Annotated in this window: 38 protein-coding genes; 22 read left to right on the top strand and 16 right to left on the bottom strand. The window is 54.0% G+C overall.

Annotated features, from left to right (window positions below):
- A partial coding sequence (gene ygiD, locus WCC56_RS06760) for a 4,5-DOPA dioxygenase extradiol (protein WP_424691647.1) occupies positions 1–495 on the top strand: 495 nt, incomplete at its 5' end.
- Positions 496–519: 24 nt separating this feature from the next.
- Here the strand turns inward: ygiD and WCC56_RS06755 are convergent.
- The 5 genes from WCC56_RS06755 to tolC all read right to left on the bottom strand — a co-directional run bounded on the left by WCC56_RS06755 (position 520) and on the right by tolC (position 11224).
- Positions 520–6312 carry an Ig-like domain-containing protein gene (locus WCC56_RS06755; protein ID WP_424691646.1) on the bottom strand — a complete coding sequence of 1931 codons (5793 nt, stop codon included), beginning with the start codon at positions 6310–6312 and terminating at the stop codon, positions 520–522.
- A 553-nt stretch (positions 6313–6865) separates the two neighbouring features.
- A complete protein-coding gene (locus WCC56_RS06750; RefSeq protein ID WP_424691645.1) occupies positions 6866–7246 on the bottom strand; it encodes a hypothetical protein in 381 nt (126 codons plus the stop codon).
- 520 nt (positions 7247–7766) lie between these two features.
- Positions 7767–8927 (bottom strand): glutathionylspermidine synthase family protein, encoded by a 1161-nt coding sequence (locus tag WCC56_RS06745; protein ID WP_424691644.1) that lies wholly within the window; start codon positions 8925–8927, stop codon positions 7767–7769.
- Positions 8928–8931: 4 nt separating this feature from the next.
- A complete protein-coding gene (locus tag WCC56_RS06740; RefSeq protein WP_424691643.1) occupies positions 8932–9600 on the bottom strand; it encodes a DUF1190 family protein in 669 nt (222 codons plus the stop codon).
- A 145-nt stretch (positions 9601–9745) separates the two neighbouring features.
- Complete coding sequence (gene tolC / locus WCC56_RS06735) at positions 9746–11224, bottom strand: outer membrane channel protein TolC (RefSeq protein ID WP_424691642.1); 1479 nt, start codon at positions 11222–11224, stop codon at positions 9746–9748.
- A gap of 212 nt (positions 11225–11436) precedes the next feature.
- Here tolC and nudF point away from each other — a divergent pair, with 212 nt between their 5' ends.
- From nudF to parE, 5 genes are read left to right on the top strand one after another with little or no spacing between them, the layout of a single operon-like run.
- A complete protein-coding gene (nudF, locus tag WCC56_RS06730) occupies positions 11437–12072 on the top strand; it encodes an ADP-ribose diphosphatase (RefSeq protein ID WP_424691641.1) in 636 nt (211 codons plus the stop codon).
- Entirely contained in the window at positions 12069–12494 is a 426-nt protein-coding gene (locus tag WCC56_RS06725; RefSeq protein ID WP_013203872.1) for a DUF1249 family protein, read from the top strand. Before nudF ends, WCC56_RS06725 begins: the two co-directional genes overlap by 4 nt.
- 37 nt (positions 12495–12531) lie before the next feature.
- Positions 12532–13359, top strand: a complete 828-nt coding sequence (gene cpdA / locus WCC56_RS06720; RefSeq protein ID WP_424691640.1) for a 3',5'-cyclic-AMP phosphodiesterase — start codon at positions 12532–12534, stop codon at positions 13357–13359.
- The gene (gene yqiA / locus WCC56_RS06715; RefSeq protein ID WP_424691639.1) at positions 13359–13940 is read left to right on the top strand and encodes an esterase YqiA; all 582 of its coding nucleotides are present in this window, start codon (positions 13359–13361) and stop codon (positions 13938–13940) included. The genes cpdA and yqiA overlap by 1 nt, the downstream gene beginning before the upstream one ends.
- 53 nt (positions 13941–13993) lie before the next feature.
- Complete coding sequence (gene parE / locus WCC56_RS06710; protein ID WP_424691638.1) at positions 13994–15889, top strand: DNA topoisomerase IV subunit B; 1896 nt, start codon at positions 13994–13996, stop codon at positions 15887–15889.
- Between the two features lie 107 nt (positions 15890–15996).
- Here parE and WCC56_RS06705 read toward each other — a convergent pair whose 3' ends face one another.
- Both WCC56_RS06705 and ampC read right to left on the bottom strand, forming a co-directional pair.
- On the bottom strand, positions 15997–17994 hold the full coding sequence (locus WCC56_RS06705) for a BCCT family transporter (protein ID WP_424691637.1): 1998 nt from the start codon (positions 17992–17994) through the stop codon (positions 15997–15999).
- A gap of 345 nt (positions 17995–18339) precedes the next feature.
- A complete protein-coding gene (gene ampC / locus WCC56_RS06700) occupies positions 18340–19506 on the bottom strand; it encodes a class C beta-lactamase (RefSeq protein ID WP_424691636.1) in 1167 nt (388 codons plus the stop codon).
- 196 nt (positions 19507–19702) lie between these two features.
- Here ampC and WCC56_RS06695 point away from each other — a divergent pair, with 196 nt between their 5' ends.
- The 5 genes from WCC56_RS06695 to WCC56_RS06675 all read left to right on the top strand — a co-directional run bounded on the left by WCC56_RS06695 (position 19703) and on the right by WCC56_RS06675 (position 23617).
- Positions 19703–21028, top strand: coding sequence for a sensor histidine kinase (locus tag WCC56_RS06695; RefSeq protein WP_424691635.1), 1326 nt, complete (start codon positions 19703–19705; stop codon positions 21026–21028).
- A complete protein-coding gene (locus WCC56_RS06690; RefSeq protein ID WP_424691634.1) occupies positions 21025–21663 on the top strand; it encodes a response regulator transcription factor in 639 nt (212 codons plus the stop codon). The genes WCC56_RS06695 and WCC56_RS06690 overlap by 4 nt, the downstream gene beginning before the upstream one ends.
- A 70-nt stretch (positions 21664–21733) precedes the next feature.
- A complete protein-coding gene (locus WCC56_RS06685; RefSeq protein WP_424691633.1) occupies positions 21734–22222 on the top strand; it encodes a GlcG/HbpS family heme-binding protein in 489 nt (162 codons plus the stop codon).
- A gap of 17 nt (positions 22223–22239) precedes the next feature.
- Positions 22240–22617, top strand: coding sequence for a DUF1090 domain-containing protein (locus WCC56_RS06680; protein WP_424691632.1), 378 nt, complete (start codon positions 22240–22242; stop codon positions 22615–22617).
- Between the two features lie 100 nt (positions 22618–22717).
- Positions 22718–23617 carry a LysR family transcriptional regulator gene (locus tag WCC56_RS06675; RefSeq protein ID WP_424691631.1) on the top strand — a complete coding sequence of 300 codons (900 nt, stop codon included), beginning with the start codon at positions 22718–22720 and terminating at the stop codon, positions 23615–23617.
- A gap of 165 nt (positions 23618–23782) precedes the next feature.
- Here the strand turns inward: WCC56_RS06675 and WCC56_RS06670 are convergent, their stop codons facing one another.
- Positions 23783–24697 (bottom strand): LysR family transcriptional regulator, encoded by a 915-nt coding sequence (locus WCC56_RS06670; protein ID WP_424691630.1) that lies wholly within the window; start codon positions 24695–24697, stop codon positions 23783–23785.
- 108 nt (positions 24698–24805) lie between these two features.
- Between WCC56_RS06670 and WCC56_RS06665 the strand changes: the two genes are divergently transcribed.
- Together WCC56_RS06665 and WCC56_RS06660 are read left to right on the top strand one after the other, a co-directional pair.
- Complete coding sequence (locus WCC56_RS06665; protein ID WP_424691629.1) at positions 24806–26134, top strand: nucleobase:cation symporter-2 family protein; 1329 nt, start codon at positions 24806–24808, stop codon at positions 26132–26134.
- On the top strand, positions 26121–26606 hold the full coding sequence (locus WCC56_RS06660; protein WP_424691628.1) for a nucleoside deaminase: 486 nt from the start codon (positions 26121–26123) through the stop codon (positions 26604–26606). The genes WCC56_RS06665 and WCC56_RS06660 overlap by 14 nt, the downstream gene beginning before the upstream one ends.
- A gap of 69 nt (positions 26607–26675) precedes the next feature.
- On the opposite strand, the gene WCC56_RS06655 is transcribed toward WCC56_RS06660, so the two are convergent.
- Entirely contained in the window at positions 26676–26987 is a 312-nt protein-coding gene (locus WCC56_RS06655) for a putative quinol monooxygenase (RefSeq protein WP_424691627.1), read from the bottom strand.
- A 33-nt stretch (positions 26988–27020) separates the two neighbouring features.
- On the bottom strand, positions 27021–27602 hold the full coding sequence (locus WCC56_RS06650; protein ID WP_424691626.1) for an NAD(P)H-dependent oxidoreductase: 582 nt from the start codon (positions 27600–27602) through the stop codon (positions 27021–27023).
- Between the two features lie 165 nt (positions 27603–27767).
- On the opposite strand from WCC56_RS06650, the gene WCC56_RS06645 reads away from it, so the two are divergent.
- The 5 genes from WCC56_RS06645 (at position 27768) to WCC56_RS06625 (ending at position 35667) form a co-directional block, all read left to right on the top strand.
- Complete coding sequence (locus WCC56_RS06645) at positions 27768–28538, top strand: transporter substrate-binding domain-containing protein (protein ID WP_424691625.1); 771 nt, start codon at positions 27768–27770, stop codon at positions 28536–28538.
- Between the two features lie 149 nt (positions 28539–28687).
- Positions 28688–30961 (top strand): DNA topoisomerase IV subunit A, encoded by a 2274-nt coding sequence (gene parC / locus WCC56_RS06640; RefSeq protein ID WP_424691624.1) that lies wholly within the window; start codon positions 28688–28690, stop codon positions 30959–30961.
- Positions 30962–31140: 179 nt separating this feature from the next.
- Positions 31141–31878 (top strand): 1-acylglycerol-3-phosphate O-acyltransferase, encoded by a 738-nt coding sequence (locus WCC56_RS06635; RefSeq protein WP_424691623.1) that lies wholly within the window; start codon positions 31141–31143, stop codon positions 31876–31878.
- Positions 31879–31985: 107 nt separating this feature from the next.
- Positions 31986–33404, top strand: a complete 1419-nt coding sequence (gene ftsP / locus WCC56_RS06630) for a cell division protein FtsP (RefSeq protein WP_424691622.1) — start codon at positions 31986–31988, stop codon at positions 33402–33404.
- A gap of 133 nt (positions 33405–33537) precedes the next feature.
- A complete protein-coding gene (locus WCC56_RS06625) occupies positions 33538–35667 on the top strand; it encodes a YgiQ family radical SAM protein (protein WP_424691621.1) in 2130 nt (709 codons plus the stop codon).
- Between the two features lie 62 nt (positions 35668–35729).
- On the opposite strand, the gene dkgA is transcribed toward WCC56_RS06625, so the two are convergent.
- On the bottom strand, positions 35730–36554 hold the full coding sequence (gene dkgA / locus WCC56_RS06620; protein ID WP_424691620.1) for a 2,5-didehydrogluconate reductase DkgA: 825 nt from the start codon (positions 36552–36554) through the stop codon (positions 35730–35732).
- 125 nt (positions 36555–36679) lie between these two features.
- Between dkgA and WCC56_RS06615 the strand changes: the two genes are divergently transcribed.
- Positions 36680–37573, top strand: a complete 894-nt coding sequence (locus WCC56_RS06615) for an AraC family transcriptional regulator (protein WP_424691619.1) — start codon at positions 36680–36682, stop codon at positions 37571–37573.
- 39 nt (positions 37574–37612) lie between these two features.
- On the opposite strand, the gene WCC56_RS06610 is transcribed toward WCC56_RS06615, so the two are convergent.
- Positions 37613–38269, bottom strand: coding sequence for a DedA family protein (locus tag WCC56_RS06610; RefSeq protein ID WP_424691618.1), 657 nt, complete (start codon positions 38267–38269; stop codon positions 37613–37615).
- Positions 38270–38376: 107 nt separating this feature from the next.
- Complete coding sequence (metC, locus tag WCC56_RS06605; RefSeq protein WP_424691617.1) at positions 38377–39576, bottom strand: cystathionine beta-lyase; 1200 nt, start codon at positions 39574–39576, stop codon at positions 38377–38379.
- Positions 39577–39826: 250 nt separating this feature from the next.
- On the opposite strand from metC, the gene exbB reads away from it, so the two are divergent.
- On the top strand, positions 39827–40558 hold the full coding sequence (exbB, locus tag WCC56_RS06600) for a tol-pal system-associated acyl-CoA thioesterase (RefSeq protein WP_424691616.1): 732 nt from the start codon (positions 39827–39829) through the stop codon (positions 40556–40558).
- 5 nt (positions 40559–40563) lie between these two features.
- Entirely contained in the window at positions 40564–40986 is a 423-nt protein-coding gene (gene exbD / locus WCC56_RS06595; protein ID WP_424691615.1) for a TonB system transport protein ExbD, read from the top strand.
- A 50-nt stretch (positions 40987–41036) separates the two neighbouring features.
- Here the strand turns inward: exbD and WCC56_RS06590 are convergent, their stop codons facing one another.
- Positions 41037–42365 (bottom strand): MFS transporter, encoded by a 1329-nt coding sequence (locus tag WCC56_RS06590; RefSeq protein WP_424691614.1) that lies wholly within the window; start codon positions 42363–42365, stop codon positions 41037–41039.
- A 327-nt stretch (positions 42366–42692) separates the two neighbouring features.
- Here WCC56_RS06590 and WCC56_RS06585 point away from each other — a divergent pair, with 327 nt between their 5' ends.
- Entirely contained in the window at positions 42693–43586 is an 894-nt protein-coding gene (locus WCC56_RS06585; protein WP_424691613.1) for an SDR family oxidoreductase, read from the top strand.
- Positions 43587–43590: 4 nt separating this feature from the next.
- Here WCC56_RS06585 and WCC56_RS06580 read toward each other — a convergent pair whose 3' ends face one another.
- Together WCC56_RS06580 and WCC56_RS06575 are read right to left on the bottom strand one after the other, a co-directional pair.
- Positions 43591–44577: a Csu type fimbrial protein gene (locus WCC56_RS06580; protein WP_424691612.1), complete on the bottom strand. Its 987-nt coding sequence runs from the start codon at positions 44575–44577 to the stop codon at positions 43591–43593.
- A partial coding sequence (locus tag WCC56_RS06575; RefSeq protein WP_424691611.1) for a FimD/PapC C-terminal domain-containing protein occupies positions 44574–45155 on the bottom strand: 582 nt, incomplete at its 5' end. The genes WCC56_RS06580 and WCC56_RS06575, both read right to left, overlap by 4 nt.

Here is a 45155-nt window from a genome sequence, read left to right as displayed (position 1 = left end):
CCTTACGATGTCCGGTTGGATCAGGAGTGGGGCTTTGACCACGGTTCATGGGGCGTGTTGATCAAAATGTACCCTGAAGCTGATATCCCGGTGGTTCAGCTGAGCATCGATGGCACTCAGTCACCTGCTTATCATTTCGAACTGGGCCGTAAACTCGCTGCGCTGCGTGAGCAGGGGGTGATGATTGTCGCCAGCGGCAACGTGGTTCATAACCTGCGGATGGTACGTTGGGAAGGCACGGCTGAACCTTATGACTGGGCCTCGTCGTTCAATGAATATGTGCGCGATAACCTGAGCTGGGAAGGAGAAGCAGAGCAGCACCCGTTGGTGAACTTTATGCAACATGATGGCGCTGCCTTGTCCAACCCGACGCCCGAGCACTATCTGCCACTCCTTTACGTGCTGGGTGCCCGTTTGCCGGGTGAAACCGTCTCCATTCCGGTCGACGGTTTAGTGATGGCTTCACTGAGTATGCTTTCTGTTCAGGTCGGCTGAGCCCGCGGCTGGTGGAAGTCAGAATCAGTTAGTGGTAACTGATTCTGGGGTGAATACAGGGGTTATTTTTGTTTTCACCTCTTTTTCTGCCGTGGTTTCATCAGCCATAAAACGGACGGAAGTCTGTTGGCCCTTTTTGTCATTGTCAGTGACGGCGGTAACAGTGCTGCTGCCTGCGGTAAGGCTGGTGAGGTTGACGCTGGCAAAGCCGTCGCTGTCAGTGATGGCGGATGGGGCGCTCAGGTTGGCTTTGCCGTTCACGCTGAAGAAGACTTTAACCTGCTTAACAGGGTTCCCATAGGTATCAGTCACGGTAGCTTTAAGCACAGAGCTGTCGGTGCCATTGGCTTTTACTTCCGATTGGCGGGAGGCGGTGAGGTTGACGATTTTTGCCGTGACTGGATTGCCGATAAAGCTGACTGAAACCTGTTTGCCGACTTTGTCGAGGTTGGTTGAAGCTATCACTTTGTTGATGCCCGCTTTGTAGCTAGTCAGATTCACCACGACAAGGCCATCCACGTCGCTGATGGCTGCGCTGCTCAAATAACCACCTTCAACCCTGAACGACACTTTCTCCCCATGGACAGGATTACCGTTGGCATCTTTCACCCTGACGCTAATGGCAGACTTATCCACGTTGTTTGCTATGATTTCAGACGTTGGCGAAGCGGTCAGGCTGTCGATTTTTGCCGTAGCCTTGTCAGCGATAAATCTGACTGAAGCCTGTTTTCCAGTCTTATCCAGATCGCTACTCGCCGTGACCGTGCTGGTTTCCGCGACAAGGCTGGTCAGTTGCACGCTGGCAATGCCACTCACACTGATCGCCGAGGTCTGGCTCAACTTTCCTGCGCCGGTAATGACCTTAAACAGCACTTTCTCACCGCTGACACCGTTGCCATTGGCATCTATTACCCTGGCAGTAAGCTCCGAATAGTTGCTGCCGTTAGCTTTTACTGCTGAAGTTCCCGAGGCGGTAAGGCTGTCTATTCTCGCCGTGTCCAGGTTACCAACAAAGCTGACAAAGATGCTAAGCGCACCAGTATTGCCGCCGGCTGACGCAGTAATTTGGCCCATTACGGCCCAGGTGCTGGTGACCCGCACAGTTGCGACCCCATTAACAGTTCTGGCAACGTTCTGATCCAGCTTTGCTCCGCGATATACATTGAAGTTCAGCGGGTAGCCACTAACAAAGTTACCGTGAGCATCTGTCATCGTGGCGGAAATAATCGAACTGTCTATACCGTCCGCCTTCACGTTGTCCAGACGAGAGGCGGTAATGCTGACTAATTTTGCCGTACTGTAGTCAGCAACAAAACTGATGGTGACTTGTTTTCCTGTGGTGTCATAAGCCGTAACTGCAGTTACGGTACTGCTGTCGGCCTTGGTGCTGGTCGCGTTGATCATCACCCGACCTAGTGCATTGGTTCTGGCGGAAGACTGGCTCAGGATCGCGCTTCCTGAGACGTGAAAGGTCACTTCCTCGTTGACGACCGGATTGCCATTGGCATCTTCCACCAGAGCAGAAACAGTTATAGCCTCTCTTCCATTGGCCCAGACTCCTAACCCTGTTGAAGCCAGACTGGCAATACTCGCCGTTTCACTGTCAGCCACAAAGGTCACTGTGGCTTTTTTACCGGTGCTCTCACTGTCCGTTTTAGCCGTTACTGTAATGCTGCCAGCGGTGACATGGGTCAATGCCACATTAATGATCCCCTCACTGTTGGTCGTCGCCAAATTGGGGGTCACATCTGCTCCGCCACTGGCGTAAACGGTTACCTGAGCATCATTCACAAGGTTGCCCTGGGCATCCTTGACCACGGCTTGCACGTTGATCACTGAGTGACCATTCGCCTGGGCTGTGGCAGGGAAGGCAGTAAGGCTGTCTACTTTTGCCGTATCGATATCAGCGATAAAACTGACGGATGCGCTTTTACCCGTATTATCAGCCTCGGTAATAGCGGTGATCATACTGCTGGTTGCGACCAGGCTTCTCAGTTCCACTTCAGCAATGCCGTTTGGGGCTGAAATGGCAGACAGATTACTGAGCTGGGCGTTACCTTTAACGCTGAAGGAAACTTTAGCCCCGGTGACCAGGTTGCCATTGCTGTCTTTCATCGTCACGGTAACAAGCGAATAATCGATGCCGTTTGCCTTCACTTTGCTTGTGCGCGAAGCGGTGATGCTGTCTATTTTTGCCGTAGCCTGGTGAGCTATAAAGCGCACAGAAGCCTGTTTTCCGGTGCTGTCAAGGTTGGAAATCGCCGTTACGGTAAGGTTTTCAGCGCTAAGGCTGGTAAGCGTGGTGCTGGCAAGACCATCAACAGTGGTTGCGGACGTCTGGCTTAACTTTCCTTTGCCCTGCACGTTGAAGAACACCTTCGCACCGCTGACAAGGTTGCCGTGGGCATCTCTTACCGTGGCGGTAAGAACCGAGTTGTCAGTGCCATTCGCTATGACGTTTGCGATCCGCGAAGCGGTCAGGCTGTCGATTTTTGCGGTAGTGACATCCGCCATAAAGCTGACGGAAACCTGCTTGCCGTTGGTATCAAAATCAGTCACTGCTTTGACAGTACTGATCGCGGCAGCGGTGCTGGTGAGTTGTACTTTGGCAATGCCATCGCGGGTACGGGCTGAAGACAGGTTCAATTTACCCTGGCCGGTCAACACGCTGAACACCACGTTGGCATTATTGACCAGGTGGCCGTTAGCATCTTTTACCGTCACGGTAAGGACAGACATTTCACTGCCGTTCGCGTTCACCTCGGTAAGAGGAGAGGCGGTCAGGCTGTCGATTTTCGCGGTAGCGATATCAGCTATAAAGTTAACGGAAACCTGTTTACCTGCGGTGTCAAAGTCAGCTACTACCGTAACCGTGCTGCTACCGACAGATTGACTGCTAAGCGTGACCGTTGCTGTGCCGTCGCTGGCGGTTTTAGCCGTTAAGGCGCTCAAGCTGGCCTGACCATTGACGCGGAAAGTCACTGAAACGCCGCCGACGGCATTACCCTGGTTATCTTTAACCAGCGCGGTCAGCACTGAATTGTCGTTGCCGTTGGCCTTCACTTCAGAGGCCCGTGAAGCGGTAAGACTGAAGATTTTTGCTGTGGTCGCATCGGCAATAAAGCTGACGGTGGCATCCTTTCCGTAATAGTCAGAATCAGTTATTGCACTGACAGCGACGATCTCCGCAACCGTGTTGGTGAGTTGCACAATAGCGATGCCGTTTTTGCTGGTGGCGTACTGCTGGATTAATTTGCCCGATCCGGTATTGATAAAGTACACCTGTGCCCCGCTGACAAGGTTGCCTTTGGCGTCTTTCACCGTTGCGCTCAAAGTAGACGTGGCTATACCGTTCGCTTTTACCTCCACTGCTGGCGAGGCGACAAGGCTGTCGATGAGGGCTGTAGCAACGTCTGCCGCAAAGCTAACCGAGGCCTGTTTGCCAGTCGAGTCAAATGAGGTGGTGGCAGTGACGGTACTGCTGCTTGCCGAAGAGCTGCTCAGCGTGACCGTTGCCGTACCGTCATCGCCGGAGCGCGCTGACGCCTGGCTTAACGTGGCTTCACCAGTAACCGCAAAGTTCACCATTACGCCGCTGACGGTGTTGCCGCGAGCATCCTGCACTACCGCCTTAAGTTCAGAGATATCAATGCCATTCGCTTTCACCCCTGAAGTGGGTGAGGCGGTAAAACTGCCTACCTGTGCCGTACTGATATCCCCGACAAAGGTCACGGTGGCCTGCTTACCGATCTTATCATCGGCCGTGTTTGCGCTGACGGTGCTGCTGCCAGATCGGGTGCTGGTGAGATTGACTCTGGCCAGACCTTCCTGGTCAGTAATGACGGCACTCTGGCTGAGTTTAGCGCCGCCTGTGGCACTGAAGCTAACGCTCGCGCCACTGACTAAGTTACCGTTAGCATCCTTCACCAGAGCCGTCAGTACACTGAGGTCTGTGCCATTCGCATTCAGATCCGTGGCCGGTGTCGCCATTAAGACATCAACTTTCGCCGTACGAATATCCCCGACAAAGGTCAGCGTTGCCTGCTTGCTCATGCCATTGGCAGAGGCTGTTAACGTCACGTTGCCCGCCAGTTTACTGGTAAGGTCAACCGTGGCCGAGCCGTTGCTGTCTGTCACTGTGGTCGTTGTAGAAAGGGCAGCGGCTCCTTTAACAGCGAAGGTCACTGCTGCATTGCTGATTGGGTTTCCGTAATAATCCGCCACGATAACGTTGGCTTTATTGGCTGCTTTGCCATTCGCTGCGGCATTGTTGACGACAACAGTCAGCTCAGCCAGTTCGGCAGTGCTGCTGTCAGCAATGAAGTTCAGGGTTTTGCTGTCGCTGTTGCCGTTATCCAGATGGGAGAAGAGAGTGACTTTCCCGGCACGGGTGGAGGCCAGCGGCACAGTGGTCATTCCTGAAGTGTCGGTAATTTGCAGGGCTTCACAGCTGTTAGCGCCTTTCAGGATACAGCGGTCATTAATGCCTGAGACTACGAAGCGAACGCGGTGATCGCTTAACAGATCCCCTGATTTACCCGTCACTTTGGCCTGAAGTTGCACCGTATCCACGCCGTTAGCAACGACGTTATCCGCAGGTTTTACCTCAAGCGTCACGAGGGTGGTGGAGGGAACAAGGTGAATTACCACGGTACTTTCAGGCGACTCATTGCCGTTGTTATCAGTAGCGATAGCCGAAAGCGTATAGCTGTTGACGCCGCCCTCGTGATGATATTTCGGTAATCTGACCGCCACAGAGGTGGCCGAGTCCTGGATGACCGTACCGCCAGCCGCCAGTAACTCTGCTGCGCGCCAGTCAATTTTCTTCAATCCGTACTTGGCGCGTACGTTGGCGGTAATCACCGTGGTTGAGGCTGCTTCAGCGGTCACGGAAGAGGGCAGCGACAGGGAGATCAGGTTCTGTTTACGGTACTGCATGACGATGTTGTAGTTACGATCGACAAAATCATAGCGTGCACCAGGCAGGCTACGCATAACCCGGACGGTTTCCCTGTCCGTCTGTTCGTTCCAGGAGAGGCCCAGGCGATAATTAATGTCCAGCCCGACAAAACTGTCGGAACCGCTGCCTGATTTGTGCCCTGCTTTGAACGTCAATAAGGGAATCGGCGTGTAGTTCAGCGTGGTTGTCACCGCCGAAGGGGAATCTTGCAGGCCGCTCGGGCTGGCTGAATTATCAAGGATAATCCCTTTGCCGAAGTACTTTTCATACTTCACGGAGGCGCCAAATTGCGGGTAGAAGGGCAACCACGCATCCGCAGCCAGATCATAACCATTGGCTGGCCGTTCGTCGTAATCTTCCATCGCCTCCAGAGGCGACTGGTGCCAGTCGGTGAGGCGCTGATATTTATTGGCGCTCAGTTTTAAGAAGTGAGTCCAGGCTTCAGCCCCCAGGCTAAAACGCGCATTATTGCCGGTGATGTCCCGGTCATAAAAGCTATTGACCCCAAGCATGATGTGATCGGAAACGTAATGACGCAGGCCCAACCCGACATTCACCGTGGTGCGCTCTTTGTTGACGCGAATACCTTGCTGGTTGTAGACCAACGTACTGGGCGCATCCCATAACGGCAGCAGCAGATCTGCACTGGCTTCACCATAGGAGTTGAACTGGAGCCGTGTATTACCGCTTTGGCCCATCCAGTCTCGCAGCGCATTACTGGCCATTTCGTTGGCGAGACCGGAAATGACACCGAATCCTGCCTGGGAGCGGCTGTCCGCTCCCATCACTTGCCAGAACTGTTTAATTCCTTCGAGCGGGCGTAAATCTTTTTCATCAGCCTCACGGGATCGTTGCATATCTTCATTCAGTAACAGCGATTTTTCTTCTGATAAGCGGCTATGGCTTCCTTCAAGAGAGGGAAGCTGTGACAGGAGAGGGTGTTTGTTCTCCTGGTTGAAGATGTGACTGCTTTCGGACGTCAGTAGCTTAGAGGAAGATGAGAACGGGGAAGAAAATGGCAGTGATGTTGCTGAAGGCGCTACTGCAGGAAGGGTAAGATGAACCGTTTCTTTTGCCTTCCGGGGCTCTTCAGACGTGCGCTCAACCGACTTTCTATCTGGTATATTGCTGACGTCCCTGTTCAACTCCGCCATCGTATCACTCAAGGCGATCATACTTGACTCCGCCCGGGCTGTAGAGGAATAGACTGGCAGGCCCACAGAGACAACTAAATGATTAAGAATAATCAGAATTGAGGCGAGTTTCTTAAATTTTAAATCCATATCTTCCCGTCCTGGAAAAATATCCATAACCCCGGAGGTGAGGTTATGGAAATTAGCAACAAAGTGTGTAGAAGATGATTATCGTTTTTTTAATGCGGTAGGGTATCAGCGGCAAAGAGTGGTTTTTTTAGATCTGGCTGATGGTTTTCATTTTTTTTTGTATCTCCAGGAAGGCCTGACTTTTTACTCGCTCACAGACCATGTTGAGTTTATCGTTCAGCGTGAGCGTCATCAGTTCTTTCGGATCCTGTTCCATCAGGCCTTCATGGCTTTTAAAATAGGCGTGAGAATGATTAATTTTGTCAAATTGCAGTCGATACTGAGTGAAAGACTCATAATTAAGTCCCTTCAGGATGTCAAAATTGTCCACACACTTTTTGCCATCGGTCTTTTGCTTCACTAAGCTATCACCGGTTTTTTTTACCGTTCCTTTTTGCCCGGGGGCAGAGCTACAGGCGCACAGCGTCATTGAGAGAAGAACAAGTGAGAGTAACTGAGGAGCCTTCATTTTATATATCCTTATAGCTAACTAAGCCGGCTGTGAATGTGTTGAGGAGTAGTGATTTTACTTTCAGATAAAAACGGCCATTTACTAAACTGAAATTTAGAGGTTTAGTGAGTAATTAAGTCACTATAATTGAGTTTTCCTTAACAACTTTTGCATGATGATAAGGTTGCGAGCAGGGTTAATGAAATCGTTTTTTTCGATTGGTTTTAGGGTTTGGATCTTTGTAAACGAACTGGATGGTAATAAAATTCTTATTTATTAACTGGAAGTGTTATCTATTCCGTTAATAAATAAACGCAGTTATTATGGGTGTTATTTGGTGAGGGTTTCATTAATATTACTGAGTTGTCAGGTTAGTTATCCGTATTCTGACGGCAAGTAGAGGTAAAATTAAGAGAGTGTTATTAGAGGAGGGAGGTAAGAACTTTTTAAGCAATTTTAAGGTTTAAGGGGTAAACAGGAGGGCGGTAGAGTGTGAGCAGTTAAACACTCTGCATGGCAGAGTGCTCAATAGAAACGGCTATTCAATAAAGGTGTGCGGATAGAACCGAGACAGATCCTGAGTAATCAACGCCCGGTCTTCGCGTATCCCAATGCCAGCAGGTTGATCGTCGATCAGCCAGCTGCCAATTAAGGTATAGCTGTCGCCAAATTTTGGCAGCGGATGGAACTGCTGAACAATCATCCCTTCTTCGCCATACGGACCGTCTGCACGGGCAATTTCCTTGCCATTTTCCATAATGCTGATGTTCGACCCTTCACGGGAAAACAACGGCTTAACCACATATTTATCCATATGCGGCACGTCATCTTCTGCAAAATAGGCCGGCAACAGATTAGGGTGGTCAGGGAACATCTGCCACAGCAGCGGCAGCAACGCCTTGTTGGAAATAATGCTTTTCCAGGCCGGTTCCAGCCAGCGCACGCCAGCATCTTCCAGCTTGGTGGAGAACACCTCGCGCAGCATGAATTCCCACGGATACAGCTTGAAGAGATTGCCAATCACCTGGTCATGCACATCGGTGAACTGGCCTCTTTCACCCAGGCCGATTTCATCCATGAACAGGAATTCGCTTGGTAAGCCGGCTTCAGTGGCACAATCCTGTAAATACTGAACGGTTCCGCGATCTTCATCAGTATCGCGGCAGCAGGCAAAATGCAGCCAGCTGAAGCCATGTTGCTGGTGAAGGGCCGCAAAGCGCTCGATCAGCTTCTCCTGCAGGCTATTGAACTGATCGCTGCCAGTGGGCAAATTACCCGCCGCCTGTTGGTCCTCCAGCCAGATCCACTGAAAGAACGCCGCCTCATACAACGAGGTGGGTGTATCAGCGTTGTTCTCCAGCAGCTTAATGTCAGAGTGACCATCCCAGGCCAGATCCAGCCGCGAATAAAGCGAAGGCTGGCTGGTTTTCCATGAGGCGCGCACGAAGTCCCAGGTGTGCTTAGGAATGCGGAATTTGGTCAGCAGCGCTTCGCTGTTCACCACTTTTTCCACCACCTGTAAGCACATCTGATGCAGTTCGCTGGTTACGTCCTCCAGCTTTTCAATTTGCTGGAGCGTGAACTGGTAGTGAGCATCCTCACACCAGTAAGGCTCGCCGTGCATGGTATGAAAACGGAAACCGTATTCGGTGGCCTTTTCACGCCAGTCCGGGCGTTCAGCGATAGCAAGACGCTTCATGGCATCAGCCCCCTGAAGTACGGCGGGAACCGGAAGTCGCGCTGCTACGTTGTGCGGTAGCCTGTTTGGCTACGCTGTCACCAAAGCCGCCACGGGTTACCGTGCTGGTGGTGGCAGGTTTAGGCGCCATGGCCGTTTTCGGCACGTTCATGGTGCGGCCAGGTGTGGCTGCGCCAAAACTTTTACCGCTGGCATCAACAAACTTGCCGTTTGCCGGGCTGTTTGGCGCGCGTGAGGTGAACAGCGGTTGTTGCTGTCCGCCAAACCCGCCACCCATCATCCGGCCCATCATGTAGCCCGCCATCAGCGGCATCCAGAAGCTTCCGCTCTGCTGAGATTCTGCATTGGTGGTGCCCACGCCAGCTTGGGCAGGAGCCTGCTGACACTGACCTTCACCAAACTCTGCCACGCAGTCTTCACGCGTTGCATATTTAGGGGCGGTTTTTTCGGCTTCTGTTTTGGCGTTATTGAATGCCGTGGTGCATTGCTCGCTCTTGCCCGGGTTGGCGCTGGAGCAGTCGTCGGCATTTTGATACAGGGAAACACTTTCATCCGATTGTTCACAACCGGCAAGCATAAAGACCGCGGTGACCGCTAAGGCTACCGGGGTTAAGTGTCGTGCGCTCCAGCTTTTGCGAAAGGAGGCATGATTGATTTGTTTAGTCCGTTTCATCACGTTCTGTCCTGTGCCCAAAGGTAGTGCATAGAATAGGGTAAGAGCGGTGATAAATGAAGCGATGAGGGCAAGTGGGAGGGGGATCTTTACTTAGCTATACGTTTGATTGTGAAGGAGCAGCAGGCGCTGCTCCTTCCCTTAATCACTTACCGAAAGGATTGCCGCTGGCACGGGCAGGCGCGGTACTTTGCGCAACCGGTGAAGCAGGCGCTCGGGCTGGTGCGGCATTGCCGTTATCCGCCGAGTTATTTTGCTCTGGGGTTTCAGGCGCTACCGTCTCTGGAGAGGTGGAAACATCTTTGCCCAGGCGAGCATTCAGCGACTGCAGATCCTGCTCATTCAGCGTACCCAGCGCAGACTTGATGTTCAGCTCATTGATCATGTAGCTGTAACGCGCGTCGGAAAGCTGCTGTTTAGCGTTAAACAGGGTTGAGGTCGCATCCAGCACATCAACGATGGTACGGGTACCCACCTGATAACCGGCTTCCATCGCATCAAGGGAGCTCTGCGCAGACACTACGGCCTGACGATAAGCATCAATGCTGCTGATGGACGCATTCACGTTATTAAAGGAAGAACGTACGGTCTGAATAGCAGAACGGTGCGCGCTTTCTAACTGCTCGCTGGCAGCAACGTAAGAATACTGTGCCTGCTTAACCTGGGAAGTCACCGAGCCACCGCTGTAAAGCGGCAGAGAGAAGCTCAGGCCAACCTGGTTAGAACCGGTGATGCTGTCATCGGTCGCAGAAGTCTGGTTGGCACGGCTGCCACCGTATTTGTTGTTAGACATGCCGGTAGACGCGGTCAGGTCCAGCGTTGGCATATGGCCCGTTTCTGCTGAACGGATGGTTTCGCGCGCCAGATCCTGTGACAAACGAGCAGACAACAGGCTCAGGTTACGGCTTTCTGCTTCTTTCAGCAGAGAATTCACGGGCTGAGGTTTTTCCGTTTTGAAGCGGTCAACGTTCAGCGAGGCCAGGCTTGGGTAGTAGTTGCCTGTAACCTGACGCAGGATTTCAACGTTGTTATCCAGCGCGTTACGTGCGGTTACTTCGTTGGCCAGCACGCTGTCATACTGTGCGCGGGCGTTCTGCACGTCCGTGATAGCGACCAGACCCACGTTAAAGCGCTGGGTAGTTTGATCTAACTGACGATAAATAGACTGTTTCTGCGCTTCGGTATAGGAGAGCGTATCAATCGCGTTCAGCACGTTAAAATAAGCGGTGGCGGTGTTCAGGATCAGCGTTTGTTGCGCCGTCTGATAAGTCACGTCCTGAATACCCGCTTGTTTTTCCTGCAGAGTCAGTGCGCGCCATTTTGACATATCAAAAAGGGTCTGAGTCAGTTGCAGCGTACCGCTGGTGGTGTTGGAGTTGAGACCACTGCTGTCGCGATAACCGTTGTTATAGGTATAATCAGCACCCAAGCCTAACTGTGGCAGTAACGGGCTACGGGCTTCGTTGATTTTCTCAAAGGCCGCATCACGATCTGCTGCAGAACTGCGAAGATCGGGGTTAGACAAACGAGCCTGCTGGTAAATCTGCAACAGGTTTTCTGCCTGACTGGCGACGCTGAAGCAGCCCAGGCTCAGGCCGATGAGTAACGGGAGCAGTTTCTTCATTTGCATTCCTTGTAGTGCAGCAAAATTGCTATGGTAGCGCTGACGTAAGCCAAAAAATAATCGCCGATTCTAGCAGAGTAGACGGAGCAGTTAAGTTGGCTGAACGTGCCATGTTGCCCTAATTTACTTAAATAATTCATTAAGAACCACACTATCAGCGGATTCGGGTTGCTTTTCTCGTCTTCGCACTCATTCGGAATGGAGCTGCCCCGATGGAAAACAGCAAAAAATACCCAGTGACTTTCACAAAAAACGATGTAGAAATTATTGCACGAGAGACACTTTATAGCGGTTTTTTTTCACTCACCAGCTACCGTTTTCGCCACCGCTTGTTTAAGGGAGGGATGAGTGGTGAAGTAAAAAGAGAAGTCTTTGAGCGCGGACATGCCGCAGTGCTGCTACCCTATGACCCCGTCCGTGACGAAGTGGTGCTGATCGAACAAATCCGAATTCCCGCGTTTGACAGCAGTGAGACGCCCTGGCTGTTAGAATTAGTCGCCGGGATCGTTGAACCGGGTGAAACGCCAGAAGATGTCGTCCGGCGTGAAGCGGAAGAAGAAGCCGGGATCACTCCCGCTCGTGTTAAACCGGTGCTCAGTTATCTGGCGAGCCCTGGTGGCACCAGCGAGCGGTTGAATATCCTGGTGGGAGAAGTGGATGCCAGCGTGGCGAAGGGAAACCACGGTCTGGAGGAAGAGAATGAGGATATTCTTGTCCATGTGGTCAGCCGCGAGCAGGCTTATCAATGGGTGGAAGAGGGGAAGATAGATAACGCAGCCTCTGTCATCGCATTGCAATGGCTTGAACTGCACCATAAAAAATTACGAAGCGAGTGGAAAACCGAATGATTAAGCGCTATGTACCTGATTTCCCTGAAATGATGCGCGTGTGCGAAACCAACTTCGCCCAACTGCGTCGCCTGCTGCCTAAAGAAGACCAGGCGGGAGAGTCAGTGACCTATCAGGTGAACGGTGCCCACTATTCTGTCACCATCCAGGAATCGACGCGTTACACCACGTTGGTGGAAGTGAAGCAAACCGCGCCAGCCGTCAGCTATTGGAGCTTGCCTGCCATGTCTGTCAGGCTGTATCACGATGCGATGGTTGCGGAAGTGTGTTCAACGCAACAGATCTATCGCTTCAAAGCGCGCTATGATTATCCTAATAAAAAGCTCCATCAGCGTGATGAAAAGCATCAGATAAACCAGTTCCTTGCCGACTGGTTGCGCTACTGTTTAGCACATGGCGCGATGGCCGTACCGGTTTGTTAAGACACAACTGAGATGGCGTTAACCCTAAGGATTTTGATTGGATAGCCTGTTAAAACTTCCTGCGGCTGATGGGTCAAGGGTCAGGATATTACAAATAACCGATACCCATTTATTTGCAGGTAAAGACGAAACGCTGCTGGGTGTGAACACCTGGGCCAGTTACGACGCGGTACTGCAGGCGATATCAGCCAGTCCCCGTCACTATGATCTGATTGTCGCTACGGGCGATCTGGCTCAGGATCATACTGTCGAAGCCTATCAGCATTTCGCTGAGGGTATTGCTCGCCTGCCTGCTCCTTGTGTCTGGTTGCCGGGAAATCACGATTTCCAGCCAGCCATGTTCAGCACCCTTGCCGAATCCCAGATTGCCGATGAAAAGCATGTGCTGATTGGCGATCGCTGGCAAATCGTGCTGTTAGACAGCCAGGTGTTTGGCGTGCCGCACGGTATGCTCAGCGACTATCAGCTTGAATGGCTGGAGAAGACGCTGGCGAAAGAGCCTCAGCGTCACACGTTGGTGCTGTTGCATCATCACCCGCTGCCTTCTGGCTGCACCTGGCTTGATCAACACAGCCTGCGGAATTCCCATATGCTGGACGCGGTACTGCAAAAATACCCGCTGGCGACCACGCTGATTTGCGGCCATATCCACCAGGATCTCGATCTGAACTGGAATGGACGCCGGCTGTTGGCTACGCCGTCGACCTGTGTGCAGTTCAAGCCACACTGCACCAATTTCACCATTGATTCCGAAGCGCCGGGCTGGCGTTGGCTGGATCTTCTGCAGGACGGTAAGGTGGAAACTCAGGTAGAACGTCTGGCGACCCGTGCCTTTAGCCCCGATCCTGATTCTGAGGGTTACTGATGGCCACGCTACTTTACCTGCATGGCTTCAACAGCTCCCCGCAGTCGGCGAAAGCCACTCAGTTCCGTGAGTGGCTGGCCGTTAATCACCCCGATCTCAAGGTGCATGTCCCCCAGTTGCCTGCTTTTCCTGGTGAAGCAGCGCAGATGCTGGAGAACTGGATCCTGTCTTCAGCGGGCGAACAGATCGGCATTGTGGGCTCTTCTTTGGGCGGGTATTACGCCACCTGGCTGTCACAACGCTTTCATCTTCCGGCGGTAGCGGTGAACCCGGCGGTGCGGCCTTTTGAGCTGTTGTCGGATTATCTGGGCAACAACGAGAACCCATACACCGGCCAGCAATATGTGTTAGAGTCACGCCATATTTACGATCTGAAAATGATGCAGATTGACCCGTTAGAGTCGCCGGATTTGCTCTGGCTGCTGCAACAAACGGGCGATGAAGTGCTCGACTACCGTCAGGCCCTGGACTACTACAGCGCCTGCCGCCAGACGGTAGAAGAGGGCGGCAATCATGCTTTTATCGGATTCGAACGCCATTTCTCCCCGATCCTCGACTTCCTGGGCTTATCCTCCGGCTGACGTGAGTCGCGGCGACTGGCCTCTCACTTTTAGCCACCAATCAGATTTATACGATGACTCAATCCAGCTATAACGCTGACTCCATTGAGGTACTCAGCGGCCTTGAACCCGTTCGTCGCCGTCCGGGAATGTACACCGATACATCACGTCCTAATCACTTAGGTCAGGAAGTGATCGATAACAGCGTCGATGAGGCGCTGGCGGGCCATGCCAAACGCGTCGAAGTGATCCTGCATGCCGATCAGTCGTTAGAAGTTATTGATGACGGCCGCGGCATGCCGGTGGATATCCACCCGGAAGAGGGTGTTCCAGCCGTTGAGCTGATCTTCTGCCGTCTGCATGCTGGTGGTAAATTCTCCAACAAAAACTACCAGTTCTCCGGTGGCCTGCACGGCGTAGGGATCTCTGTAGTTAACGCCCTTTCCACGCGAGTGGAAGTGACGGTTCGCCGTAATGCCGAAGTCTATGAAATGGCCTTCGAGAATGGCGATAAAGTGGAAGATTTGCATGTCACCGGCACCGTGGGCAAGCGTAATACCGGCACCCGCGTGCGTTTCTGGCCTGACGTAAACTTCTTCGACAGCCCACGCTTCTCCGTTTCCCGCCTCAGCCATTTGCTGAAGGCAAAAGCGGTGCTTTGCCCCGGCGTAGAAATTGTTTTCAAAGACCATGTTAACAACACCGAACAGACCTGGTGCTATGCCGATGGCCTGACCGATTACCTGTGTGAAGCGGTAAACGGCTTGCCTACGCTGCCAGAGCGTCCCTTTGTTGGCGCTTTCGCCGGGGATGTGGAAGCGGTTGACTGGGCGCTGCTGTGGCTGCCGGAAGGCGGTGAGCTGCTGACCGAGAGCTATGTAAACCTGATCCCGACCATGCAGGGCGGCACGCACGTTAATGGCCTGCGTCAGGGCCTGCTGGATGCGATGCGTGAATTCTGCGAATACCGCAATATTCTGCCGCGCGGCGTGAAGCTGTCTGCGGAAGATATTTGGGACCGCTGTGCTTACGTGTTGTCCGTCAAAATGCAGGATCCGCAGTTTGCCGGCCAGACTAAAGAGCGCCTCTCTTCACGCCAGTGCTCGGCATTTGTTTCAGGTGTGGTGAAGGATGCCTTCAGCCTGTGGCTGAACCAGAACATTCAGACCGCTGAGATGCTGGCCGAAATGGCGGTGTCCAGTGCGCAACGCCGGATGCGCGCCGCCAAGAAAGTGGTGCGTAAGAAGTTAACCAGCGGCCCGGCATTGCCTGGCAAACTGGCTGACTGCAGCGCGCAGGATCTGGCCCGCACCGAGCTGTTCCTGGTGGAAGGGGATTCTGCAGGCGGATCGGCCAAGCAGGCGCGAGATCGTGAATATCAGGCGATCATGCCGCTTAAAGGTAAGATCCTGAACACCTGGGAAGTCTCTTCTGATGAAGTGTTAGCTTCACAGGAAGTGCATGATATCTCGGTCGCGATCGGTATTGATCCTGACAGCGAAGATCTGAGCCAGCTGCGCTACGGCAAAGTTTGTATCCTTGCGGATGCGGACTCCGATGGACTGCACATCGCCACGCTGCTGTGTGCGCTGTTTGTCCGTCACTTCCGCACGCTGGTGAAAAACGGCCACGTCTACGTTGCGATGCCGCCGCTTTACCGCATCGATCTGGGTAAAGAGGTCTATTACGCACTGGATGAAGAAGAGAAAGCCGGCATTCTTGACCAGTTAAAGCGCAAAAAGGGCAAACCTGGCGTACAGCGCTTTAAAGGTCTGGGCGAAATGAACCCGCTCCAGCTGCGCGAAACTACCCTTGATCCCAACACCCGTCGTCTGGTTCAGCTAACGGTTGAAGATGATGAAGTGGAGAAGACCATGGCGGTGATGGATATGCTGCTGGCGAAGAAGCGCTCGGAAGACCGCCGCAACTGGCTGCAGGAAAATGGCCATACGGCTGAGATCGAAGCTTGATGGTTGGCTGAGACAAAGACAGATAAACAGTCTGAATCTCTGGCTGATATAAAAAAACGCCGGTAACTGAGTTACCGGCGTTTTTATTTACCCGTTACACGGCGTTATTAGCGCACCAGGTGCAGGAAGTGAAGGTGCTTTTCGTACTGGTCAAGAATGTCATGAAGGATCTGTTCTTGCGTCCAGCTCATCACGTCATAATCCTGACCCCCTTCTTTTAAGTGGACCTCAGCACGGTAGTATCTGTGCTCTTCATCGCGTTCTTCATCCTTTAGCCCAATCAGGGCAAATGCAGGCTGGATATAAGCCCTCAGCCGCACTTCATAGACAAAGTTCAGGTGGTCATCACCGAAATCTACCTCAAACCGTATGCGGTCATCGTGGGAGTCATCGGTTGAAGAGGGCGTACCCTGTTTGGCTAACTCGGCCTCTACCATTGCCATCGCGGGTTGGATAACCTCGCTCATAAAACGTTTAACCTGCGAACGCTTAGGGAAGTAGGCGATATTACGCAGTCGCCGTTGCCATGGAATGGGGTTGCGGGAAGCCGTTGGCGCTATGGTCGTCATCTGCTGGCTGTCGCGTTTATAAGCATCAATTCGCAAGGCTTTTAGCAGCCCATAGATCGACACCAGCAAGATCATCGAGAAGGGTAAGGCGCTGGCAATCGTCACCGTCTGTAATGCCTTCAGTCCTCCGGCTAACAGCAGCGTAATCGCCACCACGCCCATCATTCCCGCCCAGAAAATACGCTGCCAGAGCGGCGTCTTATCAGTGCCGCCCGAGGCCAACGTATCAACGACCATGGCACCGGAGTCTGCCGAAGTGACAAAGAAGACCACCACCATTGCCATGGCGATGAAGGAAAGTATGTTGCCAAACGGGAAGTGCTCAAGGAAATTAAACAGCGCCAGAGCGACGTCGCTTTGTACTGTATCTGCCAGGTCTCGTGCGCCTTCAGCCACGATCAGATGGATCGCGCTGTTGCCGAAGAAGGTCATCCACAGCAGGGTAAAGCCAGCTGGAACAAACAGAACGCCGGTAACGAATTCACGGATGGTACGCCCGCGTGAGACGCGTGCGATGAACATACCGACGAACGGAGACCAGGAGATCCACCATCCCCAATAGAAGAGCGTCCAGCCACCCAGCCACTGAGATGACTTAGGTTCATAAGCATAGAGATTGAAGGTTTTGCTGACAATCTCCGACAAATAACCGCCGGTGTTTTCAACAAAAGATTTTAGCAGCAGCACTGTCGGACCGAGCGTACCAACCAGCACCAGCAGCAGAACCGCCAGGCCAAGGTTTAACTCGGAGAGAATTCGAATCCCTTTATCCAGCCCGGAGACAACCGAAATAGTCGCCAGGCCAGTAATCGCGATAATCAGACAGACCTGCACCGTTTCGTTAATGGGCAAACCAAAGAGATGGTTTAACCCCGCATTGACCTGAAGTACGCCGTAACCCAGTGAGGTAGCGACACCAAAGACGGTACCAATGACCGCAAAGATATCTACAGCATGGCCTATCGGGCCATAGATTCTGTCACCAATGATCGGGTACAGCGCCGAACGCAGCGTCAGCGGCAGTCCGTGGCGGTAGCTGAAGAAAGCCAGGATCAGTGCCACGATGGCGTAGATCGCCCAGGCGTGCAGCCCCCAATGGAAGAAGGTCAGACGCATGGCTTCTTTGGCGGCCTCTACCGTTTCCGGCGCACCAACAGGCGGAGAAAGATAGTGCATCACCGGCTCAGAGACGCCGAAGAACATCAGCCCAATCCCCATGCCAGCGGAGAACAGCATGGCAAACCACGAGACGTAGCTAAAGTCTGGCTCCGCATGGTCAGGGCCAAGTTTTATGTTGCCGTAGCGTGAAAGGCCAAGATAGCTGACGCTTAGCAGGATCAGGGCTACGGTGAGGATATAAAACCAACTTGCGTTGGCAAAAATTCCCTTTTGTAGCGCTTCGAATTTACTGTTTGCTAGTTCGGGAAACAGCGCTGCGAACGCACAGAGGAGAATGATAAGAAGAGCGGAAATGAAAAAAACGGGTGGGTTAATTTGACTCTTTCGAGCCGGTGTTTCACTGCTTTGTTGGCTCATAAGTTACCTGTAATCCCAAAGTGAATAGCGGTATTTGCAGAGTTTTCATGTCTGATAACCGCAAAATTGATAAAGATAATTCTGTCATAGCATAGGAAAAAAAAGTGATGGGAACAAATATTTACATTTATTGACAGGTTCTGAAACGTTCTGGGCACTCAAGCCGGAGCCAGATTTAGTGAAAGCGCGTACCAAAATATTTTCTGACTCTGGGGATGCCGGGTCATGGACTGGGATGATCCGCAATGGACTCGATCTGTGTAGATGGCCCATTGCGGTAAAACTGCTATCGGTGTTCTGGAGGGTGACAGTCTGCGGATCGGGAAAAGCCTGTTTGCTGGTTTCTCACCGCAGAGCCTGAAGAATATCAGCAGCGGCTTTCACCCGAGCCGGGTTCGGGTAATTCTTGTTAGCCAGCATCACAATCCCGAGTTTCTCTGCGGGGATAAAAGCGAGATAAGAGCCAAAGCCATTGGTGCTTCCGGTTTTGTGAACCCAGCTCTCGGGCGTGGCCGGACGGGCTGGGACAAGCGCTGTTACCTCACGCGGCTTCAGGGCTACGTCGTTGGCGCTGTCGGCGATAATCAGCTGGGGATTGATCGGCCAGTGATACATTTCCCATCCCAGTCCCTGAGTGTAATTGCCTGCCTGGTAATACCCGGCCTGGGCGGTGAGAAGGGCTTTTTTCAGCAGCGCATCCTTAGCCGGAAGGCTTTCAGGATCGATATTTGCCTGTAAAAATGTCGCCATATCCTGCGCACTGGACTTCACGCCGTAAGCCTGTTCATCCAACGCACCCGGCGTTACGCGCACCGGCTCACCATTCTTATATCCCCAGGCATAAGCAGCCTGAGCTGAATCTGGAACGGTAATAAACGTCTGGGTCAGGTGCAGCGGGCTGAAAACCTGCTGCTCCATCAGGGAAGCAAAGCTGACGTTAGCTTTCCTGACCGCTAATAATCCAAACAGACCGATGCTGGCGTTGGAGTAATTGCGCATCGTGCCGGCTTTCCACTGCGGCTGCCAGTGCTGAAAGTAATTCCACACTGCTTTCTGGTCAGTAACGGAGTCCGGCACCTGAAGAGGGAGACCGCCCGCCGTATAGGTCGCCAGGTTCAATAGGGTGATATCACGCCATTGTTTGCCGGACAGTTCTGCGCTGTAGTTTGAGACCGGATCGTCGAGCTTCATCATCCCGCTCTGTGCGGCATAACCGCCCAGTACGCCGGTAAACGTTTTGCTGACCGATCCCAGTTCAAAGATCGTTTTCGAAGACACCGGGCGACCGCTTTTAACCTCTGCAACGCCATAGTTGAAGAGATAAGGCTGGCCCTGATAGATCACCGCAACCGCCATGCCGGGGATCTGCTGCTTGTTAAGCAAGGGGGTAATTTGACGATCCACGATCTCTTTGATCTGCTCGCTGCTTAGCTTTGGGGCAGAAACGGCCTCAACAGAATTCAAAGTCAGTGCAGCAGACAGGAAAACCAACGGCGTAAGCCTGTTAAACATCACAACTCTCCGGCAAATTAATCAGCGGCCTAATGCTAAGGCATCCTCAGGTAAGTTAATACGCCGTTTCCCGCTGACTTCTCTTTTTGTGATGGCTACGGCACTCACTCTTTTTGGCTATTGGCTGTCCGTTTAGTTGATCCCTGGCGATACTTCAGGCTACTCTGCCGCCAACTTGCCGATTAAGGATCTTCTGGTGACCTTCCCGCTGATAAAACGCAGTTTGATCATCTGGTTACTGCTCATGGTGATCCCGCTGGCGATCCTGCCTGGCCTGCAGCTTTATCAGCAGTGGAAAGCGCTGAACACGGCTTTTGAAGAAGTGGAGCTACAGATTGCTTACCGGCTAACGCAGAATGCGGCGGTATTGCCGTTGATCTCGCCCGGTAGCGATGCAAAAGCCCTCAACCATAAATTCCCGCAAATTGTCGACATCGAGCCGCTGCCTGCCGGCAGTTCTCAGGAAGTCCGCATTACCCTTGCCGATAATGGCCGTTACTGGCTGAATAATCCCTGGCAGAATGTCCGCGAGCTGGTGGATTTCCGACCCGTTATCGCCTCGGCCCTGCAGCAGGCCGAGTTCAGCCACCTGACGCTGAGCTGGCAGGAAAACGTGCTGCTGACCTCTGGAAACGGACAGGCAGGCGGGCTGTGGAGTTGGTCGACGACTTTTGCGCAGGATATTCAACCTTTCAAGCTGACCGCTAACGCATCGCCTGACTGGGCGGCCCTTAAAGTATGGCCTTCCTTATTACTGGCGCTGGTGCTGAGTGCATTGGTACTGGCGCTACATCAGCTACAACGTCAGCGGCAGGCCGATCGCCGCGCGCAGTTTTATCAGCATTCCCAGCTGAACGCGTTGGGAGAGATCACCGCAGGAATGGTGCATGAGATCAATCAACCGCTGACCGCGATCCAGACCTGGTTACAGGGCGCGCAACGGCTGGTAGAAAAGGGCGATCTCAGCCTGCTGCCCAAAGCGCTAGAGGGGGCATTGGGCCAGACTCAGCGTATTGCGCTGCTTCTTCAGCGTTTCCGTGACCATCTGGAGCAGCGTGAAGTGAAGATGGAAGCGGTGGACGTCAAGCGCGTCTGGGGACATGTGGAAGATCTGCTGGCGCGTGAAATCCGTGAAGGCGAGATTACCGTGCAGCGCGATCTTGTGACGTCAGCCCCACAGATCCGGGCGGATCGTCTCTGGCTGGAGCAAGTGCTGCATAATCTGTTAAGCAACGCGGTACAGGCGCAGAGCGCTCAGCGAAAAGGTTGGGTGCGCATCCAGAGCAAAGTGGAAGAACACAGTCTGTTGCTGACGCTGACGGACGGGGGAAAAGGGTTTTCAGAAGAGGGCCTGAAGCAGGCGCTGATGCCGTTTTACACCACCCGATCTGAAGGGATAGGATTGGGAATGACGCTGGCTGAGACGCTGGTAGTGCGGATGAATGGCACCATCACTCTGTCGAATCATGATGCTGGCGGTGCCTGCGTGCAGCTGCGTTTTCAACTTTGGGAGAAGGAATGAACGTCTGGTTGATTGATGATGATGCTTCGATCAGGGAATCCCTGAGTTTTCTGTTGCAGACGTTAGGCTGGCAGGTCAATACCTTCGACAGCATTGCCGCCTTTGAGAGCGACGCTTCCGTTACCCCTGCGCTGACCGGTTGCCTGTTACTGGATATCCGTATGCCGGGAAAAAGCGGGCTGAGCTGGCTGGAAGAGACTTCCCGTCACGCTCCTTTATTGCCGGTGATCCTGATGACCGGCCACGGCACTATCGACCTCTGCCGACGGGCGTTCCAGCACGGAGCCTGGGAGTTTTTCACCAAACCGATCGACAGCGATGCGCTAATCGACTGTATAAGTGAAGCTTTCAAAGAGAGCGAACTCCGTGCCGCGCAGCAGCAAGAACGCCAGCAACTGGAAGAGAAGTTTGCTCAGCTGACCAACCGCGAGCGTGAAGTGCTGGCGCTGCTGGTTGAAGGGCAAAGCGCGAAAGAGATCGCTAAAACGCTGTCGCTCTCCCCGCGAACCGCCGAAGCCCATCGAGCCTCAATCTTCGCCCGCCTTAACGTCAGCAACCTTGCTCCGCTGGTTTGGGAATATGCCAGGCTGCAGATGCTTTCAAAACCTGGTAGATCTACCAGGCACGGTGGGTAATTAAGCGAATAGTTAGCCGCAGACTTTTTCCGCACAATAGGGTCCTCTTACCAATAACAGGACGACTGAAATGAAAAAGACCCTTGCTGCTCTGACCTTGCTTGCCAGCTTTAGCGCACTACCAGTGCATGCTGCCACGGCCTCGTTGACTGAAAAAAACATTTCTCTGCAGCAGGCCAATGAGCTGGCATCTGCCGTCATTCAGTCCTGTTCAGCTAAAAAATATAACGTCAGCGTGACGGTGGTAGATCGTGGCGGCAATGTGAAAGCCGTGCAGCGCATGGACAACGCCGGTCCTCACTCACTTGAAGCCAGCCGCATGAAAGCCTTTACCGCTCTGAGCATGAAAAATGCCTCCGGCAAAGTGATGGAAGCCTCTCAGGCAAACGCGGGTGCGGCCAATTTGCGCGACATCCCTGGTCTTCTGTTGCTGGCTGGTGGCTTACCGCTGCGTGATGGCGACCAGGTGATCGGCGCAGTAGGCGTTGGTGGCGCACCCGCTGGAAATCTGGATGAGCAGTGCGCTCAGGCTGCCATCGACAGCGTATTTAAAGGGTAAATAAGGAGGCGTCAAAAATGAAAAAAATCATTCTACTCACTTCCCTGCTGATGGTGTTGGGTTCTGCCCAGGCCGCTGAACCAGTAACGGGCTGTGCCGCTAAGCGCGCAGAGGTTGTTGAACAGATCAAGTATGCCGATGCCCACGGCAACAGCTCGCAGAAAGCGGGGCTGCAAAAAGCGCTGAAAGAGATCGATCAGCATTGCACCAACGAAAACCTGCTGGCCGACCGCCAGCAGAAGGTCAGCGAAAAACAGGCCAAAGTCGCCGAGCGCGAAGCCGACCTGCGTGAAGCGCAGGCCAGCGGCAGCAGCAAGAAAGTGGCGAAGCAGCAGAAGAAGCTGGCCAGCGCACAGGAAGAGCTGAAAGATGCGCAGGATCAGCTGAATAAGTAAATTCAGTCGCGGTAAGAAGGAGCCTTCATCGGCTCTTTTTTTATCCCCCAACAGATTCTGGGATATACTCAGCCGGTCTTCACTTTCGCTAAGGCCATCCTTGAAAATCACGCTTGAAGAACTGCGAGCCTGGGTTGTGGTTGTCGATACCGGTTCGATAACCGCTGCCGCCGATCGGCTGAGCCAGACCACTTCCGGCGTCAGCCGCGCGCTGAGCAGGTTGGAGAAGAAGCTCCAGACCACGTTATTGCACCGCACCACTCGCCGGATTGCGCTCACCGAAGAAGGGCAGATATTCCTGGAACACGCACGGGAGATCCTGCGATCGGTCGAAACGGCAGAAGAGCAGATCGCTCAGCGCCGGGAAATCCCCTCTGGCCGCTTGCGGGTGAATGCCGCAACACCGTTCATGCTGCATGTGATCGTGCCACTGTTGAATGAATTCACCACGCGTTATCCGTTGATCCAACTTGAACTGAATACCGACGATCTGGTTATCGACCTGCTTGAGCAACAGACCGATATCGCGATCCGTATTGGCGAGCTAAGAGACTCCAGCATTCATGCCAGAGCATTAGGCAGCAGCAGATTGCGGCTGGTGGCCAGTCCGGACTATCTGGCGAAATATGGCGTACCGACCTGTGTGGAGGATCTGGCCGATCATCGCCTGTTAGGCTTCAGTCAGCTGGATCGTCATAACATCTGGCCGGTGTGGCAGAGCGAAGGTGAACCGCTGCAAATCAAACCGACAATGTCGGCTTCAAGCGGGGAAACGCTCAGGCAGCTGGCGGTTTACGGGCAGGGAATTGTGCGGATCTCCGACTTTCTCAGCCGCGAAGATCGCGCCAGTGGCAAGCTGGTAACCGTGCTTGATGAGGTCACAAGAGAGATGTATCACCCGATCCACGCGGTGTATTACCGCAACACAACGTTGTCCGTGCGGATCAGCTGTTTCCTCGACTTTCTTACCGAGCAGTTCGCCAGCAAGCCTTTGCTTTAAAGGGCGGATTTCTTCGCCGATGTCAGTAGTAAAATGAGGGGACTCGCCGTTGCTCACTTTGTGATCGAGGTGAGCTGAAGAATTCACCTCCGGGCAAATTATTCAAGACAGTCCATGAGGCGTGGTAGTCAATATTCAGGCCTCCAGTGCCTTTGCAGCAACAGGCTATAACGTGGTCAGATTGCCCGCATTGTCTTTGTCGAAAATCTTATGCTTAATTAAATTCTGCCGCAGCCAGTTCAGTGCCCGACCGGCTTTTTTCTTCCTCGACCACAACAAATCCACCCCAACAATCCAGTCAGTATGCGGGTATTCCTGCTGCCGCAGCTCAACCAGTTTGCCCTCACCCAGCTCCCGCTCAATAAATAAACGCGGTAATGATGCCCAGCCAAGCCCGGCGACGGCGGCATCCAGCATCGCGTTATAGCTCTCAACCCGCCACAATCTTGGGCTTCCCAGATATTCGGTGGTGGAAATGCTGGTTTGCTGATCGCCAAAGGTGATGTGCCGCCAGCGATGTAAATCAGCAAAGGAAACCGGGACAGCTTCTGCCAGCGGATGTGCGGCACTGGCAACATGCACCATCACCAGTTTGCCCAATTGAGCAAACTCAATGTGGTCAATATCCACCGGACGAGAAAGGGTGATCCCCATATCGACTTCGCCACTGCGGACCATAGCCTCTACGTCGCCCTGGAACGGTTCCTTGATATGGATATCAACTTCGGGAAAGGCCATAGAGAATTCATATAAAACGCTGGCTACAGTCAGGTACGGGACTTCGATAGCCAGACTCACATGGGCTTCCGTTTGCACATTGTAGGCACTGATACGTTGCTCCAGCGAATTGCACTGTTCCAGCACGGTTTTGATGTACTCCCGCAGAACGTCACCTTCCGCTGTAAGGCTTATCTGCCGTGGCGTGCGCTCAAAAAGCTGCAGGCCAAACTCATCCTCCAGGTTACTCATCGCCATATTGACAGAGGACTGGGATCGCTTCATTGCCCGGGCCGCAGCAGAGAAGGAACCGTTGCGGGCAACCTGCTCGAAGGTCATAAGTTGTTCCAATGAATACTTCACTATTCCCTCCACCTTTCAATAAAATTGAAAACAGCTGATTAACTTATATCACTTTAGTCAACATACAGTGAGGGCGACTTGCACCGTATCGTTTACAGGGGGTTACCGATGGCCGCTATTTTAGAAACTGCTCAGGCTGAAGCCACGCTAAGCATGAAGCGTATTGCTTCACTGGGTTTGCAGCATGTGCTGGTGATGTATGCCGGAACCGTCACGGTTCCTTTGATTCTTGCGTCAGTGATGAAGCTGAACGGTAGCGAGACCATTACGCTTATCAACGCCTGCCTGTTAACTTCCGGGCTGGCGACGATGCTTCAGGCAATTGGTGTCGGACGATTTGGTAGCCGACTGCCGTTGATTCAGGGTTGTTCGTTTATCGTGCTGGCCCCCATGGTCATGATTGGGCAGCAATATGGCATGGCCACCATTTTCGGCTCTGCCATTGCCTGTGGTCTGTTCACCGTGGTTGTGGCGCCTTTTTTCAGTCGGCTGGTGCGCTTCTTCCCCTCCATTGTGATTGGCTGTGTGATCACCCTGATAGGGATCTCCCTGATGCCTGCCGCTGCCATCTGGTTGGGGGGCGGGAACCCGGATGCCGCTGATTTCGCGAAACCCGAAAACCTGCTGCTGGGATTCGGCACGTTGCTGATTACCTTGATTTTCTATGCCATGACGCGGGGGGTGTTGCGTAATTTCAGCATCCTCATTGGGTTGCTGGCTGGCACCCTGATCGGGTATGCCTGTGGATTAACCAGTTTTGCTGCTGTGGGTCAGGCTTCCTGGTTCGGTTTCAGTCTGCCCTTTGCCTTTGGCATCCCTCAGTTCCATATCACGCCGGTGCTGGTGTTGTGTCTTTCGATGCTTATCGTCATGACGGAAACCACCGGGAATGTCCTGCTGCTGGATAAAATCATTGGTCAGCCGACCACTTCACGCCGTGTGGCAGATGCGATCCGCGCGGATGGACTCTCGACAATGGTGGGCGGCTGCCTTAACAGCTTCCCTTATAACGCCTTCTCGCAGAATGCGGGGTTAGTGATGATGACCAAAGTCACCCGTCGCTCAGTGCTGGTGGCTGCAGGAGTGATCCTCGTGCTGCTGGGCCTTTTCCCTAAACTTGGCGCGATAATATCAGCCATTCCCAGCCCGGTACTTGGCGGCGTGGCGATCCTGATGTTTGGCATGACCATTGCTGCGGGGATTCAGGAACTGCGTAATACCGACTTCCAGGACGAGAAAAATGTGCTGATCGTCTCCGTGTCGATAGCCGTGGGCGTCTTGCCGATGGCTTTCCCTGCCATTTTCCGGTTTATCCCGCCGTCACTGAAATTATTACTGGATAGCGGGATTTTTCTCGGCGGCTTTACTGCGGTAATCCTCAATGCCGTGCTTAATCGCCCTTCGTTGAAACAGGAGCAAATGCATGACCAGAGCTAATGATATCCACTTTTTACGGCTGTCCAATGAGGTAGGGAAGCGCGCGATGGCGCTGGGTAATCATCCTTTCGGCGCTGTGCTGGTCGCCCCAGATAACCGAACCGTATTACTGACACAGTGCAACATCGATACGGTCAACCATGCTGAATCAACCCTGGCTCGCATTGCTGCCAGCAATTTTACTGCCGAGTATTTGTGGGACTGTACGCTGTATACGGCTGTGGAACCCTGCTGCATGTGTGCCGGGACCCTCTACTGGGCGAATATTGGCAGGGTGGTGTACGGCATGAGTGAGCAGCGGTTGCTGGAGTGCACTGGAAATCACGCGGAAAATCCCACGATGAGCCTGCCCGCCGCTGACGTTTTCCGTCACGGACAAAAGGACATTACGCTGGTAGGGCCGGTGATTGAGCTGGAAGAGGAAACGCTGAAGTTACAGCAGGATTTCTGGCAGTCCCGCGTGAGTGTTTGATTTGCTAAGCCTGTTAGCAGGCGGGGAAATCCTTCAGGCATCAAAGCCCGGAATTCCCCGCCCGTGACATTACTTTTTCGCCGCTTCCAGCACAAATATCTTCACATCCACCACATCGGCTTTGATGTTAGAGCGATGCTGCTCCATATGTGCCGCCTGCTGATGCTGCTCCAGATGGCGCAGGGAATCCCAGTGTTCCACCATAAAAATCGAGTCTGGTGAATGCTGCTTCCAGGGAACCTGGGCTTTATAGTCAGTCAGCGCCTGATAGCTTCCGCAGCCCGCTTCCTCCAACACTGTTGGCGTTACGTTCTCAATAGCCTGTAACACGGCCGTACGGCGGCCTGGCTTTACGCAAATTTCAGCGATCACGGTGAGCATAGTCGTTCCTTTTTGGGATGGTCGTCTGACTAGTTAAGCAAAGATTTCGCTCAGATGAGTCCGATAGCGGGCAATATCTGTAGCAATATCCGGCTGTTTAATCACATCGTTACAAATAAAGGTCGGTAAACCTTCCATGCCGAGGAACTGATTGGCTTTGTGGAAGTGCAGGTAAAGACCATCAACGCCGACGCCCTCAAAGAACTGCTCAGGGTCGGTAAAGGCCTGCAGTGGCGCATTCCAGGTCAGGGACAGCATATAGTTGGTGCCCTGAATCAGCCCGCCGGAGCCGTATTTCTTCGCCGCATCTGAACGGGTACGGCCATCGCTGGCGTACAGCGAACCGTGGCCTTCGGTGAACACTTCATCAATGTATTTTTTCAGGATCCACGGCTCGCCCATCCACCAACCTGGCATCTGGTAAATTACGGTATCGGCATCCAGATATTTCTGCACTTCATCGGCAACCACGTAGCCGTCATCGACTACTGTCACCTCAACCTGATGGCCTGCATCACGTAAAAACGAGGCGGCAACCTCGGTCATGGTGTGGTTCAATTCGCCTTTTGAGTGGGCGAAGGCTTTTCCTGCATCAATGATTAAAATCTTGCTCATGCTCTTTGTTCTCCAGTTCATGAAATTACGGCCAGTGTACGCGCGAAAACTGAAGAGAAAAATGTGCGTTTGATCACAACACTTTTGCTTTTTGAGCAATAATGCGGCTTCACAGGGTAGGATTTCGGCAATTTCACCACGAGACAGGCAACAATGATAAAAATAATGAGCATTAAAACAGGGATAGCCGCGTTACTGCTGGTAGCCGGCGGCGCCAGTGCCCAGTCACATCTGGATCGCGTGCTGCAGAGCAAAGTGCTGACGGTTTGCACCACCGGCGACTACAAGCCTTACACTTTCCTGCGTGCAGACGGCCAGTATGAAGGCATCGATGTGGCGATGGCCCAGTCGCTGGCCAAAAATCTGGGGGCGGAAGTGAAATGGGTGCCAACGACCTGGAAAACCTTAATGGCAGACTTCATTGCCAAGCAGTGCGATATCGCTTTAGGGGGCGTCTCCGTTACGCTGAAACGTCAGCAAACGGCCTGGTTTGCCACGCCATTAGGCACCGACGGGAAAATTCCTCTGGTGCGCTGTGCCGATAAGAAAAAGTACCGCACTATTGAACAGCTGAATAAGCCTTCGGTACGTCTGATCGAACCGGCTGGCGGCACCAACGAAGCCTTCGTTCACGCCTATCTGCCGCAGGCGAACCTGACGCTGTTCCACGATAACGTCACTATTTTCCAGCAGTTAGTGGATAAGAAGGCCGACGTGATGATCACCGACGCTTCCGAGGCGCAGTTCCAGCAGAAGCACTATCCAAAACTTTGTGCGGTGAATCCTGAGCAGCCAATGCAGTACGGTGAAAAAGCCTACATGCTGCCGCGTGATGACCTCAGCTGGAAACTCTATGTCGATCAGTGGCTGCATTTGAGCAACGCTACCGGCGAATATGAGCAGGTAGTCGCACACTGGTTGGCTGTTAAAAAATAATCCTGAGGGCGGGGCAATCTTTCCCCCGCCTGAATCCACTTTCCCCCCACGGTTACCTGTGACAGACCCCGCCTGGATAAGGTACTATCCACGCCAAACGACCCCGATGTGGCGCGCCAGAAGCGCCGCGATGTGAGGAATCAAGAGTAATGAGTGACCTGACGCAGGATGGTGCAGAGCGTCGTGCCCTGCATAAGTTTACGGAAGAGGCCTACCTCAACTATTCCATGTACGTCATCATGGACCGTGCGCTGCCTTATATTGGCGATGGGCTGAAGCCCGTTCAGCGCCGCATTGTCTATGCGATGTCAGAACTGGGGCTGAACAACAGCGCCAAGTTCAAAAAGTCGGCCCGTACCGTGGGTGACGTGCTGGGTAAATACCATCCGCACGGCGACAGCGCTTGTTATGAAGCGATGGTCCTGATGGCGCAGCCGTTCTCTTACCGCTATCCGTTGGTGGATGGTCAGGGAAACTGGGGTGCACCGGACGATCCGAAATCCTTCGCCGCAATGCGTTACACCGAATCCCGCCTGTCCAAATATGCCGAAGTGCTGCTGGGCGAGTTGGGGCAGGGAACGGTCGACTACGTGCCAAACTTCGACGGCACCCTGCAGGAGCCGAAAATGCTGCCTGCGCGCCTGCCTAATATCCTGCTGAACGGGACGACTGGCATTGCAGTGGGCATGGCAACAGATATTCCTCCGCATAACCTGCGTGAAGTGGCAAAGGCCGCGATCACCCTGATCGACGCGCCAAAAACCACGCTGGAAGATCTGCTGGATATCGTGCAGGGGCCGGATTACCCGACCGAAGCCGAAATCATTACGCCACGTAACGAAATCCGTAAAATTTACCAGAGCGGCCGCGGCTCTGTACGTATGCGTGCCGTGTGGAAAAGAGAAGACGGCGACGTGGTGATCACCGCGCTGCCGCATCAGGTTTCCGGGGCTCGCGTGCTGGAGCAGATTGCTGCCCAGATGCGCAATAAAAAGCTGCCGATGGTTGAGGATCTGCGTGATGAATCCAACCACGAGAACCCAACGCGACTGGTGATTGTGCCGCGTTCCAACCGTGTGGATATGGACCAGGTGATGAACCACCTGTTCGCCACCACCGACCTGGAAAAAAGCTACCGTATCAACCTGAACATGATTGGCCTGAACAATCGCCCGGCGGTGAAAAACCTGCTGGAGATCCTCAGTGAATGGCTGATCTTCCGTCGTGATACTGTGCGCCGCCGCTTGCAACACCGCCTGGATAAAGTGCTGCGCCGTCTGCATATCCTCGAAGGTTTGCTGGTCGCCTTCCTGAATATCGACGAAGTGATCCACATCATTCGTACTGAGGATGAACCGAAGCCGGTGCTGATGTCCCGCTTTGAGATCAGCGAAACTCAGGCTGAAGCGATCCTCGAACTGAAATTACGTCATCTCGCCAAATTGGAAGAGATGAAAATTCGCGGCGAGCAGGATGAGCTGGCGAAAGAGCGTGACCATCTGCAGGGCATTCTGGCTTCCGAGCGCAAAATGAATACCCTGCTGAAGAAAGAACTGCAGGCAGACAGCGATCTGTATGGCGACGATCGCCGTTCGCCGCTGCGCGAGCGTGGAGAAGCTAAGGCGATCAGCGAAAGCGAACTGGTTCCTTCAGAGCCGGTGACCATTGTGCTGTCGCAGTCGGGCTGGGTGCGCAGCGCCAAAGGACACGATATCGATCCGAGTGGCCTGAGCTATAAAGCGGGTGACAGCTACCGAGCGGCCGCCAGAGGGAAGAGCAATCAGCCGGTGGTGTTTGTAGACTCAACCGGCCGCAGCTATGCGCTGGATCCGATCACGCTGCCTTCGGCACGAGGTCAGGGCGAGCCGCTGACCGGCAAGCTGACGCCACCGCCAGGCGCGGTGATGGAACAGGTGCTGATGGAGGCCGACGATCAGAAACTGTTGATGGCTTCCGATGCCGGTTACGGCTTCGTCTGTACCTTCAGCGATCTGGTTTCGCGTAATCGTGCGGGTAAAGCGCTGCTCAGCCTGCCGCAGAATGCCAAAGTGATGACGCCAATGGCGATCCACCAGGATGACGACCTGCTGTTAGCGATTACCGCTGCGGGCCGTATGCTGATGTTCCCGGTCGGCGATCTGCCTCAGCTGTCGAAAGGGAAGGGCAACAAAATTATCTCGATTCCTTCCGCTCAGGCCGCGTCCGGTGAAGACACGCTGGTCTGGCTGCTGCTGCTGACACCGAAAACGTCGGTTACGCTGCACGTGGGTAAACGCAAGCTGACGCTGAAGCCAGAAGATCTGCAGAAGTTCCGTGCAGAGCGCGGGCGTCGCGGCACTCTGCTGCCGCGTGGATTGCAGCGTATTGATCGTGTAGAAGTTGACGGCCCTGTACGACCTCCAGTAGCGGACAGCGAAGAGTAAACGGTCTTACATCACACTGGGTTAACCGGGCGAAACCCCGGCTAACCCAGTGAAATGCAGTCAATTTCAATAATTCAGGATATACTTTAGCGGTGCCCTAAAGGCAGCGCATGAGGTCCCAACCGGTCAGGTTGCTGTCTGCCGACTAAAGGGAGTCTGAAAGCAATAACGAGGATGTGATGCTCTCAATTTTACGTTTTATCATCGTGGTAATTTATTCAATTCTGGTGTGTGTCTTTGGCTGCATCTGGTGCTTATTTAGCCCGCGAAACCCGCGTCACGTCGCCACGTTTGGCCACCTGTTTGGCAAACTTTCGACGGTGTTTGGCCTGAAAGTCGAACTGCGCCGGCCTGAAGGCGCCGACAATTACCCAAACGCCATCTATATTGCTAACCATCAGAATAACTACGATATGATCACCGCGGCTAAGATTGTTCAGCCGACAACCGTGACCGTAGGCAAAAAGACGCTGTTGTGGGTACCGTTCTTTGGCCTGCTGTACTGGCTGACAGGTAACCTGCTGATCGATCGCGATAACCGTTCAAAAGCGCACGGCACCATCGGTGAGCTGGTGGATCAGTTTAAGAAGAAGAAAATCTCGTTCTGGATGTTCCCGGAAGGCACCCGTAGCCGTGGACGTGGCCTGTTGCCGTTTAAAACCGGCGCATTCCATGCCGCGATGGCAGCCGGTGTGCCCATCATCCCGATTGTGGTGTCCAACACCCACGACAAAATTAAGCTGAATCGCCTGAACAACGGTCACGTGATTATTGAAATGCTTCCTCCGGTGGATACGGCAGCCTTTGCCGATCAGTCCGTGCGCAAGCTGGCCACTCACTGTCGTGAACTGATGATGGCAAAACTGGACGAGCTGAACGCAGAAGTGGCCGAGCGCGAAGCCGCCGATAAAAGATAATTTCAGCCAGCCTGCTGGCTGGCTTACCCTCACACAGCAAAGACCAGAATCATAAAAGATGGATAGCAGTCCGGCATAAGGGCTGCGTTTTGGTTTACGGAGTTTTTATGTCTTTCAGTCGACGTCAGTTTATTCAGGCTTCGGGTATCGCGCTGTGCGCGGGCTCAGTGCCTGTTAATGCGTTCGCCGCCGGGCCCGGCACGGCTTTGCCGGTTCCTCCGCTGGTGGAATCGCGCCGTGGGCAGCCCATTTTCCTCACCTTACAGCGCAGCCATTGGTCCTTCACCGGCGACGGCAATAAAGCGCAGGTGTGGGGTATCAACGGTCTCTATCTTGGGCCAACGGTGCGGGTCTGGAGCGGTGATGATGTGAAGCTGATCTACAGCAACCGACTGACTGAACCGGTCTCAATGACCATCAGCGGGCTGCAGGTGCCGGGAGCACTGGCCGGCGGCGCACCAAGAATGATGTCGCCAGGCGTGGACTGGGCTCCGGTGTTACCGATCCGCCAGGCGGCTACCGCCTGCTGGTATCACGCCAACACGCCAAATCGCATGGCGCCGCACGTCTATAACGGTCTGGCCGGTCTGTGGCTGATTGAAGATGACGTCAGCAAAGCATTGCCGATCCCGAACCATTATGGCGTTGATGATTTCCCGCTGATTATCCAGGATAAACGGCTGGATAACTTTGGTTCCCCGCAATACGACCCACCGTCCAGTGGCGGCTTCGTGGGGGATACGCTGCTGGTGAACGGCGTGCAGAATCCTTATGTGGATGTCTCTCGCGGCTGGGTGCGTCTGCGCCTGCTTAATGCCTCCAATTCCCGCTGTTATCAGCTGTTAATGAGCGACAACCGCCCGTTCAACGTGATCTCCAGCGATCAGGGTTTCTTACCGGCTCCGGTGGCGGTGAAGCAGCTGTCGCTGGCGCCGGGCGAGCGGCGTGAAATTCTGGTGGATATGAGCCAGGGCGATGAAGTGTCGATCACTGCGGGCACGGCTGCCGGGATTGTTGATCGTCTGCGTGGGCTGTTCGAACCCTCAAGTATTCTGACTTCAACGCTGATCCTGACGCTGCGTCCGACCGGGCTGCTGCCGCTGGTGACCGATAACCTGCCAATGCGCCTGCTGGCCGATGAGGTGATTGAAGGCGCAGTCAGCCGCACGCGTGAATTCAGCCTGGGCGACTCGCTGCCGGGCATTAATGGTGCACTCTGGGATATGGAGCGCATTGACGTGCAGGCTCAGCAGGGCAGCTTTGAACGCTGGATCATTCACGCCGATTTGCCACAGTCATTCCATATTCAGGGCGTGAAGTTCCTGATTAAAAACGTCAACGGCGCGCAGCCGTGGGCAGAAGATCGCGGCTGGAAAGACACCGTTTGGGTAGACGGTACGGTGGAACTCTTTGTTTCCTTTATCCAGTCTTCAGCCGACCATTTCCCGCTGGTGTATTATAGCCAGACGCTGGAAATGGCCGATCGCGGATCGGCAGGCCAGATGCTGGTTCAGCCCTCGATTTAACCCCTTTCTTCAGGCGGCAAGGATGCCGCGCAATCTCCCCGCAATCTTTACGTTTATTCCGATATTAACCCTTAGTTATTTTCAGGCTAATACCCTATAATGCCGCTCCATTTTTGACCAGACGATCCCGAATATGCGCGCTGCGAGCCTGATCCAACCCGAACGTGAACTCTTTGACTATCCCCAGTACTGGGCTGCCTGTTTTGGTCCCGCCCCTTTTCTGCCGATGTCGCGCGAAGAGATGGATACGTTGGGCTGGGACAGCTGTGATGTGATCATCATCAGTGGGGATGCTTATGTCGATCATCCCAGCTTTGGCATGGCGATCATTGGCCGCATGCTGGAAGCGCAGGGATTCCGGGTGGGAATGATTGCTCAGCCGGACTGGAGCAACAAAGAAGATTTCATGCGTCTGGGCAAGCCGAACCTGTTCTTCGGCGTGACCGCTGGCAACATGGACTCGATGATCAACCGCTACACCGCCGACCGCAAACGTCGTCATGACGATGCATATACGCCGGACAATCAGCCAGACAAACGCCCGGATCGCGCGACGCTGGTCTATACCCAGCGCTGCAAAGAAGCCTGGAGCGATGTGCCAGTGATCATCGGCGGCATTGAAGCCAGCCTGCGCCGCACCGCGCATTACGACTACTGGTCAGACACCGTACGTCGCTCGGTGCTGGTCGACAGCAAAGCCGATATGCTGATCTTCGGCAATGGGGAACGCCCGATGGTGGAAGTGGCTCACCGCCTGGCGCAGGGTGAATCTATCACCAGCATCACCGATGTCCGCAACACGGCGTTTATGTGCAAACAGGCGCGGCCAGAATGGAAAGGTGTCGACTCTACCCGTATCGACATGCCCGGCAAAATTGATGCTATTCCAAATCCTTACGGTGAAGATCTGGCCTGCGCTACCGGCACCGTTCCGGCAGCAAAAGAAGAAGCTAAAGCCATAACCGTGCAGCTAGCCAAACCGCGTCCATGGGAAAAAACCTATGTGCTGCTGCCTTCCTTCGAGAAGGTGAAAAACGACAAGGTGCTGTACGCGCACGCCTCCCGAATTCTTCACCATGAAACCAACCCTGGCTGCGCCCGCGCGCTGATGCAAAAGCATGGCGACCGGTATATCTGGCTGAATCCCCCAGCCATTCCGTTGACCACGCCAGAAATGGACAGCGTTTTTGCGCTGCCTTATCAGCGTGCGCCGCACCCGAGCTATGGCGACCGCAAAATCCCGGCCTGGGATATGATCCGTTTCTCGGTGAATATCATGCGTGGCTGCTTTGGCGGCTGTAGCTTCTGCTCTATCACCGAGCATGAAGGCCGCATTATTCAGAGCCGTTCAGAAGACTCGATCGTGGCCGAGATTGAAGCGATCAGGGACACAGTGAAAGGCTTCACCGGGATCATCTCCGATCTGGGTGGCCCAACGGCCAACATGTATATGCTGCGCTGCAAAACGCCCAAAGCGGAACAGAGCTGCCGCCGTGCTTCCTGTGTCTGGCCAGCTATCTGTCCGCATCTGGACACCGATCATCAGCCCACGCTGGATCTCTACCGCCGCACCCGCAAAATTCCGGGGATCAAAAAGATCCTGATCGCCTCCGGCGTGCGTTATGACATCGCCGTAGAAGATCCGCGTTACATCAAAGAGCTGGCGACCCATCACGTGGGTGGCTATCTGAAGATTGCCCCCGAACACACCGAAGAAGGGCCGCTGTCCAAAATGATGAAGCCGGGCATGGGCAGCTATGACCGCTTTAAAGAGCTGTTTGATAAGTACTCGAAAGAGGCGGGTAAAGAGCAGTATCTGATCCCTTACTTTATCGCCGCGCACCCAGGCACCACCGATGAAGATATGGTGCATCTGGCACAGTGGCTGAAGTCCAATCGCTTTCGTCTGGATCAGGTGCAGAACTTCTACCCTTCGCCGATGGCCAGCGCGACCACCATGTATCACAGCGGCAAAAATCCGCTAAACCGGGTGAACTACAAAACGGAAGACGTGACGATCCCGAAAGGCGATCGTCAGCGCCGTCTGCACAAGGCGTTGCTGCGTTATCACGACCCGAAAAACTGGCCGATGATCCGCGAAGCGCTGACCGTAATGGGCAAGAAGCACCTGATTGGCGGACGTAAAGACTGTCTGGTGCCTTCGCCAGGCCTGGAAGAGCAGCGCGAAGCTAACCGCGCTAATCGGGCGCGCCCGGCATTAACCCGCCACAGCCCGATTAAAGCTCAGCAACGTCGTAAGTAATGGGGAAGTAGGCAGGCAGGAAATAAAGAACGGGGCGATGAGTATCGCCCCGTTTTGCAGGTTTAGTTCAGTTCGTCGGGGTTTGGCCCCAGTCGGTTACCTTTATCCAGCGTGGCGATCTCGCTGATTTCGGGTTTCTCCAGACGGAAATCAAACACCTTAAAGTTCTCTTCAATGCGTGAAGGCGTAACCGATTTCGGGATCACCACCAGGCCGCTATCCAGATGCCAGCGAATGACAATTTGCGCCGGGGTTTTGCCGTATTTCTTCGCCAGCTTCTTAATAATCTCCTGATCAAACACGCCTTTACCGCCCTGAGCCAATGGGCTCCAGGATTCAGTCTGAATATGGTGCATGGCATTCCACGCATGCAGCGTGCGCTGCTGCAGCATAGGGTGCAGCTCAATCTGGTTCACTACTGGACTAACGCCAGTCTCTTCCAGCAGGCGTTTCAGGTGAGTTTCCTGGAAATTACAGACGCCGATGCTTTTGGTCAGCCCCTGCTTCTGCAGTTCAATCATCGCTTTCCAGGCCTCAACGTAGTTGCCTTTCGCCGGGCACGGCCAGTGCATCAGATAGAGATCGACACTCTCCAGCTGTAATTTTTTCAGGCTGGTTTCCATTGCCTGTGGCGCATTGAGCTGATCGTCATTCCACAGTTTGGTGGTGACGAAGATCTCCTCCCTTGGCACATCCGTTTCCTTCAGTGCCTGGCCGATCCCTTCCTCATTTTTATAGATTGCGGCGGTATCCAGTGAACGATAGCCGACCTGCAACGCTTTAAGGGCAGCGGTGCGTGTATCATCAATGCTGGCCTGCCAGACACCGAGGCCAATCTGCGGCATCATGTTGCCGTCATGGAGTTTAATTACAGGTTGCTCTGCCATGTTTTCTCCTTTGCAGCGAATGTACCGGCACCTCTGTGCCGGTCAGTGACTCTAAGTCTAGTTGAGAATAACGGCGTCGTTGGGCATGATGTTATTTGGTCTTTTATAAGAGTAAAAAATCGTCTATGGATCGCAACACGCTTTGTACTCAGCTCGCCCAGAAGGTGGTGCATCTGGTGACCTCGGGCGCTTCGCCGCTGGCTTCTCTGCCGGATGTTCGCCTGATTTACGCCGATAAGCCCAGCGGACGAACGCCCGTGCTGTATTCCTCGGGGATTGTGATCCTGTTCCAGGGCCAAAAAACTGGCTACCTCGGTAACAACGTTTTTCACTACGATGCCACGGAATACCTGATGCTGACCGTGCCGCTGTCGGTCGAGTGTGAAACCTTCGCCACGCCTGAAGCGCCGCTGGCGGGGATCCTGCTGAGCGTGGATCCGGTAAAGCTGCAGGATTTGCTGATTGATATTGGTGACGACGACAGCTTCCCTCCCGAGCCACAAACCAGAGGCATCCACTCCTCAGCGCTGACGGAAGAGATGCTGTGTGCGGCAGAACGGTTACTGGATGTGTTGGGTAACCCGCGTGATGCCAGGGTGCTGGGTCCACAGATAGTCAGGGAGATTCTCTATCATGTGCTGCTTGGCCCTTGTGGCGGAGCGATGATGGCGCTGGTCAGTCGTCATACGCAGTTCAGCCAGATTGCCCGTGCGCTGCGCCGTATTGAGCACCATTACACCGATAACCTGAGCGTTGACCTGTTGGCGGCAGAAGTGAATATGAGCGTCTCTGCGTTCCACCACAACTTCAAAGCGGTGACCAGCACCTCGCCGTTACAGTATCTGAAGAGCTACCGGCTTCATCAGGCACGTATGTTGATGCTGCATGAAGGGCTGAAAGCCAGCGCGGCGGCTATGCGGGTAGGCTATGAAAGTGCTTCGCAGTTCTCGCGGGAGTTTAAACGTTATTTCGGCGTCACGCCGGGAGAAGAAGCCACGCGAATGCGTCAGGCTGGATAAGCTGACAGCAAAGAAAAAGGCCGGAAGACCGGCCTTTTTTTACGCCGATTTTTTGCGGCGAATCAGCAGCACTACGCTGCCAATCAATCCGACGCAAAGTAATACCAGCGGCAGCACCATCAGAAGGGTCATCACCTGGTCTTCATGCCGTTTAATGAACGGCACCTGGGTGATGGCAAAGCCTAATGACACCAGTATTCCCACCCATAAAAACCCGCTAAGCCAGTTGAACAGCTGGAAACGGCCATTTTTGAGCCCCGAAATCCCGGCCATGGTAGGCAGAATGGTGCGAACAAACCCCAAAAAACGGCCAATGATTAAGGCTGTCAGCCCGTGGCGGTGAAACATATTCCAGGCCCGCTGATGATACTGCACCGGCAGATGCATCAGCCAGCTCTTCACCAGCCGCGTATTGCCCAGCCAGCGTCCCTGGAGGTAGCTCATCCAGCAACCAAGGCTGGCGGCTAGCGTCAGGATCATCACCGTAGGGACGAAGTCCATCACGCCTTTGGCAATCATCGCGCCTGCCAGCAGCAGTAAACTGTCGCCGGGCAGAAACGACGCTGGCAACAGGCCGTTTTCAAGCAGCAGAGTAGTGAACATAATGCCGTACACGACCCAAATAACGTCCGGATTGGCCAGCGCTGCAAAATCCTGATGCCACAGCGCTTGAACAATCTCATGCAATACACCCATCTTAATTCCTGTTTACTGCGTTAAGCTGCCCATTGTACCGCTAATCATCTCACCACACGTTGATCAAGGGCGCGGATGCCACACCGTTAACCTTATGTTTACCTTTATCAGGCAGGGCAAGCGGCGAGGCGTGCAAATCCGGCAGCCAGGTCATCAATCAGATCGTCGACATTCTCCAGGCCAATATGCAGTCGTACCAGGGTTCCGCTGAAATCCACTCCTCCGGCTGGGCGAATTGCCGCCAGCTCTTCGGGTTGATTTGCCAGGATCAGCGACTCAAAGCCGCCCCAGGAATAGGCCATGCTGAAGTGCTCGAAGTGATCGAGATACTCCGCCAGCTGCGGGTCCGTTAAACGCGCTTTCAGCACAAAGGAGAACAGACCGCTGCTGCCGGTAAAGTCACGCTGCCAGAACTCGTGTCCCTTACATTGTGGCAGAGCTGGGTGATTCACCACGGCAACTTCCGGACGATCTGCCAGCCAGTTAGCCACTTTCATCCCGCTTTCATCATGCTGGCGCAGGCGCACGGCGAGCGTTCTTAATCCCCGGCTGGCCATATAGGCGGTATCTGCATCGACCATCTGGCCCATCAGATAAGAGTTCTCACGCAGCTCTGCCCAGCAACGTTCGTTGGCAACGGCAGTGCCGATCATTGCGTCGGAGTGGCCAATCAGGTATTTGGTGCCAGCCTGAATCGAAATATCCACGCCCATCTCCAGCGGGCGGAACAGGATGCCAGCCGCCCAGGTATTGTCGAGGATGATCACCGCTTCCGGGGATTTGCTGCGCACGGCGGCGACAATGGCCGGAACGTCCTGCACTTCCATGGTGATAGAAGCCGGGGATTCAAGAAACACCACTTTGGTATTGGGTTGCACCAGCTCAGCAATATCTGCGCCCATACAGTGATCGAACCAGGTGGTGGAAACGTTCATTTTACTGAGGATTTTGCTGCAGAAGTCCTGAGTAGGCTCATACACTGAGCCAGCCATCAGCACATTATCACCGGCGGCAACAAACGCCAGGATCGCATTGGCAACGGCAGCGGCACCACAAGGATAGAGCGCGCAGCCTGCACCGCCTTCCAGTTCAGTCATCGCTTCCTGTAACGAAAAGTGGGTCAGCGTGCCCCGGCGGCCATAAAATAACTCGCCATCGGCGCGGCCTGCTGTACAGCGTTTTTTCTCAGCCACGCTGTCAAACACCAGCGAGGAGGCCCGCTGGATCACGCTATTCACTGAGCCCTGGGTAAAACGTTTGCTGCGCCCGGCGGCAATCAGCGCCGTTTCAATTTTTTTACTGGTCATCGGAATGCTCTGTTTGCGAATGTCTGGTCTGCCTTAACGTTACCACGCCCGACGCCTGGGCGAAATTAAGCGAGGGGCAGAGTGAGAAAGATTCAGCAAAAAGCCGCTGGGCATGCGCTAAATCAGGAAAGTGTGTAAAAAATGGCACCCTCAAAGTAAATAGTAATGATAACCACTATCAATTCAGCACTGATTTGGTATGATCCGCACTGGTTTTTTTTTACCCGTTGAATGACGTTGGAGACACAGCGTGACGAATGATTTGATGCAGACGGATCTTTCCGTTTGGGGCATGTACCTGCATGCGGACATCGTAGTAAAAGTGGTTATGATCGGATTGCTACTGGCATCTGTCGTGACCTGGGCGATCTTCTTCAGCAAAAGCGTTGAGCTGAGTTCCGCCAAGCGTCGCCTCAAAAGCGAGCAGAAAGCTCTGGCTGGCGCGCGTTCTCTGAAAGAAGCGGCGCAGACCTGCTCCAGCTTCAAAGCCAACAGCCTGACCACTCAGTTTCTGAAAGAAGCGGAAAACGAGCTGGAACTTTCCGCAGGCTCCGACGACGACAACGGCATCAAAGAGCGTACCTCTTTCCGTCTGGAGCGCCGTGTTGCGTTCTTCAGCCGTCATGCTGGCCGTGGCAACGGGTTCCTCGCGACCATCGGTGCCATCGCGCCGTTCGTCGGCCTGTTTGGGACGGTTTGGGGCATCATGAACAGCTTTATCGGTATTGCCCAGACGCAGACCACTAACCTGGCGGTTGTTGCTCCGGGGATTGCTGAAGCGCTGCTGGCGACCGCAATCGGCCTGGTTGCCGCCATCCCAGCGGTGGTGATCTATAACGTCTTTGCCCGCATGATTGGCAACTATAAAGCCTCAATGGGCGATGTTGCCGCTCAGATTATGCTGCTGCAAAGCCGTGATCTGGACCTGGCAGCCAGCGGCAGCGCGCAGCGTGCGCCGGCTCAGAAACTGCGGGTAGGATAAGTATCATGGCAATGCGATTGAATGAAGATCTCGAAAGCAACGGCGAAATGCATGAAATCAACGTCACGCCGTTTATTGACGTGATGCTGGTGCTGCTGATTATCTTTATGGTCGCCGCGCCGCTGGCCACCGTTGACGTCCGCGTTAACCTCCCGGCTTCCACCAGTGCGCCTCAGCCGCGCCCAGAGAAGCCGGTTTACCTGTCAATCAAAGCCGACCAGCAGTTGTTTATCGGCAACAATGCCGTGACGCCGGAAACGCTGTTGTCTGCGCTGAACAGCCAGACAGAAGGCAACAAAGAGACCACCATTTTCTTCCAGGCTGATAAGTCTGTGGATTATGAAACGCTGATGGGCGTGATGGATAAATTGCGTCAGGCGGGGTATCTGAAGATTGGTCTGATGGGGATGGAAACCGCCGGGAAGTAACCGACGGGCGTTAAAAAAAGGGCCGACATGCAGATGTCGGCCCTTTTTTATTACAGCTGCACCGCCGGGGCGCCGCTCTGTCTGGTCTGATACTGACGGACCAGGCGTTTGATAATCATCGTCCCGATCAGTCCGCACACTGCAGCAAAGGTCAGCCAGACACCGGGCATCGCTTTATCGCCAGTGGCATGGATCAGGTAGCTGGAAATGGCCGGGGTAAAGCCGCCAAACAGCGCGGTCGCCAGGCTGTAGGCCAGTGAGAAACCGGTAGCACGGACCTCGGCAGGCATCACCTCAGCCAGATAAACCACCATCGCGCCGTTATAGCTGGCGTAAAGGAACGAGAGCCACAGTTCGGCTTCTAACAGGTGAGAAACGCTGGGCGACCCCACCAACCAGTGCAGAACCGGCCAGGCTGTGGCAATCATCAGCAGGGTAAAGAAGATTAACAGCGGACGGCGACCATAACGGTCAGACACGGAACCCATAATCGGCAGCCAAATCAGGTTAGAAACCCCGATACACAGCATGACGAAGAAGCTCTCTTTGTCGCTCATCATCAATACGGTTTTGCCGAAGGTGGGAGTAAAGGCGGTGATCATGTAGAACATCACCGTGGTGGTCACCACCATCAACATACCTGCCAGCACCAGCGGCCAGTTACTGGCCACCGAGCGGACGATTTGTTTCATGCTCGGGTGCGTTTTGCGCTGGCTGAAGGCTTCGGTCTCTTCCAGTTTGCTTCGGATCCAGAACAGGAAAGGCACAATCATACAGCCAATCACAAACGGGATACGCCAGCCCCATTCGGTCACCTGATCTTTTGCCAGCAGATGGTTTACCCCCAGTCCTAACAGGGCAGCAAAAATAACCGCAACCTGCTGGCTACCAGACTGCCAGCTGACGAAGAAGCCTTTGCGGTTTTTGGGCGCGATTTCGGCCAGATAAACGGATACGCCACCCAGTTCAACCCCGGCAGAGAAGCCCTGCAACAGGCGCCCAAGCAGGATCAGGATCGGCGCTGCGGCACCAAGCGTGTTGTAACCGGGCACCACGGCAATCGTTAGCGTACCGATCGCCATCAGACCCAGCGTCATCAACAGTCCTTTGCGGCGGCCGTGATGGTCAATATAAGAGCCCAGCACAATCGCCCCCAACGGACGCATCAGGAAGCCAGCGCCGAAGGTCATCAACGTCAGCATCAGTGAGGCAAAGGGATTGTCACCAGGGAAAAAGGTTTGGGCGATAGCGGTAGCGTAATAACCAAACACCATGAAATCGAACATTTCCAGGAAGTTACCACTGGTCACAGTGAAGATCGTTTTGGCCTTACCCTGCGGTTTTTTTGTCGGGTTTGGCGGAGAGATTACAGCAGTCATACAGCATCCTTTTGGCTTTTCTTCCGTTTTAGCCTGCCAGCCGCCGATTTAATGTGATGAGGATCACCGTTAGCCGGGCGTCGCTCAGACTCTTGGTAACAAACTGTTAACACGTGCAGAGCCAGTCGATCATCAAGACGAAATGCGACTGACAGGATCGTCTGTCACCAGGCAGTTCACATTTTCAAATATCTTATTGCATTTGGTCTGCTTGGTTTTTTCCCGTAAAAACAGGTGCCTGACTGGAAAAAATGTTTCCGGGCTGGACGAATGCGCTCAGTTTGCCAGGGTTAACTCAATGATGTTTAACCGAATGCAGGAGTCCCCATGACAGACCAATACAAAATGCAGAATCCTTTAACCCAGTATCATACGGGCGACTATCCTAAGCAGTTGCAGGATTCACCCGGCGTTCAGGCTGATATGCGCCCGGTTCCGGATTGCGGCGAAAAAACCTATCGTGGCAGCCAGCGACTGGAAGGCCGGAAAGCGTTAGTGACCGGAGCCGATTCGGGCATCGGTCGCGCTGCGGCCATCGCCTATGCCCGTGAAGGGGCTGACGTAGCGCTTTCCTATCTGCCAGCAGAGCAACGCGATGCTGAAGAAGTGGCAAAACTGGTGCAGGAGGCGGGTCGCAAAGCCGTGCTGTTACCAGGTGATATCAGTGATGAAGCATTCAGTAAGAAGCTGGTTGAAGAGGCTCGCGAGCACCTTGGCGGGCTGGATATTCTGGCGCTGGTAGCCGGTAAGCAGGTAGCGGTAGAGAACATTGCTGACCTGACCACCGAGCAGTTCCGCAAAACGCTCGATACCAACGTGCTCTCCCTGTTCTGGATCACCAAAGCGGCTATTCCTCATCTGCCTGCCGGGGCCAGCATTATCACTACGTCCTCGATTCAGGCTTATCAGCCGAGTGCGCATCTGCTGGATTACGCCACGACCAAAGCGGCAATCCTTACCTACACCAGAGCGCTGGCGAAGCAGGTAGCGGAGAAGGGCATTCGCGTGAACTGTGTCGCGCCAGGCCCAATCTGGACCCCTCTGCAGATTGCTGGTGGTCAGACCCAGGATAAAATTCCTGAATTTGGTCAGCAGACGCCGTTGAAACGCGCGGGTCAGCCTGCTGAACTGGCAGGCGTGTATGTTTATCTGGCTTCGCAGGAATCAAGCTACGTTACCGCCGAAGTTCATGGTGTGACGGGCGGAAACCATCTGGGCTAAGGGCTCAGAAGGATAAGTCCACCACCACACTGTCGCTGTAACTGCCCGCCACTGGCGTACTTTGCGTGGTCAAAATCTGCGCGGTGTAATTGAAGGTTCGCGTCAGGCCATCGGCGGTAACGCTGGTTGCTCCGGTACTGGACACCCTGTCCGTACCGGTTGGCCCCCAACGAGTGGTGGTGGCATTTTTATAGATTTCGTAGGCCAGCTGGTTAGCGCCACTGGTCATATAACGTTGATTCCCCACGGCATGACTGCCGTTGCTCATCCCCACCGTGTAAGTGCTTCCTTTGGTACAAATCACATTAATTGACTGTGAAATTTTAGCGAAACTACTGACCAGTGGCGCGCTGCCGAAACTGATATTGGGCGCGGTGATAGTCGTACAGTCATTGGTGACGATCAGAGTAGTGGTAATCGGCACGGTTCCTGATCCGGTTTGTTGAGCACCAAGCAGACAAGCCCCCAATAAGCCAATACCGGTACACACGTTGTAATTCACCAGAATATTGAGCGTCACTGAGTATGTCCCCGCTGCCAGGGTCTGGCCCGGTACTGTGCGTAAATACAAGGGAATACTGAAGTTTTGACCCCCGCCTAAACCGAGCAAATTAAGTAACTGTGCCTGGCTATAGGTCGTTGTCACCCCGGCCACGGCAATTTCCGTGGCGCAGGCTGTGTCTGTGCAGGTCCTGAGCGGGATGTTATCCGTGCCTGCGCTGGCCGTTTTCAGCGTTGCGCGTGTGCCGCTGGTGTAGGTAGCGCTCGCTAACTGTATTCGCACATAGTCAGTTGAAAGCAGAGACAGGACGCTGCCAGACCCGCAGTTAACGTTGACGTTTGCGGTGGTGGCGCTGGCCGTAGTGTTCACCGCAAACGAGCTTACCGTGCCGAAACTTGCCGTCGAGGAGGGCAGCGTGCAGGCGGCCCAACCGGGGAAGGCGCATCCCAGCAGCAGAAAGAAAAACAGGCCAGACAGCAGTTTTTTCATGGTGAAGTTCCTGAAGAGGGATCGGAAGAGAGTGAGCAGGTGAGTGGCCCGTAGGTTTCCAGCGATTTAGGACGGCCACCCTCGACCGTCAGCTCGGCCTCGCAGTGGCGGCCATCCGGCGTTTCAGCCCGGAACGGGTTGTGGGTTGTCAGGTTTTCCATCCACACCAGACCGTCCCAGCCGACGTATTCTGTCGCCTGGTTTTCGCGGATAATCTGCGTGGAAACCGGTAATGGCTGTCCGTTTTGATCGTGCAGGATCACGCTGGCGGCGCGCAGCGGTTCAACCGGGAAGTGCAGCAGGTAGCCGCTGTCCCGCTTGACCGCAAAGCGTTGTTCAACGCTGGAGGTGGTCATGTTCGCTGGCAGATCGAGGGTATCAATGTCGTATTTCGCCGGATAATAAGAGCTGATGCCAGGCACCAACAGGTAGCCGTCGTCATCGGTTTGGCCCATCAGCTGATTCTCGTAGCGAACTTTAATATTCGGATAGTCCGTTTTCACCAACACGAAGGCGTCGTTGACCTGATTGGCGGCGAACAGGCTGCCATCCATCAGCACCACAGAACCGGTTAAGTC

Origin of the sequence: Erwinia sp., assembly GCF_049696395.1 — a bacterium.
Classification (GTDB): Bacteria; Pseudomonadota; Gammaproteobacteria; order Enterobacterales; family Enterobacteriaceae; genus Erwinia.
This window is presented reverse-complemented; position numbering and strand designations above follow the sequence as displayed.

Coding starts and splice junctions, on each gene's coding strand:
- WCC56_RS06615 (WP_424691619.1), top strand. CDS start 36,680: ATGGATCGCAACACGCTTTGTACTCAGCTCGCCCAGAAGGTGGTGCAT.
- WCC56_RS06590 (WP_424691614.1), bottom strand. CDS start 42,365: ATGACTGCTGTAATCTCTCCGCCAAACCCGACAAAAAAACCGCAGGGT.
- WCC56_RS06685 (WP_424691633.1), top strand. CDS start 21,734: ATGAAAAAGACCCTTGCTGCTCTGACCTTGCTTGCCAGCTTTAGCGCA.
- WCC56_RS06725 (WP_013203872.1), top strand. CDS start 12,069: ATGATTAAGCGCTATGTACCTGATTTCCCTGAAATGATGCGCGTGTGC.
- WCC56_RS06660 (WP_424691628.1), top strand. CDS start 26,121: ATGACCAGAGCTAATGATATCCACTTTTTACGGCTGTCCAATGAGGTA.
- metC (WP_424691617.1), bottom strand. CDS start 39,576: ATGACCAGTAAAAAAATTGAAACGGCGCTGATTGCCGCCGGGCGCAGC.
- tolC (WP_424691642.1), bottom strand. CDS start 11,224: ATGAAGAAACTGCTCCCGTTACTCATCGGCCTGAGCCTGGGCTGCTTC.
- WCC56_RS06690 (WP_424691634.1), top strand. CDS start 21,025: ATGAACGTCTGGTTGATTGATGATGATGCTTCGATCAGGGAATCCCTG.
- WCC56_RS06740 (WP_424691643.1), bottom strand. CDS start 9,600: ATGAAACGGACTAAACAAATCAATCATGCCTCCTTTCGCAAAAGCTGG.
- WCC56_RS06680 (WP_424691632.1), top strand. CDS start 22,240: ATGAAAAAAATCATTCTACTCACTTCCCTGCTGATGGTGTTGGGTTCT.
- WCC56_RS06645 (WP_424691625.1), top strand. CDS start 27,768: ATGAGCATTAAAACAGGGATAGCCGCGTTACTGCTGGTAGCCGGCGGC.
- WCC56_RS06580 (WP_424691612.1), bottom strand. CDS start 44,577: ATGAAAAAACTGCTGTCTGGCCTGTTTTTCTTTCTGCTGCTGGGATGC.
- WCC56_RS06635 (WP_424691623.1), top strand. CDS start 31,141: ATGCTCTCAATTTTACGTTTTATCATCGTGGTAATTTATTCAATTCTG.
- WCC56_RS06655 (WP_424691627.1), bottom strand. CDS start 26,987: ATGCTCACCGTGATCGCTGAAATTTGCGTAAAGCCAGGCCGCCGTACG.
- WCC56_RS06650 (WP_424691626.1), bottom strand. CDS start 27,602: ATGAGCAAGATTTTAATCATTGATGCAGGAAAAGCCTTCGCCCACTCA.
- WCC56_RS06750 (WP_424691645.1), bottom strand. CDS start 7,246: ATGAAGGCTCCTCAGTTACTCTCACTTGTTCTTCTCTCAATGACGCTG.
- WCC56_RS06745 (WP_424691644.1), bottom strand. CDS start 8,927: ATGAAGCGTCTTGCTATCGCTGAACGCCCGGACTGGCGTGAAAAGGCC.
- WCC56_RS06665 (WP_424691629.1), top strand. CDS start 24,806: ATGGCCGCTATTTTAGAAACTGCTCAGGCTGAAGCCACGCTAAGCATG.
- WCC56_RS06610 (WP_424691618.1), bottom strand. CDS start 38,269: ATGGGTGTATTGCATGAGATTGTTCAAGCGCTGTGGCATCAGGATTTT.
- WCC56_RS06705 (WP_424691637.1), bottom strand. CDS start 17,994: ATGAGCCAACAAAGCAGTGAAACACCGGCTCGAAAGAGTCAAATTAAC.
- exbD (WP_424691615.1), top strand. CDS start 40,564: ATGGCAATGCGATTGAATGAAGATCTCGAAAGCAACGGCGAAATGCAT.
- dkgA (WP_424691620.1), bottom strand. CDS start 36,554: ATGGCAGAGCAACCTGTAATTAAACTCCATGACGGCAACATGATGCCG.
- WCC56_RS06625 (WP_424691621.1), top strand. CDS start 33,538: ATGCGCGCTGCGAGCCTGATCCAACCCGAACGTGAACTCTTTGACTAT.
- yqiA (WP_424691639.1), top strand. CDS start 13,359: ATGGCCACGCTACTTTACCTGCATGGCTTCAACAGCTCCCCGCAGTCG.
- ftsP (WP_424691622.1), top strand. CDS start 31,986: ATGTCTTTCAGTCGACGTCAGTTTATTCAGGCTTCGGGTATCGCGCTG.
- parC (WP_424691624.1), top strand. CDS start 28,688: ATGAGTGACCTGACGCAGGATGGTGCAGAGCGTCGTGCCCTGCATAAG.
- WCC56_RS06755 (WP_424691646.1), bottom strand. CDS start 6,312: ATGCAACGATCCCGTGAGGCTGATGAAAAAGATTTACGCCCGCTCGAA.
- parE (WP_424691638.1), top strand. CDS start 13,994: ATGACTCAATCCAGCTATAACGCTGACTCCATTGAGGTACTCAGCGGC.
- ampC (WP_424691636.1), bottom strand. CDS start 19,506: ATGTTTAACAGGCTTACGCCGTTGGTTTTCCTGTCTGCTGCACTGACT.
- WCC56_RS06585 (WP_424691613.1), top strand. CDS start 42,693: ATGACAGACCAATACAAAATGCAGAATCCTTTAACCCAGTATCATACG.
- nudF (WP_424691641.1), top strand. CDS start 11,437: ATGGAAAACAGCAAAAAATACCCAGTGACTTTCACAAAAAACGATGTA.